This is a genomic window from Actinoplanes sp. NPDC000266, from assembly GCF_042899005.1.
Classification (GTDB): Bacteria; Actinomycetota; Actinomycetes; order Mycobacteriales; family Micromonosporaceae; genus Actinoplanes.
Genome location: NZ_JBIAZI010000003.1, coordinates 1 through 53,632, shown reverse-complemented (window position 1 = coordinate 53,632; position 53,632 = coordinate 1). Strand labels below are relative to the sequence as shown.

At 70.6% G+C, this 53,632-nt stretch carries 64 protein-coding genes and 1 riboswitch (1 of these 65 cut by a window edge); of the genes, 39 read left to right on the top strand and 25 right to left on the bottom strand.

The features are described 5' to 3' along the window. Together ACFY36_RS11775 and ACFY36_RS11770 are read left to right on the top strand one after the other, a co-directional pair. On the top strand, positions 1-328 hold the 3' portion of the coding sequence (locus ACFY36_RS11775; protein ID WP_499745915.1) for a VOC family protein. 53 nt of this gene lie to the left of the window's left edge; the window shows 328 of its 381 coding nt (coding positions 54-381); its start codon lies off the left edge, out of view; it ends in the stop codon at positions 326-328. A gap of 158 nt (positions 329-486) precedes the next feature. After that, on the top strand, positions 487-1,329 hold the full coding sequence (locus tag ACFY36_RS11770) for a lysophospholipid acyltransferase family protein (RefSeq protein WP_499745914.1): 843 nt from the start codon (positions 487-489) through the stop codon (positions 1,327-1,329). A gap of 301 nt (positions 1,330-1,630) precedes the next feature. Here ACFY36_RS11770 and ACFY36_RS11765 read toward each other — a convergent pair whose 3' ends face one another. After that, positions 1,631-2,302, bottom strand: a complete 672-nt coding sequence (locus ACFY36_RS11765) for a hypothetical protein (RefSeq protein ID WP_499745913.1) — start codon at positions 2,300-2,302, stop codon at positions 1,631-1,633. A 41-nt stretch (positions 2,303-2,343) separates the two neighbouring features. Then, positions 2,344-3,054: a VOC family protein gene (locus tag ACFY36_RS11760; protein WP_499745912.1), complete on the bottom strand. Its 711-nt coding sequence runs from the start codon at positions 3,052-3,054 to the stop codon at positions 2,344-2,346. 60 nt (positions 3,055-3,114) lie between these two features. On the opposite strand from ACFY36_RS11760, the gene ACFY36_RS11755 reads away from it, so the two are divergent. From ACFY36_RS11755 to ACFY36_RS11735, 5 genes are all read left to right on the top strand, one after another. Beyond that, positions 3,115-3,585, top strand: a complete 471-nt coding sequence (locus ACFY36_RS11755; protein WP_499745911.1) for a GNAT family N-acetyltransferase — start codon at positions 3,115-3,117, stop codon at positions 3,583-3,585. After that, entirely contained in the window at positions 3,582-4,172 is a 591-nt protein-coding gene (locus ACFY36_RS11750) for a class I SAM-dependent methyltransferase (protein WP_499745910.1), read from the top strand. The genes ACFY36_RS11755 and ACFY36_RS11750 overlap by 4 nt, the downstream gene beginning before the upstream one ends. Beyond that, the gene (locus tag ACFY36_RS11745; RefSeq protein ID WP_499745909.1) at positions 4,172-4,897 is read left to right on the top strand and encodes a class I SAM-dependent methyltransferase; all 726 of its coding nucleotides are present in this window, start codon (positions 4,172-4,174) and stop codon (positions 4,895-4,897) included. Before ACFY36_RS11750 ends, ACFY36_RS11745 begins: the two co-directional genes overlap by 1 nt. A 20-nt stretch (positions 4,898-4,917) precedes the next feature. Further along, a complete protein-coding gene (locus ACFY36_RS11740) occupies positions 4,918-5,415 on the top strand; it encodes a GNAT family N-acetyltransferase (RefSeq protein ID WP_499745908.1) in 498 nt (165 codons plus the stop codon). 764 nt (positions 5,416-6,179) lie between these two features. After that, entirely contained in the window at positions 6,180-7,136 is a 957-nt protein-coding gene (locus ACFY36_RS11735) for a tyrosine-type recombinase/integrase (RefSeq protein ID WP_499745907.1), read from the top strand. A 4-nt stretch (positions 7,137-7,140) separates the two neighbouring features. Here ACFY36_RS11735 and ACFY36_RS11730 read toward each other — a convergent pair whose 3' ends face one another. Both ACFY36_RS11730 and ACFY36_RS11725 read right to left on the bottom strand, forming a co-directional pair. After that, entirely contained in the window at positions 7,141-7,563 is a 423-nt protein-coding gene (locus ACFY36_RS11730) for an organic hydroperoxide resistance protein (protein ID WP_499745906.1), read from the bottom strand. Further along, positions 7,560-7,994, bottom strand: coding sequence for a MarR family winged helix-turn-helix transcriptional regulator (locus tag ACFY36_RS11725; protein ID WP_499745905.1), 435 nt, complete (start codon positions 7,992-7,994; stop codon positions 7,560-7,562). Before ACFY36_RS11725 ends, ACFY36_RS11730 begins: the two co-directional genes overlap by 4 nt. 72 nt (positions 7,995-8,066) lie before the next feature. Here ACFY36_RS11725 and ACFY36_RS11720 point away from each other — a divergent pair, with 72 nt between their 5' ends. After that, complete coding sequence (locus tag ACFY36_RS11720; RefSeq protein ID WP_499745904.1) at positions 8,067-8,579, top strand: GNAT family N-acetyltransferase; 513 nt, start codon at positions 8,067-8,069, stop codon at positions 8,577-8,579. On the opposite strand, the gene ACFY36_RS11715 is transcribed toward ACFY36_RS11720, so the two are convergent. Continuing rightward, entirely contained in the window at positions 8,547-9,323 is a 777-nt protein-coding gene (locus tag ACFY36_RS11715) for an endonuclease/exonuclease/phosphatase family protein (RefSeq protein ID WP_499745903.1), read from the bottom strand. The two genes, ACFY36_RS11720 and ACFY36_RS11715, sit on opposite strands and share 33 nt — an antisense overlap. Before the next feature lie 130 nt (positions 9,324-9,453). On the opposite strand from ACFY36_RS11715, the gene ACFY36_RS11710 reads away from it, so the two are divergent. Both ACFY36_RS11710 and ACFY36_RS11705 read left to right on the top strand, forming a co-directional pair. Further along, entirely contained in the window at positions 9,454-9,918 is a 465-nt protein-coding gene (locus ACFY36_RS11710) for a heme-degrading domain-containing protein (protein ID WP_499745902.1), read from the top strand. A 48-nt stretch (positions 9,919-9,966) separates the two neighbouring features. Next, a complete protein-coding gene (locus ACFY36_RS11705) occupies positions 9,967-10,941 on the top strand; it encodes an NAD-dependent epimerase/dehydratase family protein (protein WP_499745901.1) in 975 nt (324 codons plus the stop codon). On the opposite strand, the gene ACFY36_RS11700 is transcribed toward ACFY36_RS11705, so the two are convergent. Next, on the bottom strand, positions 10,924-11,877 hold the full coding sequence (locus tag ACFY36_RS11700) for a threonine ammonia-lyase (RefSeq protein ID WP_499745900.1): 954 nt from the start codon (positions 11,875-11,877) through the stop codon (positions 10,924-10,926). The genes ACFY36_RS11705 and ACFY36_RS11700 overlap by 18 nt on opposite strands. Positions 11,878-11,895: 18 nt before the next feature. Here ACFY36_RS11700 and ACFY36_RS11695 point away from each other — a divergent pair, with 18 nt between their 5' ends. After that, positions 11,896-12,504, top strand: coding sequence for a nucleoside/nucleotide kinase family protein (locus ACFY36_RS11695; RefSeq protein WP_499745899.1), 609 nt, complete (start codon positions 11,896-11,898; stop codon positions 12,502-12,504). Here the strand turns inward: ACFY36_RS11695 and ACFY36_RS11690 are convergent. Then, complete coding sequence (locus ACFY36_RS11690) at positions 12,501-12,899, bottom strand: RidA family protein (protein WP_499745898.1); 399 nt, start codon at positions 12,897-12,899, stop codon at positions 12,501-12,503. The two genes, ACFY36_RS11695 and ACFY36_RS11690, sit on opposite strands and share 4 nt — an antisense overlap. A gap of 432 nt (positions 12,900-13,331) precedes the next feature. Between ACFY36_RS11690 and ACFY36_RS11685 the strand changes: the two genes are divergently transcribed. Continuing rightward, on the top strand, positions 13,332-14,012 hold the full coding sequence (locus ACFY36_RS11685) for a hypothetical protein (RefSeq protein ID WP_499745897.1): 681 nt from the start codon (positions 13,332-13,334) through the stop codon (positions 14,010-14,012). Between the two features lie 315 nt (positions 14,013-14,327). Here the strand turns inward: ACFY36_RS11685 and ACFY36_RS11680 are convergent, their stop codons facing one another. Further along, entirely contained in the window at positions 14,328-16,337 is a 2,010-nt protein-coding gene (locus tag ACFY36_RS11680) for a hypothetical protein (protein WP_499745896.1), read from the bottom strand. Between the two features lie 645 nt (positions 16,338-16,982). Here ACFY36_RS11680 and ACFY36_RS11675 point away from each other — a divergent pair. After that, complete coding sequence (locus tag ACFY36_RS11675; RefSeq protein ID WP_499745895.1) at positions 16,983-17,165, top strand: hypothetical protein; 183 nt, start codon at positions 16,983-16,985, stop codon at positions 17,163-17,165. Positions 17,166-17,261: 96 nt separating this feature from the next. Here ACFY36_RS11675 and ACFY36_RS11670 read toward each other — a convergent pair whose 3' ends face one another. The 5 genes from ACFY36_RS11670 to ACFY36_RS11650 form a co-directional block, all read right to left on the bottom strand. After that, a complete protein-coding gene (locus ACFY36_RS11670; RefSeq protein ID WP_499745894.1) occupies positions 17,262-18,110 on the bottom strand; it encodes a sigma-70 family RNA polymerase sigma factor in 849 nt (282 codons plus the stop codon). A 103-nt stretch (positions 18,111-18,213) separates the two neighbouring features. Then, complete coding sequence (locus ACFY36_RS11665) at positions 18,214-18,825, bottom strand: response regulator (RefSeq protein WP_499745893.1); 612 nt, start codon at positions 18,823-18,825, stop codon at positions 18,214-18,216. Next, positions 18,822-19,907 (bottom strand): sensor histidine kinase, encoded by a 1,086-nt coding sequence (locus tag ACFY36_RS11660; RefSeq protein WP_499745892.1) that lies wholly within the window; start codon positions 19,905-19,907, stop codon positions 18,822-18,824. Before ACFY36_RS11660 ends, ACFY36_RS11665 begins: the two co-directional genes overlap by 4 nt. 22 nt (positions 19,908-19,929) lie before the next feature. Continuing rightward, positions 19,930-20,703, bottom strand: coding sequence for an ABC transporter permease (locus ACFY36_RS11655; protein WP_499745891.1), 774 nt, complete (start codon positions 20,701-20,703; stop codon positions 19,930-19,932). Further along, a complete protein-coding gene (locus ACFY36_RS11650; RefSeq protein ID WP_499745890.1) occupies positions 20,700-21,626 on the bottom strand; it encodes an ABC transporter ATP-binding protein in 927 nt (308 codons plus the stop codon). Before ACFY36_RS11650 ends, ACFY36_RS11655 begins: the two co-directional genes overlap by 4 nt. 93 nt (positions 21,627-21,719) lie before the next feature. Between ACFY36_RS11650 and ACFY36_RS11645 the strand changes: the two genes are divergently transcribed. The 6 genes from ACFY36_RS11645 to ACFY36_RS11620 all read left to right on the top strand — a co-directional run bounded on the left by ACFY36_RS11645 (position 21,720) and on the right by ACFY36_RS11620 (position 25,731). After that, positions 21,720-22,244: a 2'-5' RNA ligase family protein gene (locus ACFY36_RS11645; RefSeq protein ID WP_499745889.1), complete on the top strand. Its 525-nt coding sequence runs from the start codon at positions 21,720-21,722 to the stop codon at positions 22,242-22,244. Positions 22,245-22,287: 43 nt separating this feature from the next. After that, complete coding sequence (locus ACFY36_RS11640; RefSeq protein ID WP_499745888.1) at positions 22,288-23,100, top strand: class I SAM-dependent methyltransferase; 813 nt, start codon at positions 22,288-22,290, stop codon at positions 23,098-23,100. Between the two features lie 11 nt (positions 23,101-23,111). Next, a complete protein-coding gene (locus ACFY36_RS11635; RefSeq protein ID WP_499745887.1) occupies positions 23,112-24,167 on the top strand; it encodes a hypothetical protein in 1,056 nt (351 codons plus the stop codon). Between the two features lie 91 nt (positions 24,168-24,258). Further along, complete coding sequence (locus ACFY36_RS11630) at positions 24,259-24,807, top strand: hypothetical protein (protein WP_499745886.1); 549 nt, start codon at positions 24,259-24,261, stop codon at positions 24,805-24,807. An 8-nt stretch (positions 24,808-24,815) separates the two neighbouring features. Further along, a complete protein-coding gene (locus tag ACFY36_RS11625; protein WP_499745885.1) occupies positions 24,816-25,349 on the top strand; it encodes an alpha/beta fold hydrolase in 534 nt (177 codons plus the stop codon). Between the two features lie 28 nt (positions 25,350-25,377). Then, on the top strand, positions 25,378-25,731 hold the full coding sequence (locus tag ACFY36_RS11620; protein WP_499745884.1) for a DUF6204 family protein: 354 nt from the start codon (positions 25,378-25,380) through the stop codon (positions 25,729-25,731). Positions 25,732-25,738: 7 nt separating this feature from the next. Here the strand turns inward: ACFY36_RS11620 and ACFY36_RS11615 are convergent, their stop codons facing one another. From ACFY36_RS11615 to ACFY36_RS11600, 4 genes are all read right to left on the bottom strand, one after another. Then, positions 25,739-26,314, bottom strand: coding sequence for a hypothetical protein (locus tag ACFY36_RS11615; protein ID WP_499745883.1), 576 nt, complete (start codon positions 26,312-26,314; stop codon positions 25,739-25,741). Positions 26,315-26,401: 87 nt separating this feature from the next. Beyond that, a complete protein-coding gene (locus tag ACFY36_RS11610) occupies positions 26,402-27,301 on the bottom strand; it encodes a phosphotransferase family protein (protein ID WP_499745882.1) in 900 nt (299 codons plus the stop codon). Next, the gene (locus tag ACFY36_RS11605) at positions 27,298-27,804 is read right to left on the bottom strand and encodes a GNAT family N-acetyltransferase (RefSeq protein WP_499745881.1); all 507 of its coding nucleotides are present in this window, start codon (positions 27,802-27,804) and stop codon (positions 27,298-27,300) included. Before ACFY36_RS11605 ends, ACFY36_RS11610 begins: the two co-directional genes overlap by 4 nt. A 138-nt stretch (positions 27,805-27,942) precedes the next feature. Then, positions 27,943-28,488, bottom strand: coding sequence for a hypothetical protein (locus tag ACFY36_RS11600; protein WP_499745880.1), 546 nt, complete (start codon positions 28,486-28,488; stop codon positions 27,943-27,945). Between the two features lie 356 nt (positions 28,489-28,844). Between ACFY36_RS11600 and ACFY36_RS11595 the strand changes: the two genes are divergently transcribed. After that, a complete protein-coding gene (locus tag ACFY36_RS11595) occupies positions 28,845-29,516 on the top strand; it encodes a class I SAM-dependent methyltransferase (protein ID WP_499745879.1) in 672 nt (223 codons plus the stop codon). 199 nt (positions 29,517-29,715) lie between these two features. Further along, positions 29,716-30,438: a hypothetical protein gene (locus tag ACFY36_RS11590; RefSeq protein ID WP_499745878.1), complete on the top strand. Its 723-nt coding sequence runs from the start codon at positions 29,716-29,718 to the stop codon at positions 30,436-30,438. Here the strand turns inward: ACFY36_RS11590 and ACFY36_RS11585 are convergent. From ACFY36_RS11585 to ACFY36_RS11575, 3 genes are all read right to left on the bottom strand, one after another. Further along, positions 30,402-30,602 (bottom strand): DUF5708 family protein, encoded by a 201-nt coding sequence (locus ACFY36_RS11585; protein ID WP_499745877.1) that lies wholly within the window; start codon positions 30,600-30,602, stop codon positions 30,402-30,404. The two genes, ACFY36_RS11590 and ACFY36_RS11585, sit on opposite strands and share 37 nt — an antisense overlap. Positions 30,603-30,674: 72 nt before the next feature. Beyond that, a complete protein-coding gene (locus ACFY36_RS11580) occupies positions 30,675-31,115 on the bottom strand; it encodes a GNAT family N-acetyltransferase (RefSeq protein ID WP_499745876.1) in 441 nt (146 codons plus the stop codon). Beyond that, the gene (locus ACFY36_RS11575) at positions 31,112-31,753 is read right to left on the bottom strand and encodes a hypothetical protein (RefSeq protein WP_499745875.1); all 642 of its coding nucleotides are present in this window, start codon (positions 31,751-31,753) and stop codon (positions 31,112-31,114) included. The genes ACFY36_RS11580 and ACFY36_RS11575 overlap by 4 nt, the downstream gene beginning before the upstream one ends. A 41-nt stretch (positions 31,754-31,794) precedes the next feature. Here ACFY36_RS11575 and ACFY36_RS11570 point away from each other — a divergent pair, with 41 nt between their 5' ends. From ACFY36_RS11570 to ACFY36_RS11560, 3 genes are all read left to right on the top strand, one after another. Beyond that, the gene (locus tag ACFY36_RS11570; RefSeq protein ID WP_499745874.1) at positions 31,795-32,424 is read left to right on the top strand and encodes a nucleoside/nucleotide kinase family protein; all 630 of its coding nucleotides are present in this window, start codon (positions 31,795-31,797) and stop codon (positions 32,422-32,424) included. Beyond that, positions 32,421-33,200, top strand: a complete 780-nt coding sequence (locus tag ACFY36_RS11565; RefSeq protein ID WP_499745873.1) for an inositol monophosphatase family protein — start codon at positions 32,421-32,423, stop codon at positions 33,198-33,200. Before ACFY36_RS11570 ends, ACFY36_RS11565 begins: the two co-directional genes overlap by 4 nt. A 349-nt stretch (positions 33,201-33,549) precedes the next feature. Further along, positions 33,550-34,731 (top strand): MerR family transcriptional regulator, encoded by a 1,182-nt coding sequence (locus ACFY36_RS11560; protein ID WP_499746794.1) that lies wholly within the window; start codon positions 33,550-33,552, stop codon positions 34,729-34,731. Between the two features lie 28 nt (positions 34,732-34,759). Here the strand turns inward: ACFY36_RS11560 and ACFY36_RS11555 are convergent, their stop codons facing one another. After that, the gene (locus ACFY36_RS11555) at positions 34,760-34,960 is read right to left on the bottom strand and encodes a hypothetical protein (RefSeq protein ID WP_499745872.1); all 201 of its coding nucleotides are present in this window, start codon (positions 34,958-34,960) and stop codon (positions 34,760-34,762) included. Between the two features lie 223 nt (positions 34,961-35,183). Between ACFY36_RS11555 and ACFY36_RS11550 the strand changes: the two genes are divergently transcribed. Beyond that, positions 35,184-35,696, top strand: coding sequence for an RICIN domain-containing protein (locus ACFY36_RS11550; RefSeq protein WP_499745871.1), 513 nt, complete (start codon positions 35,184-35,186; stop codon positions 35,694-35,696). A gap of 1 nt (position 35,697) precedes the next feature. Here ACFY36_RS11550 and ACFY36_RS11545 read toward each other — a convergent pair whose 3' ends face one another. Together ACFY36_RS11545 and ACFY36_RS11540 are read right to left on the bottom strand one after the other, a co-directional pair. After that, complete coding sequence (locus ACFY36_RS11545) at positions 35,698-36,543, bottom strand: dihydrodipicolinate synthase family protein (protein WP_499745870.1); 846 nt, start codon at positions 36,541-36,543, stop codon at positions 35,698-35,700. A 33-nt stretch (positions 36,544-36,576) separates the two neighbouring features. Continuing rightward, entirely contained in the window at positions 36,577-37,101 is a 525-nt protein-coding gene (locus ACFY36_RS11540; RefSeq protein ID WP_499745869.1) for a GNAT family N-acetyltransferase, read from the bottom strand. 86 nt (positions 37,102-37,187) lie between these two features. Here ACFY36_RS11540 and ACFY36_RS11535 point away from each other — a divergent pair, with 86 nt between their 5' ends. From ACFY36_RS11535 to ACFY36_RS11510, 6 genes are read left to right on the top strand one after another with little or no spacing between them, the layout of a single operon-like run. Next, positions 37,188-38,204, top strand: coding sequence for a LacI family DNA-binding transcriptional regulator (locus ACFY36_RS11535; protein ID WP_499745868.1), 1,017 nt, complete (start codon positions 37,188-37,190; stop codon positions 38,202-38,204). Beyond that, a complete protein-coding gene (locus tag ACFY36_RS11530; RefSeq protein ID WP_499745867.1) occupies positions 38,201-39,454 on the top strand; it encodes a sugar ABC transporter substrate-binding protein in 1,254 nt (417 codons plus the stop codon). The genes ACFY36_RS11535 and ACFY36_RS11530 overlap by 4 nt, the downstream gene beginning before the upstream one ends. Then, positions 39,451-40,383, top strand: a complete 933-nt coding sequence (locus tag ACFY36_RS11525; protein WP_499745866.1) for a carbohydrate ABC transporter permease — start codon at positions 39,451-39,453, stop codon at positions 40,381-40,383. The genes ACFY36_RS11530 and ACFY36_RS11525 overlap by 4 nt, the downstream gene beginning before the upstream one ends. Continuing rightward, positions 40,376-41,191 (top strand): carbohydrate ABC transporter permease, encoded by an 816-nt coding sequence (locus ACFY36_RS11520; protein ID WP_499745865.1) that lies wholly within the window; start codon positions 40,376-40,378, stop codon positions 41,189-41,191. The genes ACFY36_RS11525 and ACFY36_RS11520 overlap by 8 nt, the downstream gene beginning before the upstream one ends. Positions 41,192-41,199: 8 nt before the next feature. Then, positions 41,200-42,717 carry a glucoamylase family protein gene (locus ACFY36_RS11515; RefSeq protein WP_499745864.1) on the top strand — a complete coding sequence of 506 codons (1,518 nt, stop codon included), beginning with the start codon at positions 41,200-41,202 and terminating at the stop codon, positions 42,715-42,717. After that, a complete protein-coding gene (locus tag ACFY36_RS11510) occupies positions 42,714-44,450 on the top strand; it encodes a GH39 family glycosyl hydrolase (protein ID WP_499745863.1) in 1,737 nt (578 codons plus the stop codon). The genes ACFY36_RS11515 and ACFY36_RS11510 overlap by 4 nt, the downstream gene beginning before the upstream one ends. Positions 44,451-44,768: 318 nt before the next feature. Here the strand turns inward: ACFY36_RS11510 and mycP are convergent, their stop codons facing one another. Beyond that, positions 44,769-45,971, bottom strand: coding sequence for a type VII secretion-associated serine protease mycosin (gene mycP, locus ACFY36_RS11505; protein ID WP_499745862.1), 1,203 nt, complete (start codon positions 45,969-45,971; stop codon positions 44,769-44,771). Positions 45,972-46,056: 85 nt separating this feature from the next. Continuing rightward, positions 46,057-46,210: riboswitch (adenosylcobalamin (AdoCbl) riboswitch) on the top strand. Between the two features lie 7 nt (positions 46,211-46,217). Here mycP and ACFY36_RS11500 point away from each other — a divergent pair. Both ACFY36_RS11500 and ACFY36_RS11495 read left to right on the top strand, forming a co-directional pair. Next, positions 46,218-46,421: a CbtB domain-containing protein gene (locus ACFY36_RS11500; protein ID WP_498700541.1), complete on the top strand. Its 204-nt coding sequence runs from the start codon at positions 46,218-46,220 to the stop codon at positions 46,419-46,421. Further along, positions 46,412-47,188: a CbtA family protein gene (locus ACFY36_RS11495; protein ID WP_499745861.1), complete on the top strand. Its 777-nt coding sequence runs from the start codon at positions 46,412-46,414 to the stop codon at positions 47,186-47,188. Before ACFY36_RS11500 ends, ACFY36_RS11495 begins: the two co-directional genes overlap by 10 nt. A gap of 46 nt (positions 47,189-47,234) precedes the next feature. Here ACFY36_RS11495 and ACFY36_RS11490 read toward each other — a convergent pair whose 3' ends face one another. After that, positions 47,235-48,281 carry a phosphotransferase gene (locus ACFY36_RS11490; RefSeq protein ID WP_499745860.1) on the bottom strand — a complete coding sequence of 349 codons (1,047 nt, stop codon included), beginning with the start codon at positions 48,279-48,281 and terminating at the stop codon, positions 47,235-47,237. A gap of 107 nt (positions 48,282-48,388) precedes the next feature. On the opposite strand from ACFY36_RS11490, the gene ACFY36_RS11485 reads away from it, so the two are divergent. The 6 genes from ACFY36_RS11485 to ACFY36_RS11460 all read left to right on the top strand — a co-directional run bounded on the left by ACFY36_RS11485 (position 48,389) and on the right by ACFY36_RS11460 (position 53,354). Then, entirely contained in the window at positions 48,389-49,462 is a 1,074-nt protein-coding gene (locus tag ACFY36_RS11485) for a DUF4037 domain-containing protein (RefSeq protein WP_499745859.1), read from the top strand. Between the two features lie 13 nt (positions 49,463-49,475). Then, positions 49,476-50,066, top strand: a complete 591-nt coding sequence (locus ACFY36_RS11480; RefSeq protein ID WP_499745858.1) for an ArsR/SmtB family transcription factor — start codon at positions 49,476-49,478, stop codon at positions 50,064-50,066. 2 nt (positions 50,067-50,068) lie between these two features. Continuing rightward, positions 50,069-50,770, top strand: a complete 702-nt coding sequence (locus ACFY36_RS11475; RefSeq protein ID WP_499745857.1) for an SRPBCC family protein — start codon at positions 50,069-50,071, stop codon at positions 50,768-50,770. Between the two features lie 183 nt (positions 50,771-50,953). Beyond that, positions 50,954-51,094: a hypothetical protein gene (locus tag ACFY36_RS11470; protein WP_499745856.1), complete on the top strand. Its 141-nt coding sequence runs from the start codon at positions 50,954-50,956 to the stop codon at positions 51,092-51,094. 170 nt (positions 51,095-51,264) lie between these two features. Further along, positions 51,265-52,386 (top strand): coiled-coil domain-containing protein, encoded by a 1,122-nt coding sequence (locus tag ACFY36_RS11465; RefSeq protein WP_499745855.1) that lies wholly within the window; start codon positions 51,265-51,267, stop codon positions 52,384-52,386. A gap of 629 nt (positions 52,387-53,015) precedes the next feature. Beyond that, positions 53,016-53,354 (top strand): RNA polymerase-binding protein RbpA, encoded by a 339-nt coding sequence (locus ACFY36_RS11460; RefSeq protein WP_020517072.1) that lies wholly within the window; start codon positions 53,016-53,018, stop codon positions 53,352-53,354. The last annotated feature ends 278 nt before the right edge of the window (positions 53,355-53,632 follow it).

Below are 53,632 nucleotides of genomic sequence, written 5' to 3'. Positions count from 1 at the left end.
GGTCTTCTACCGTGACCTGCTCGGCGGCGAGGTGACCTACCAGTTCCCGCCCGAGGGCGACCCGGCGTACGTGGGGATGCGGATCGGGCAATCCCACCTGGGCATCGGGCAGCAGGACGAGCCGGGCCAGCTGGCCAACGACCGCGTGACGCTATGGGTGTACACCGGCGACTGCGACACCGGCGTCGACCGGTTACGCGCCGGCGGAGCGCAGGTGCTCCAGGAACCGATGCGGCAGCCGTGGGGCGAGCGCATGGCCACGGTCACCGACCCGGACGGCAACCGCGTGATCATCGCGTCCCGGGCTCCCGGCGACGAACCGGGCTGAGGCCTCACACCTCCGCGCACGGGAACATCACCGGCGGACCCAGCCGGCAGATCGGCCTGCCCGCGCTCACCGGCTGAGGCAGAAGCCCAACCTTCCCCGCGGTGTGATCAACGGCCTATCCCCGGCGTGAGCGGGCCCGTGCGACGATTACCGGCCTGATGGACAGCACACCCCCTCCGCGGACTCCGCTCATGTGGCGGTTCATGCTCCTGCTCGCCCGCCTGGTCGTCTGGCCGCTGTGCCGGCTGCGGGTCAGCGGGACCGTGCCCGCCGAGCTGCGCGGGCGCCCGCTGATCCTGGCCGCCAACCACGTCAGCCCATTCGACCCGATCGTCATGACCGCCGCCTGCCACAAAGCCGGCATCGCCCCGCGCATCATGGCCACCGGCGGCCTGTTCGACGCCCCGATCGCCGGCGCCGCCATGCGCAAGGCCGGCCACATCCGCGTCGACCGCAACACCACCCGCGTCGCCGACGCCCTGCCCGCCGCCACCCAGGCCCTGCGCGACGGCGCCATGGTCCTGCTCTACCCGGAGGGCCGCATCGGCCTCGACCCGTGGATGTGGCCCGAACGCGGCAAGACCGGCGTCGCCCGCATGGCCTTCGCGGCCGAAGCCCCCGTGCTGCCCGTCGCCCAGTGGGGCGCCCACGCCGTCCTGCCCTACACCACCCCCGAACACCTGCTGCGCTCACTGCTACGAGCCATGCGCCACCGCCCGGTCGTCCACGTACGCTTCGGCGACACCCCCGTAGACCTCTCCGGCGTCACCGGCACCGCCGGCGCCCAGGCCATGCAGGCAACCCGCCTCATCATGGACGGCATCCACGACACCCTGGCCGCCCTGCGCCCCACCGAGATGCAGACCCCCCACCACGTCGACACGACCCGCCGCACCGACCCGTCCCGCATCCGCCCGCGCCGCTCCACCGCCCCCGCCCAGCCCAGCGCCGCCCAGCCCGCCGCCGCGAAAGAGAGGGCCGCGAGAGAGCGCCGCGGGTGAGGGCGCTGCCCAGCGCCGCAGCCCAGCGCCGCGAAAGACGCCGCCGCGAAAGAGAGGGCCGCGATCGAGCACCGCGGACTAGGGCGCCGTGGATTAGGGCGCCGGCCAGCCCAGCGCCGCCCAGCCCGCCGCCGCGAAAGACGGCGCCGCGAAAGAGGGGGCCGCGAAAGAGCGCCGCAGACTAGGGCGCCGGTCAACCCAGCGCCGCCACAGCGAGCGCCGAAGAGCTCGCCGCCCGCAACCCGCCGCCCCGCAACCCGCCGCCCCGCAAGCCGGCGCGGCGAAAAGCCGGCGCCGACAATCAGCCCGCCTCTCCTAACTCGGCCAGCCGCGCCTCCACCTCGGCCAACTCGGCCCGCAACCGCTGCGCCTGCGCCTCGGCCTCGGCCCGCTCGGCGGACAGGATCTGCTCCACCGCCTCCTGCACCCCCGGCACGTCGACCAGTGACACCATCCGCAGCGCCTCGGCCGGGCGGATGACGTACGGCTTCGCCAGAGCCTTGGCGCCCTGATTGGCCGCCACCGTCCACTCACCCTCGCCATAGGCCAACGTCACGGTCAGCCCCGGCGCCGGTTTCGCCTTGGCCGGACGAGCCGGGGATTTCTTCGGCGCCGGCGCCGGAGCGGGCGCCGGCTCCTCGACGGCCTTGCGCGGCGCGGGCGGCGCCTTCACCGGCTGATCCAGCACGAAAGCCGGCTTCTCCGGCTCCGGCGCCGGGGGAGGGGGAGCCACCTTCTTGGCCACCGCCCCCCGCGGCGCCACCCGCAGATCGGCGGGGGAGAACGGCAACTCGTCCTTACCGAAGCGCACCACCACGAACTCGTCGGACTCCGCCGGATCACCCAGGCTCACCACCTGGCCGATCTGACCCGCGATCTGCCCCGCCGCCTCGGTGAACTGCACCCGCGGCTTCCGCCCCGCGGACAGCCCCTCACGGATCGCCTGAAGCTCCTCGGTGTTCAACGCCGCCATCTCGGACCCCACCTCTTCGAACGTTTGTCTGAACAGTTCTATCAGGCCCCTCCGACACTTTCCGGCAGCGGGGCACGGCCCGTCACGCAATATTCCCGGCCCACCGGATCGGCCAGCGTCGTCCACTCACCGGCCACCCGCCGCACCACCGACGCGCCCAGACCCACATGCCGCGCCACCTCGGCATCCACGTCGTCACAAGCCAGATCCACATGCATCCCCGCCACACCCGAACCGACCCGCTGCACCAGCAACTTCAACGGCATCCCCGGCCCACGCTCCAGATGCTCGAACTCCGGCCGGTCCGACGGCCGCCGCACCCAGCCCGTCAGCTCACGCCAGAACTCGATCTCCACCTCGAACAACGCCGCCGGCACGTCCACACACAACTGATCCACCAGACTGCGCCGCCCCGCACCCGGCCGCCGCGACTCCCCATCCCACGGCACCAGACAGAACACGACACCGGCGGGGGAGCGCAACACCACCAGATCCCCCTCGTCGAGCACCACCACCGCCCCACGCCCGACCGCCTCGGCCGCCGCCTCCGGCACACCCTCGACATGCAGATCCAGGTGTGTACGCGGGGGAGCACCCGCCAACACCTGCACCCGCAGATACGCGTCCCCGTCCGGCGGCACCAACGTCGCGAACTCACCCGCCGCACCACGCCGCGCCGACAACCGCGACCCCGTCACCGCCTCCCAGAACGGCTCCGCCACCCGCGACGGCGAATCCAGAAACCCCGTCACCCACCGCACCCGCATCACAGCACCCCCACACGCGCGACCGAACCCGGAACAATACGGCCCATGCGCATCCGCCCGGCCACCCCTTCCGACATCCCGGCCATCGCCGACATCGGAGCGAAAACATGGCCACAGACGTACGCCTTCGCCGGCCCCGACTACATCGAACACGGCCTCGCCACCTGGTGGTCCCCGCAAGCCATCACCCGCAGCCTCACCACCACCGACGTCCTCATCGCCGAAACCCCCACCGGCACCGCCGTCGGCACCGGCAACATCGACCTGCGCGGCGACACCGCCATCATCTGGAAGCTCTACGTCCTGCCCGCGGCACAGGGCACCGGCGCCGGCCACGCCCTGATCACCGCCCTCACCGAACGCGCCGCCGGCCGCACCGTCCACCTCGAATACACCGACGGCAACCACCGCGCCGCCCGCTTCTACACCGCGCACGGCTTCACCGAGTTGCGCCGCGAACCCGCCGAACACCCCGGATGGCCCGACACCGTCTGGCTCACCAAGGAGCAGCCATGACCGACGCCGCCGAATTCGACGCCCTCTACAACGCACCCGGCCACCCACCCTGGGAGATCGGCCGCGTCCAGCCGGCACTCACCGGCGTACTCCAATCGGACCTGCCCGGCCCCAAAGCCCTCGACCTCGGCTGCGGCACCGGGGACGTGGCCATCACCCTGGCCCGCCGCGGCTACGACGTCACCGCCGTCGACGTCTCCACCGCCGCCATCGACACCGCCCGCGCCAAAGCCGGCGACCTGCCCATCCACTTCGAGGTCCAGGACGCCACCACCCTGACCCTGCCCGGCACCTACAACACGCTCATCGACTGCGGACTCCTGCACAACCTGCACCGCCGCGGCCACCCCGGCGCCTACCTCACCCGGCTGCCCACCCTCGCCGCCCCCGGCGCCACCCTCATCGTCCTGGCCATCTCCCACGAACAGGACCAGGACTGGGGACTCACCGACGACTACCTGCGAACCGCCTTCCCCGCACCCACCTGGACCGCCACCACCATCGAACACACACAGATCACCGCCGACGACGCCGGCACCCACCTGCTCCTGCCCGCACTCCTACTCCGTACGACGAAAGCCTCTTGATGCCCCTCATCAGTTACAACGCCACCGACGCCCACGCCTTCGCCGAAACCCGCCACCTGCCCGGCAAAGCCCTCGACACCTGGCGCCAAGCCATCACCGGCCACCTGCACCCCCACCCCGGCCAGCACCTGCTCGACCTGGGCTCCGGCACCGGCAGCTGGACCACCGCCTTCCACACCTGGTGGCCCGGCACCCAGATCACCGCCGTCGAACCCTCACCGGCCATGCGCGACCACGCCCTCGTACCCACCCACCCCGGTCACGCCGCCGACATACCCCTACCGGACAACAGCGTCGACGCGGTCTGGCTGTCCACCGTCATCCACCACATCCCCGACCTGCCCGCCGCCGCCCACGAGATCCACCGCGTCCTCAAACCCGGGGGAGTAGTGCTGATCCGCTCGGTCTTCCCCGGCCGCCACCAAGGCATCACCCTGTTCCGCTACTTCCCGGAAGCCGCCACCGTCGTCGACCGCTACCCCAGCCCCACCGACGTCCAGACAGCCTTCACCGGCTTCACCACCACCGCCCTCGAACCCGTCCCACAAGAAACCGCGCCCTCACTCAGCCATGCCGCGGCCACCCTCGTCCGCGAGGCACACACCCCACTGCAACTGATCAGCGACCAGGCGTACGCAGCCGGACTCGCCCACATGCGCGACGACGCACGGGGGAGCGCCGGCCCGGTCATCGACACCCTCGACCTGCTCGTCCTGCGCCGATGACATCACTTCAAGGACGTCATGTGCAGCTGCGCCCCTGGCAACCCTCCGACACCGACTTCATCCTCACCCTGACCAGCGACCCCCACATCCCACTGATCAGCCAAGTCCCCGCAACCCACGACCCGGACGCGGCCCGCGCCTTCATCACGGCCCAGAACACCCGCCACACCGAAGGCCGCGGCTGGGCCTGGGCCGTCGTACCCCACAACCACGACCAGCCCACCGGCTACGTCGGCGCCCTCTGGACCGCCCAGAACGCCGGCCGCGCCTCCATCGGCTACTGGACCGGGGGACAGGCCCGCCGAGCAGGCCTGACAACCGACGCCGTCACCACGGCCGCCACCTGGCTACTGACCAACACTGGCGTCGCCCGCCTGGAGGCCTACATCGAACCGTGGAACACCGCCTCGGCCCGCGTCGCGGAGAAAGCCGGCTTCCACCGCGAAGGCCTCATGAAATCCTTCGCGCCCATCGGAGGCCACCGCAAAGACGCTTACCTGTACGCCCGGACAACGTGAGCTCAAATCGGGCATAAACGTCAGGGGAGTGAACCACCGACGACCGCGATGAACATGTGGCCTGCGCACCACAAACTCGACAGTCGGGAGCCGGCTGGTCGGCGCCACTCGGCATGTTTGAGACCGCGAGTCACCGAAGAGCAGTGTGCGACGACTTCGGACCGCGTGCCAATACCGAAATCGCGCTCAACCGGGCCCGGACCCATCGACGATATCCCAGGTCGATACTCTCCATTATGTTAAGTAGCCTCAAACTCAGGCCCCCTCCACCCGAAGGCGCCGACAAGGTCAGCTCTCGCAGCGCGCTCTCCACAGAGCCTCCGCCGCGCGCGGACACTGGGTCGAACGTACGGATGTGCCGACGTTGGCGCGCTACGGGCGGTGGCGTCCACCGGCATGCAGGGCGTCCAAGACCACGCAGCCGGCCAAGGATTTGATCGCCGCCGCGTTGAACCAGACGCAGCCCCCGCCCTCCCTTGGGGGCCCCCGTCCTGACCCACACATTCTGAATCAAAAGCACGAGATCACGTCGCTGCCCTGTGGACAGCTCCGCTCTGTGGAAAACGCGGCTCAATAACAGATCAGTGCTATGCGCGCGGTACTCCCCGGCGGGCCCTACCCCGTTACACGCGGATGGTGAGCGCCGGGCGGCCGAGAAGATCGACAGCGCATGGTGCGACACGCACCGCGGAAAGCCGCAACGAGCGCTTGCCAGTCCGAAAACGTCTGTCGTCTTTCGGCGTGATTCGTGGATAATATCCCTTATGCAGCAAAGCAATGATATTGCGGTCAAAGAGCTCATAGACGACTTCCTGGCAGCCCGGGCCACGCGGAAGCCCTCCGTGCACACCCTGAAGGCGTACGAGCGGGACCTGGGCTCGATCGTGGGTTTGATCGGCGACGGTGAGGTCACTCTCGGTGACCTCTCCCCTCGTGCGCTGCGGGCTGCCTTTGCCAAGTTCGCCGGTGATCGTGCGCCCGCTTCGGTGGCCCGGGCCTGGTCGTCGTGGAACGCGTTCTTCACGTTTCTGGTGACCGAGCAAGTTGTCGCGGGCAATCCGATGTCGGCCGTGGACAAGCCCCGTCTGGCTGCCCACTCCCCTAAGCCGCTTCGTGGTCAGGACACCCCTGAGCAGCTTCTCGATGCTGTCAGCCGGGCCGACGACCGGCAGCGTGATCCGTGGCCGGAGCGGGATCTTGTCGTGCTGGCTCTGGCTCTGTGTGCGGGGCTGCGGCTTTCCGAGCTTCTCGCGCTGCGGATCGGTTCTGTCATGGGGCGTGACGGTGAGCGCTGGGTCGAGGTGGCCGGTAAGGGCGGGCGGCCGCGGAGTGTCCCCATCGAGCCCGAGCTGGACGCCGTCGTGGACCGGTACGTGGACAGCCGGCGGGCGCGTTTCGGGCGGGCCGACGCGGATGAGCCTTTGCTGGTGGATCGGCGTGGGGTGCCGTTGCAGCGGGGTGGCCTGCAATATCTGGTGCAGTCCTGCTACCGGCGGGCGGGGATCAACGATCGGGTGCCGCGGGGCGCCCAGTTGCATGCTCTGCGGCATACCTTTGCCACGCGGCTGGCCGAGGACGGTGCGAACGCGTCGGAGATCATGCGGTTGCTGGGGCACGCGTCGCTGGCCACGTCGCAGAACTACATCGAGGTGACGGCGGCGCAGCAGCGCGCGGCGGTGCGGGCGAACCGCACCAACCGCGCGCTGCGGGGTCTTGGGTGATGGGTCAGGCGACCGTCAGGGTCACTTCGATGTTGCCGCGGGTGGCGTTGGAGTACGGGCAGACCTGGTGGGCGGCTTCGAGCAGGGCGTGGGCCTGGTCCTCGTCGAAGCCGGGGATCTCGGCTTCGATGGCGACGTTGAGGACGAAGCCGGGGCCGTCGGTCTTGGGGGCGACGCCGACGTCGATGGTGATGGCGGTGTCGGTGAGGGTGACTTTCTGGGCGCGGGCGACGGCTTTGAGGGCGCTGTGGAAGCAGGCGGCGTAGCCGGCGGCGAAGAGTTGTTCGGGGTTGGTGAGGGCGCCGCCGGGGCCGCCCATCTCCTTGGGGACGGCGAGGTCGAAGTCGAGGACGCCGTCGCTGGAGCGGACGTGTCCGTTGCGGCCGTCGCCGGTTGCGGTGGCGGAGGCGGTGTAGATGGCGGTCATGTGGTGCCTTTCGTGGAGGTGCGGATCTTGCCGAGGAGGTGGTGCAGTTGGGTGAATTCGTCGACGGTGAGGTCGACGGCGCAGGCGACCTGGGCCGGCAGGTCGGCGGTGGTGGTTTGCAGGGCGGCGCCCTGGTCGGTGAGGTGGATGATCACCGTGCGTTCGTCCGTGGTGCCGCGCGTACGGCGGACGTGGCCTTGGTTTTCGAGTCTTTTCAGCAGTGGGGAGAGGGTGCCGCTGTCGAGGTCGAGGATGGTGCCGAGGTCGCGGACGGTGGTGGGGCCGCGGTGCCAGAGGACGCGCAGGGCGAGGTATTGGGGGTAGGTCAGGCCGAGGGTGTCGAGCGTGGGCCGGTAGATGGCGGTCATGGCGCGGCTGGCGGTGTAGAGCTGGAAGCACACCATCTGCTCGAGTCCGGTGGGTTCGACCATGACGAGAACGGTAGTGCGCAATTAAGTTGTGCGCAACTAGAAAGGGCGGCCACGCTGTGTGATCATCGGCGCGTGCCGGATATCCGTTTCGTACAGCTCTCCCCCGCCGTGCTGGCCGCTCTGGTCGCCGGTGACCTGGACACCGCCAGCGCCGAGGCGGGGCAGCCGCTGAGCCGCTACCTCGTGGACGAGGCCTGGCTGTGGCGGGTGCGTCTCGACGACATCGCGAAGAATCCCGGGGCCGCGCGGTGGATCGCGCGGGCCGCGGTGGCCGACGGGGTGGTGGTCGGTCACGGTGGTTTCCACGGGCCGCCGGATGAGGACGGGGTGGTCGAGGTGGCGTACTCGGTCGATCCGGAGCATCGGCGCCGTGGTTATGCCAAGGCGATGCTGCGGGCGTTGCTGGAGCGGGCCGCGGCCGAGCCGGGGGTGACGGCGGTGCGGGCGAGCATCCGGCCCGACAACGTGGGGTCGAGGGCGACGATCGCCGGGTTCGGGTTCAAGAAGATCGGTGAGCAGTGGGATCCGGAGGACGGTCTGGAGGACGTCTATCTACGGCCGGTCGAGGTGCACGATCAGCGGTAGGTGGTCGGAGATGCCGGCGCGCGGGGTGTCGACCTGCACGACGCGGCCCAGTGCGGGCAGCCCGCGCGGGTCGGCCAGGATGTGGTCGAGCTGGGCGCGCGGGTTGAACGACGGGAAGGTGGCGGCGCGGGCGAGGGTGCGCCAGCCGGTGACGGCGCGGACGGGGCGGGCCGGCATGTTGAGGTCGCCGAGCAGGACGCGGGGTCCGGGCAGGGGCCGCAGTGCCCGTACGGCGTGACGCAGTTGCCGCAGGTTCCAGCCGGGGACGAAGGACAGGTGGGTGGTGGCGACGGTCAGCGGTCCCTGCGGGGTTTCCAGTACGGCGGCCAGCAGCACCCGGGGTTCGTCCTTGAGCAGCCGCAACCCGTTCTCGGGGTCGTAGAGAGGTGACCGGATCGGCGCCGCGGGCAGCGCGGTGATCTGCCAGCGGGTCACCGGGAAGCGGCTGATAAGGGCGATCCCGTACAGCGGGTGGACGTTGTCGTCGTCGCTGCGCCACGGCTGCCACTGCTCCCCCGGCGTGCCGACCACGGCGGCCGCGAAGCGGTGCACGGTGGCGCCCATGGCCTCGGCGGCGACGGCGGTGAGGTCGAGCAGGCCGCTGCGGGGCTGGGCCTTGTCGACTTCTTGCAGGCCGAGGACGTCGGCGTCGAGTCGCGCGACGGCGTCGGCGACGCGGTCGGCGTGTACCGTCCCGTCGGACAGGGACCGTCCGTGCAGCAGGTTGAAGGTGGCCAGGCGCACGATTACGAACCCTAGCCAACGAGGAGGCCGCCGTGTTCATCAAGATGCTCTGCTGCTCGATGATGATCTTTATCGCACTGGGTTCGTTCGGGATCTGGCTGCAGCGGCGGCGCGGCAGATAATGCTGCGCATGAGTGACGATCTGATCGCCCGGCTGGAGCAACAGGAACGCGACCTGGTGTTCACGCGTTTCGACAACGACGACGCGTGGGAGCTGGGCCGCCTGCTGGTGGAAGTGGCCAAGGAGCGGGAGCTGCCGGTGGTCGCGGACATCCGCCGGGGTACGCAGCAGCTGTTCCACGCGGCGCTGCCGGGCAGTGTCGCCGACAACGACACGTGGATCGACCGGAAGGTGCGGGTGGTCGAGCGGTACGGCGCGTCGTCGTATCTGGTGGGCCGGCGCCTGGCCGCGAAGGGTCAGCAGCTGGACGCGGGCATGGGTGTGGAGCCGGCCCTGTACGCGGCGCACGGCGGGGCGTTCCCGATCCGGATCAGGGATGTGGGTGTGGTCGGTGTGGTGACCGTTTCGGGTCTGCCGCAGGCCGATGATCACGCGCTGGTGACCGAGGTCGTGCGCAGGTTCCTTTCGCTCTGAGCGATGAGGGCTTCCCCTGCCGGGTCCGGGTGGGGAGAGTCGCGGTTCATGAGGGTCTTGGTTCTTGGTGGTACGGGCTTCGCGGGGCGGGCGGTCGCCGAGGAGGCCGCCCGTCGTGGCGACGAGGTGACGTTGTTCAACCGTGGCCGGCGCGGCGGTGCCTCGCTGGTGGGTGCCTCGCTGGTGGGTGATCGTCTCGCGCCGGGCGGTTTGAGCGCCCTGGAGACAGGTGAGTGGGACGCGGTAGTCGATACGTGGTCGGCCGAGGGCGAGGCGGTGCGGCGGACGGCTGAGCTGCTGCGGGGCCGGGCCGGGCATTACACGTACGTCTCGAGCCGGTCGGTCTACCGGTGGCTGGCGCCGGCTCCGCTCAGTGAGGCGGCGCCGCTGGTCGAGGAGACCGAGCAGGGATACGCCGGTGACAAGCTGCGCGGTGAGAAGGGTGCGGCCGCTTTCGGCGGGCCGGTGCTGCTGGCCCGGGCCGGGCTGATCCTGGGGCCGTACGAGGATGTGGGCCGGTTGCCGTGGTGGCTCAACCGGGTCGCCCGGGGCGGTCCGGTGCTGGCGCCGGGGCCGCGGGAGCTGCCGTTGCAGTTGATCGACGTGCGGGATCTGGCCGTGTTCGTGCTGGACGCGGCCGCGCGGGGGCTGGACGGGCCGTTCAACGTGGTCAGCGCGCCCGGGCACACCAGCATGGGTGAGCTGCTGGACACCGCCGTCGAGGCCACCGGCGGGCGGGCCGGGCTGCGCTGGACCGACCCTGAGGTGATCGTGAAGCGGGGTGTGCAGCCGTGGACGCAGCTGCCGATCTGGTTCCCGCCCGGGGCGGAGCACGAGTTCATGAACTCGGCCGACGTGACGAAAGCGCTCAATGCCGGGTTGCGCTGCCGGCCCGTACGGGAAACCGTCTTTGACACTTGGTCCTGGCTGCGGACCCTCGGCCGGCAGGCGCCGCAGCGTGACGACCGGCCCCGGGTGGGCCTGGATCCAGATGTCGAGCGGGAGCTATTGGGCGAGCAGTGAGGCCAGGCGGGCGGCGCCGACGTTGCCGCCGGAGACGATGACCCCGATGCGGGCCGGCGGCGGGTCGAGGCGCCCGGCGAGCAGGGCGGCCAGGCCGCTGGCCCCGCTGGGCTCCATGACCTGCTTGAGGCGGTCGACGGCGAAGCGCAGGGCGTCGCGCAGCTCGTCGTCGCTGACCAGGACGATCCGGTCGACGAGGTCTTTGTTGATGGAGAAGGTGAGCTCGCCCGGGGTCGGCGCGGCCTGCCCGTCGGCGATGGTGCGCGGCACGGGGATGGTGACCCGCTCCCCCGCTTCCAGGGACCGTTTGGTGTCGTCGCCGTCGGCCGGTTCGACGCCGATGACCTCGATGCCGGGGTGCAGGCCCTTGGCGGCCACGGCGCTGCCGGCGATCAGCCCGCCCCCGCCGACCGGCACGACGATCGCGTCGAGCTCGCCCACCTCTTCCAGCAGCTCCAGGGCGGCCGTGCCCTGCCCGGCGATGACGTCCGGGTGCTCGTAGGGCGGGATCAGCGCGAGGCCGCGGTCCTCGGCGAGCTGGTTGCCGATGGCGACCCGGTCCTCGCTGTACCGGTCGTACGTGATGATCTCGGCCCCGTACTCGCGGACCGCGTCGAGCTTCGAGGCCGGGGTGTCGGCCGGCATGATGATCACGGCGGTGGAGCCGAGCTCGCGGGCGGACAGGGCGACGGCCTGCGCGTGGTTGCCCGACGAGTAGGCGGCGATCCCCCGGGCCAGCTGCTGCGGCGACAGCCGGGCGATGGCGTTGTAGGCGCCCCGGAACTTGAACGCGCCGATGCGCTGGAGGTTCTCGGCCTTCAGATAGACCGTGGCGCCGGCCCGCGCGTCCAGCGTCCGCGAGTGGATCACCGGGGTGCGGTGGGCGACCCCGTCGATACGCTTGGCGGCTTCCCTGATGTCCGGCAATGTCACCATGGCGCCGATACTAGTGACATGAACCGCGAGGAGTTGATCGCCGGCCTGGCCCGGGCGGTGGGATCGGTCACGGTCGCGCATCCGGTGCGGGTCGCCGTCGACGGCGCGCCCGCGGCCGGCAAGACCACCCTGGCCGGCGAGCTGGCCGCCGCCCTGCCCGGCGAGGTGATCCGGGCCACGGTCGACGACTTCCTGTTCCCCCGGGCCCGGCGCTACGCGCGCGGTGAGTACTCGGCCGAGGGCTGCTACTACGACACCCACGACTGGGCCGGGTTGCGGCGGGTGCTGCTCGACCCGCTGGGCCCGGGCGGGAACCGGCGCTACCAGCAAGCGGTGTACGACCATGCGACCGACACAGTGCTGTCCCCACCGAAGCGGACCGCCCCGGCCGGCGCGGTGCTGATCGTCGACGGGGTGTTCCTGCTGCGCCCGGAGCTACGCGATCACTGGGAGCTGCGGGTGTTCGTGTCGGCCACGCGGGAGACGACCGTGCGGCGGGCGGTGCTCCGCGAGGGGCGGCCCGACGTCGAGCGGCGCTGGCGCGACCGCTATCTGCCGGCCCAGCGGTTGTACGCCGCGGAGGCCCGCCCGGCCGAGCACGCCGACATCGTCGTGGACAACGGTTAGAGCGCCGCGGTGAGGTCGACCTCGACCAGCTGCCCCCGATAGCCCAGCGACGCCACCCCGAGCAGCGTGCTGGCACTGGTGAACGCCTCGGCCAGCGGAGAAGCGGTGAGCTGCTGCCAGACGGCGGCGAGCACGGCGCTGTCCGGGCTGACCACGTACACGACCGACCGGACCACGTCGGCCGGTTTCGCCCCGGCCGCCTCCAGCACGGCCAGACAGTTGACGATCACCTGAGCCGTCTGCGCCACATAGTCACCCGGCTCACCGACAACGGCCCCACCGAGGTCGAGCGGGCACTGCCCGGCCAGATGCGCCAGCCGCCCGGCTTCGGAGATGGTGACGTGGCTGTAGCCGGCCGGCTCGTGCACATCCGAAGGATTGAACTTCTCGATCATCGGCCCATCATCGGCCACCGGCAGTCAGTCGTCGAACGCAAATCCGGCGGCGGCGGCCAGATCTACGATGTGCCGCAGCCGGGGAGGTCTTCGAGCGCGGCCCAATCGTCGCTGTAGGCGCAGAAGGCCCCGCGCCGCGGACGTCACAAGCAACTCGGCAACACCCTCCCAGGAGTAACCGTTGGCTTCATGCCCGAGCTCATGGATGACGTCGTCGACGTCGGTGGTGCCGGCTTCGAGCCACAGGCTGTACTCGCCGGACTCCCGCGGTTAGACGCCGATCGGATCCACGGCCCGACCTTGGCGTCGCTCCAATTATGAAGCGGCATGCCGACATCGGCGAGCAGCGTGCGAGCCGCGGGCAGCGTGCAGAGCGCGTGGGGCGACGAAGCGATGGCGGGTTGACGTTGTCAGCGATGATGCATCGTTGTGATGCCTTATCCCGAGGAAACCGATCGTCGTTCAGGTCTCACGAAGATTGCCGAGATGGGAATCTCGGCAATCCCCGGTGTCGGCGGTCCGCTGCAGATCGCCTTCGCCGAGGCCGCCGGCCGCCGACTCGCCGAACGGCGTACGCAATGGCTGCACAGTGTGACCGAAGAGATCAACGGCCTCAGCGACCGGCTGGGTAGCGTCGAACAGCTGGTCTACAACGACACGTTTATGGACGCGTTGACGACGGCGTCGCAGATCGCTGACCGGACTTCCCAGGCAGAGAAGATCGCACTCTTGCGCAACGCCGTGGTCAACTCAACGCTCCCCGGGGCGCCGGACGACGATACTCAGCAGCTGTTCTTCACCATGATCGATCGGTTCACGCCGACACATATGCGCCTGCTCATTCTGCTGTCCGACCCGGCTGGTTGGTTCTCCCGGCACAATCTGGCCCGGCCGAACGTCGCCGAAGGGCACAAGAGTGTGATCGTGGAAGCTGGGATCCCAACGTTGGCGGCGCGGCCAGATCTGATTGATCGATATGCGGCCGCGCTCATCGACACAGGGCTGGTCAACTCCGGTGGGATGATGGGAGCAGCAGGCCTGTGGACGCCAGCCACGACGCCTCTGGCGGCAGAGTTCCTCGATTTCATCGTCACTCCGCAGACTCGCGTCTGACCGAAGCGCATCCGAATCAGATCGTTTGACCCGTCGTCGGTTTAACTGATTCCGATTTAACCGGATTCTCTCCAGGGTGATGCCCTGATCGTGCGGATGAGGTATTCGCAACCGCGCGACGAGGTGAAGGCACGCGCTGCGCGCCTGTATCGCGAATCGGAGAGGCGTCGCGGCTGAACGTCCTGGCCGTCCGCGGCGATACTGGTGGCCCCGAACGGCTGGAGGGCTGATGCGCACCTCGTTGACGACGCCTCCACCGGCCTGATCTGCTTGCCGCCCCGCCGTGACGGTGTATCGCCTCGCCGGCGTTGCCCCTCAGCGCGGCTGCACCGTGGTGGTGCAGCCTTTCACGTCCTGCTCGCGCGGGCTGGGGAACTGCACCGGAGTGCTGAAATCGAGCCGGGTACCGGTCCACATGGCGAGCACCTTCACGCCAAACGTCGGGGTTCCGCTCGGGGCGACCGGGCCGTAGTCCCGCGAGAGCATCGTGACGACCTTGCCGTCGAACTGCAGGCAGCCGCCGGTGAAGTGCCGGCCCACCATGTCCGGCGGCCGCTGCCCGAGCAGTCGCGGCGCGGCCGGGTTGGAGGCGCCGTCGAAGACGAACAGGTAGTCGCTGGTACGTCCAGCGCTGACGTAGCAGTTGAGCAGCACGAACGAGTCGGGAACTTCATCGCCGGTGATGTCGTGGTACATCGTGGCGAAGTACTGCTCGGCACCGACCTCGCCGCAGCGCAACCGCGCGCCGGCGGCCGCGACCCAGTCGACGTTGCGCAACCTGCTCGGCGGAACCGGCCGGTTCAGCGTGACCCGGGCGGTGGCCGTGTTCGCCTTGCCGAGGCTCAGCGTGTCGATGATGCCGGACACGCCGACCGCGACGCTGCTGCGCAGATCTTTCGCCTGCTCGAGCAACCCTGTCGTCAGGTCGCCGATCTGCTTGGCCTGTTCGGCCGGGTTCAGCAGCGCCATCTGAGCCTTGTAGCCGTGAGTGACCGATGCTTTCACGAACACGCCGAAGCACTTATCGAAGATCGCGTCGATGAGCTTACCGACCTGTTTGGTAAACGACAGGCTGGCGTCCTTGGCTCCCAAGACCAAGCTCGTGCCGCAGCTGATCAGCTCGACCTTGTCGAAGAAGTCCTCGACGGCGCCGGCGTTCTCCGCCCGGCTGATCATCTTCTTGCGCTGCTGCAGCAGGCCGTTGTCAGCCTGGGTGTCGCGCAGATACTCCGCGAGGGTGTACCCGGATGAGTGGTTCTCGCGTTCGGCGATGAACGCGTCCCAGAGGTCTTTCTCCACAGCGTTGAGCTCGGCGCGCATCGCGGAGATCTCGGCTCCGCTTCTACCGCGGGTGACGGCGAGCGCGAGCAGCCCGACGGCCTTGACCGCCATGACGCTGGAGTCGAGTTTCGCGTTCAGGCGCAGACTGCGCGGGGCGTTGCCGGCAAGCTTCAGCGGCACGCTGGCCCCCGCCGGCACGGCCAGCTTTCCACTGCGCGACATGACCATCGCCAGGGCCAGCTCGATCGGGTCGTGCGTGTCGAGCAGGTCGAACACGCCCGGCCCGACCGCCGCGTCCGGCAGGGAGACGACCAGCGGGTACGGGTAGCGGACGTTGACTTTAGCCGGCCACATGCTGTCGGAACCGCGCACGGCGACACAGCCGGTCATGCCGGTGCTGTTGGTGACCACCCACTCCTTGGCCGTCGTCGGGCAGCGGACCGTGTCGGTGGTTCCTCCGGTCAGCCCGACCGCGGCCGCGGCGATCCCGTTCGCGACATCGCCGCTGCGGTCGACGATCCATCCGGTCCCGGCCTTGACCTTGTCCCACGACCAATCAGCTGCCGCGTCACCGGCGTCCAATAGCGGGTCGAAGAAGGCCAGGTGGCCGCGGGAGAAATGCGGCCAGCGGCCGCTGACCGTGCGGGTGGCCGCGTCCACGGTCGAGGGCACCAGAACCCATTGGCCGTCTTCCTCGATGAACATCGACACTCGGGCCGCGTCGACGTTGATCCCGGCTGGCGGCTGGTAAACGGCGCTGACCGTGCCGCCCTGCGCCTGATGGTCCAGGCTGATGTCAAACGGCCGGTCCAGTGGCACGTAACCGGCCACCGGGGCGGGCCCGTCACCGTTCTGGACGATGGTGACTTTCGTGTCGCCGGTCAGCTGCCCAGGGCCGAAACTCACCCGCACCGAGCCGTCCTTCGTGGCGGTGCTGCCACCGGAGGAGCTGATCTTGGAGCCGTCGTCGTGGTGGAACAGGCTGCACCCGGCCATCGGCAGCAGCAGAACAGCAGCAAGGCCGGTGGCCCAGCGACGCGGCATCAGCGGACTCCTTCCGGATTGTCCTCTGCCGCATTGTTGACGTGCGTTCTTACCCGCCGGCATCAGGACAACAGCCGCACCGTTCGGCCGACTTTCCGATGGCGTCTGGCAACGCGCTCATGCCAGGGGATTCCCGGGGCGCAGAAGGGGCACGGACAGCAGCATCGCCGATTCGGCGGCTACGTGCGGAACGTGTCCGGGTCGATCATTTCGGTGGTGAAGCCGATCCGCGTGATCGTCTCGATCGTTAGCGCGGTGGTGTCGGCGAGTTGGTCGCGGCCGGCTCACGTTGACAGGGTGCGGCTTGATCAACCCCCAGTTCTTACCGTTGCTTTGGTCGGAAGACTACGGGCGGGCCTTCATGGCCCAGCTTCCCAACACCAGGGGCGGGTTCGACGTCCTCGCCCTTGACCAGGACGCGAGCGCCCTGGTCAACCGGGCCTTCAAACAGGGCCGGTTACCGGCGCCGTTCCCGCACCCGCGATCCGCGGACTGGCGCGGTGCACGGGCACGACTGGATGGCAGTGGCAGCGGGCCCGTACCTGGTGGCACGGGCTCGAGTGCGCGACTTCAGGTTTCGGTGGATCAGCGCTGGCGACCTCGCCGACCAACTCGCCATGGCCGAGATCGGCGACTGACCCGTGAATGGCTGGCCGGGGACCGGTGGCGTGCGACCGGCGCACCCTGCTGAAATACATAGCCGAGGCCCAGCGGCTGATCGACGCCGGCGGGCTGTGCGGTTCCGGCACCTGCGGGGCGCTGAAGCCGGGCGGTCCGCCCCCGATTGTGAACACGAAGCGGTTCCCGGGTACGCGGCTGGCATCCTGACCTGCCGTTGTCAGGGCACGGGTTCGTCGGACAGCGGGCTGTCAGTCGCTGCGCCCGGACGTTGCTGCTCCAGTACGGGGGCGGTGCCGTCGGCGGTCAGGCGGCGGCGAGCAGGCCCTGGGCGGTGGTGGCGCGCAAGCGGGTCGTCATGGTGGAGCGGGCGCCGATCTGGGCCGCGTAGACGGCGCGGCGGCGGGCCACGGCTCCGCCGGCGGCGGCGCCGTTGTCCTTCTGCTCCATGTGGGTGCTCAGGCCGTCCTTGAGCAGGGCCAGGGCCTCGGTGCGCAGCTGCGAGACCCGCGACTCGGTCACGCCCAGCTCAGCCGCGACCTCCGACAGGGGGCGCTCGCGCAGGAACGAGGCCTCGACCACGAAACGCAGGCGCTCGGGCAGCACGGCCACCGCGTCGTGCAGGTAGCCGATGCGCTCGCGGTGCAGCAGCATCTCCTCGGGGTTCAGGGACGTCTCGGTGACCATGTCCTCGGCCGTGCCGGCGGCGAAGCCCTGCAGCGACAGGACGGCGGCGCGCTGTACGTCGTCGTCGATGGTGGCCAGCTCGCTGACCGCGACGCCGAGCAGGTTGGCCAGCTCGATGTCGCTGGGGGTGCGGCCGAGCTGGGCGGTCAGCTCCTGGCGGGCCTGCTGGGCGCGGCGGGCCCGTGCGCGCACCGAGCGGCTGGCCCAGTCCATGCCGCGCAGCTCGTCGAGCAGGGCGCCGCGCACGCGGGCGGCGGCGAAGCGGCCGAAAGGCACACCCCGATTGCCGTCGTACGCCTTGGCCGCCGTGACCAGCGCGGCGTAGCCGGCCGAGGCCAGGTCGTCGCGGTGCACGTGGGCCGGAACCTTGAACAGCATCTCGCGGACCATGTGGCCGACCAGGGCCATGTTCTCGCGGATCAGGGTCTCCTGGGCGCGGGTGACGGTCGTGATGGCCGAGCTGTTCATGGTGGTTCCCCCCTGTCGTTGCTGACGGGGTGAACTTTTTCGGCCGGCGGGTGCAGCCGGTGGTCACTTACGGTTGCCGTCCGGTTGCACTAGAAAATAGTTCTCAAGTGAGCAGCCAGCCGTTCTCCACGGCCAGCCGGACCGCCTCGGCCCGGGTGCGGGCGCCGGTCTTGCCGATCGCCGACGACAGGTGGTTACGCACCGTCCCGTCGGACAGGTGCAGCTCACGGGCTATGTCGGCGACCGTGCCGCCGTCGCGGGCGGCGAGCAGCACCTGCGTCTCGCGGTCGGTCAGCGGTGAGTCGCCCTGGGCCAGGGACTGCGCGGCCAGGGCCGGGTCGACCACCCGCAGCCCGTCGTGCACGCGGCGGACCGCGTCGGCCAGCTGCCGGGCCGGGGTGTCCTTGACGATGAACCCGCCGGCCCCGGCCGCCATGGCCTGGCGCAGATATCCGGCCCGGCCGAACGTGGTCACCATCAGCACCCGGCAGGCGGGGCGGGCCGCGCGCAGGGCCCGGCAGGCGGTGATGCCGTCGAGACCGGGCATCTCCACGTCCAGCAGCGCCACGTCCGGTTCGGCGGCGATCGCCGCGGCCACGACCTCGTCGCCGCGGCCGACCTCGGCCACGACCTTCAGGTCGTTCTCCATGTCGAGCAGGGCGGCCATGGCGCCGCGCACGAGGGCCTGATCGTCGGCGAGCAACAACTTGATCATGTCGGTACCTCCACGCGTACCCGGAAACCCGGATGATCTTCCCGACGGCCGGCGGTGAACGTCGCGCCGGCCGCCTCGGCCCGCCGGCGCAGCCCCGCGAGGCCCTGCCCGGAGCCCTGGGGAACGTCGGCGCACGGCCCGTCGTCGAGGATCTCGACGCTGCCGGGGCCGACGCGGACCTGGGCGCGGGTGGCGTGGCTGTGCCGCACGATGTTGGTGACCGCCTCCCGGATGGTCCAGGCGAACAGTTCCCGGTTGCGGCTGGGCACCTCGTCGGCCACTCCGGGCAGCTCGGCCTGCACGTTCGCGGCGGCCAGGGCCTCGCGGGCGGCGGCGATCTCGCCCGGCAGGGAGATGCCGCGCATGCCCATCGCCGTGGCCCGCACGTCGGCGAGGGCGTCACGGGACAGCGCTTCGAGGTCGCGCAGCTCGCCGCGGGCCCGTTCGACGTCGACGTCGAGCAGCCGCTGGGCCAGCTCGGCCTTGACCGCCACCACGGTCAGCGAATGCCCGAGGATGTCGTGCAGGTCGGCCGCGATGCGGGCCCGTTCGTTCTGCACGGCCAGCTCGGCCAGCTCCTTCTGGGCGGCCAGGAGGCTCTTCTGCCGTTCCACGGCCAGCCGGATGCCGTAGGTGGCGGCCGAGCCGAGCAGCACCGCCAGCCCGTATCCGTTGTCGCTCCAGCCCGGCACCAGCTGCGGCAGTACCTCGGCCAGCACGAACAGCGCCACCGCGAACGGGACCGCCTGCTTGAGCGGCAGGCACACCATGGCCAGGGCGGCCATGTAGACCAGGCAGGGCAGGGCGTGGTTGCCGGCGCCGGGGATCTGCAGGACGAACAGGGCCAGCATCGCGGCGATGCCCAGCCACATGCGCGGCACGAACCGCGGGGGCGGCGGCTGCCGCCGCGAGAGCCGGGCGCGGCTGGCCAGCACCGCGTAGAGCAGGGCGAACACGGCGACGGCGGCCAGTCCGGTGTAACGCCAGAACTGGTCGCCGGAGCCGAGCAGGGCCTTGACGTTCTCGCTGAGGTAGAACAGCCAGACAGCCGCGAACAACGGGCCGAAACGAGCAGCTGTCATGGCTGAGAATTTACCGCCGCGCTCAGACCCGGGCCGTGTCGCGGCGGAACCGCCACATCGCCCCGGCCGCGAACAGCGCCGTCCACACGATCACGTTGAGCGCGGCCAGCCACAGGTTCCCGTCGTGGGTCAGCGGATAGCGGGCCAGCTCACCGACCCCGTACACCGGGGTGAACTTCGCGATCGCCGCGAACGTGCTGCCGAGCTGGTCGACCGGCACGAACAGGCCACCGGCGAACGACAGCACGGCCAGCACCGGCCCGAGGATCTGCATGACGTTCTCGCTGGGCAGCAGATAGCCCATGAACAGGCCGAACGCGGCGAACACGAGCGCGCACACCCAGGCCAGCAGGCCGCACAAAATCCAGGCCGAAGCCGGCAGCCGCGCCCCCGAGACGGCGCCGACCGCGAAGGCCACGGCCACCGACACCGCCCCGATGATCATCGCGAGGACGATCTTGGTGGCGATGTAGGCGTACGGGCGCAACGGGGTCAGCCGCAGCTGCCGGCTCCAGCCGGCGGCCCGCTCGATCGAGACCATGGCGCCGCCGCTGGTGGTGGCCAGCATCGCCCCGTACACGGCCATGCTGACCAGCACATAGCCGGTGAGGTTGCCGCCGCCGACGCGTTCGGTCTTGTAGTCGGCGCTGGTGCCGAAGAGCAGGAAGAACGCCGCCGGGAAGATCAGCGTGAAGATGACGGTGCGCTTGTTGCGGACCATCCGCCGCAACTCCAGCTTGATCATCCCGAGGGAGAAGCCGCCGAAACGGGGCAGCGTGCGTGTCATGACGGTCATTTCGACACCTCGTCCGCGGTCAGCGCCAGGAAGGCGTCTTCGAGGTTGCGGCTGGTGATCTCCAGGTCCCGGGCGGCCGTACGGGTCAGCAGGTACCGGGCGATCTCGTCACTGTCGGCGCCGTGCAGGAAGATCGTCTCCCCGCGCACCTCGGCCTTGTCCACTCCGGCGATCGCCAGCAGGCCGGCCTCGACAGCTCCCGGCAGCGTCGCCCGGACCGTACGGCCGGAAGCAAGGGCTTTGACCTCCGAGGCCGTGCCGTCGGCGACGACGCGGCCCCGGCGCACGAAGACCACCCGGTCCGCGTACGCGTCGGCCTCCTCCAGATAGTGCGTGGCGAAGATGACCGTGCGGCCCCGGCCGGTGTCCTCGCGGATGGCCGACCAGAACTCGTGCCGGCCGGCCACGTCCATGCCGGTGGTCGGCTCGTCCAGGATCAGCAGCTCCGGATCGGGCAGCAACGCCATCGCGAAGCGCAGCCGCTGCTGCTGCCCGCCCGAGCACTTGCCGACCAGCCGTTTGCCGACCTCGGTGAGCCCGGCCCGTTCCAGCGCCGCCTCCGCGTCGGCGCGGGAACGGCCGAACAGCACCGCCGTCAAACGGACCGTCTCCTCGACGGTGTAGTCCTTGAGCAGCGCGCCGGTCTGCATGACGGCCGAGACCAGGCCCAGCTCGACCGCCTCGTGCGGAGCCCGCCCGTACACCCGCACCGCCCCTTCGGTGGGACGCTGCAGACCGAGCAGCATGTCGACCGTCGTGGTCTTGCCGGCCCCGTTCGGGCCCAGCAGCGCGACCACCTCGCCCGGCCGGATGGTCAGGCTGATGCCGTCGACGGCGGTGACCGCACCGAAGCGCTTGATGACACCGTCGAGCTCGACCGCGGCCGGCGCGGTCGTCAAGTCAGGTGAAGCCGTGAGGGTCATGACCCCATCGTCGGGCCACCCGGTCGCCGGCAGAGGGGCCGCCCGTCACCGACCGGCCATGACATCCGTCAGGGAGGAGCCCACAATGTCGCGATGGAACCGACTCACAGCGCCCTGATCCTGGCCGTCGGCGAAGCCGAACCGGCCGTGTCGGCGCACCGCGAACGCCTCGACGCCGCCGCCGGATGGGGCGTGCCCGCGCACATCACCGTGCTCTACCCGTTCCTGGCCCCGCACGACCTCGACGAGCAGGTCCTGGCCGCGCTGACCGGCGTCGCCGCCTCGGTGCCGGCCTTCTTCTGCACGCTCGAGCGCGTCGACTGGTTCGGCGACAACGTCGTCTGGCTCGCCCCGGCGCCGGCCACACCGATCGTCACTCTCACCGCGGCCGTCGCGGCGCGTTTCCCGCAGGTGCAGCCGTACGGCGGGCAGTTCACCGACATCGTGCCCCACCTGACGATCGGGCACGACCATCCGCGCGACGTCCTGCAGGCGGCCGCCGCCGACGTCACCCGGCACCTGCCGATCCACGCCCGCGTCGACGCGCTGCGGCTGATCACCGGCCGCCCCGAACCCGGGCGCTCCTGGCACACCCTCGCCGAGTTCCCGCTCGGCTGATATTGCGTTGCCGCCCCGCACCGGCCGCAGAAGGATCGACCGCATGCGACCTGAGATCCTCGACTACTACGAGCTCGGCGGCGAGACCGACCGGCTCGGGGCCGGCACCGGCCGGCTCGAGTTCCTGCGCACCTGGGACGTCCTGCGCCGCGAACTGCCACCCGCGCCGGCCCGCGTCCTCGACGTCGGCGGCGCCACCGGCGTCTACGCCGAACCCCTGGCCGCCCTCGGCTACGACGTGCACGTCATCGACCCCGTCGCGTCGCACGTGCGCGCCGCCGCCGGCCGCCCCGGCGTCACCGCCGAACTCGGCGACGCCCGCGACCTGCCCGCACCGGACGCGCAAGCCGACGCCGTGCTGCTGCTCGGCCCGCTCTACCACCTGCTCGACTTCGGCGAACGCCTCACCGCCTGGCGGGAAGCGGCCCGCGCCGTACGCCCCGGCGGCGTCGTCATCGCCGCCACCATCAGCCGCTACGCGGCCCTGTTCGACGGCTTCGTCAAGAACTACGCCCTCGACCCGCGGTTCCGGCCCCGCGTCGACCGGGTCCTCGACGACGGCCGGCAGGAAGCCGTCGGCGAACTCGGCAACGGCTGGTTCACCAGCTCCTATCTGCACCACCCGTCGGAACCACCGGCCGAGGCGGCCGCCGCCGGCCTGACCGTGCGCCGCCGCGTCGGCCTCGAAGGCCCGATGGCGATGCTCGGCGCCCGGCTCACCGAGATCCTCGCCGACCCGGCCGAAACCGAGCTGATGCTCGACATGCTGCGCACCGTCGAGGAGGAGCCGAGCCTGTACGGCGTCAGCAACCACCTGCTCACGATCGCGACCCGCCCAGCCCAGCAGACTGGGTAGAGCCGACCGGCATGCAGTTCCCCACGGGCCTCAGCGACGACACCCCTGTCCTGACCACCGCCGGCTGGACCAAGCACGGAGAACTGCGCCCCGGTGACTACGTCCGCGGGCCGGACGGCAAGCCCAAGAAGATCCTGGCCGTCACCGGATCCACCGAGCGGAACCTCTATCGCGTCATCTTCGATCGCGGCGTTGAGATCACCGCCACCGGTGGCCATCTTTGGCAGGGGTATCGGGATTACAAGCTCCCGGCGGTGGAGCTTCCCAAGGGGCCGAACGGGGAGCGTCGCCGCCAGTACGGCACATATGCCTCCCGCGAGCTGACCTGGACAACCAGCCAGATCGCCGAAATTCCCCTCCGGTCGAACGGGCCGTCCCGCAGCTTCCAGGTCGACTTGCCCGCACCGATCGACCTGCCTGCCCGGGACCTGCCCGTCGACCCATACATCCTTGGTCTCTGGCTCGGCGACGGAAACTCCCACACCGGCATCATCGGTCTCGACCTGCAAGATGCCGCCGAACTGGACCTGCTCGGGCACCGAGTCCCCAGCAACGAGCGAGGCAAGCTGGTCAGCGTCCGCATTCCCGGCCTGACCGCCGCCCTGAACAAGCTGGGCCTGATCAAGAACAAGCACATCCCCGAGGCGTACCTCAACGGCTCCATCGAGCAGCGCCTCGCGCTGCTCCAGGGTCTCATGGACACCGACGGGTGCTGCTTCAAGAGCGGTCAGGCGGAGTTCACCAACACCAACTTCGGGTTGGCCGATGGGGTGGCCTGGCTGGTCACCTCTCTCCAGTTCAAGTACACCCGAACCGAGACGGTGGGCAAGTTCGCGGGTAAGGAATATCGACCGGTCGCGAAGATCCGCTTCTCCACCCGGCCGGACATGCCGACCTTCCGCTTCCCGCGCAAGTTGGAGCGGCAGCATCCGAGCCCGTCCCGTGAGGCTCGGCGCCGGCAGATTCAGCGGGTCGAGCCGATCGGCCGGGGCGCGGCCCAGTGCATCACGGTGGAGGGCAGCCTCTACCTCGCGGGCCGAGACCTGGTCATCACTCAGGACTGTTGAATCGGCGCTCTCACCACTATCAGCCCGGCGCCCTTGTGGACGGCCGCCCCTGACCGCAAGCCGCTCCCAGCCGTTGTGGCACACTCCCGCCGTGGGTGACGACGAGGGCGGGCTGGAGGCCCGCGCACTGATCGCCGCCGATGGCGGAGAATGGTCCGGGCTGCTGTTCGACAACCCGGTCGTGGGCCTGGACGAGGCCCTGACCTGGACGCTGCGGATCCCGTTCGCGCCGGTCGGCGGCGACCCGGTCCTGCTCGAGATCGAATGGCTGCCCGACACCACCGGCGGCTGGCAGGCCATGACCGCGCTGGCCGTGTCCAGCGGCTCGTTCGCCGAACCGGCCGAAGCGGTCGTCCACCACCACGGGCACCACCGCTACGACCGCGTCGACGTGCGCGTCACCGCCCAGGACGGCCCGCTCATCACCGCCGCCGTCACCCTCGCCGGCGACCTCGACGCCCTCGGCCCGGACGAGATCACCGGCACCGCCGCGCTGCGGTTCACCGGCATCTCCGTACAACTGCAAGGGGTCTCGACCGCACCCGAGGCGCTGAACAGACTGGCCGGGCACACCGACACCACCGGCTTGATCGAAATCGAGGACCCGCGAGGCATCGCGTTCCGCTTCGCCCCCGGTTAGCGTGAATCATGGCAGACGCAGTGGTCATCCCCGGAGCACGCTACGGCCCCGCCGCCGGCCTGCTCGCCTACGCCGGCACCGTGCCCGAGAAACGCGGCGCCGAGGCCCACGCCCACTGGTGGAGCACCACGCCGCCGTCCTTCGAAAGTCAAGAGATCGAGGCTTGGGTACGCGCTCAGATCAGCCCCGTGCTCGACAGCCTCAGCGGCCCCGCCCTGCTCATCGGCAAATCCCTGGGCACCAACGCGGCGCGGGTCGCGGCCGAGCGGGGCCTGCCCGCCGTCTGGCTCACCCCGCTGCTGCACTGCCCCTGGATCGTCGAGGCCCTCGACAACGCCACCGCCCCCTGCCTGCTGGTCGGCGGCACCGCCGACAAACACTGGGACAGCGCCGCCGCCCGGCGCCTGAGCCCGTACGTGGTCGAGGTCCCCACCGCCGACCACGGCATGTTCGTGCCCGGCCCGCTGACCGACTCGATCGCCGTGCTGGCCCGCATCGTCGTGGCGGTCGAGGAGTTCCTCGACGAAATCCAGTGGCCCTGACGGTGCCCCCTGGGCATACTTCACCCCCATGAGCCGCACCATCAGGGTCACCGTGCGTGGCAGCTTCGACAACCTCACCGACGCCCAGCTGGCCGAGCTGGTCGCCGCGCAGAGCGCCCACGACTTCCTGCACACGCAGTACACCCCCGAGGGCCACCTGACGTACGACCTGCCCGCGCGGCCGTTCTTCACGTTCCGCTTCGCCGAGCAGGCCGACGACGACGCCGGGGTGGCCCAGGCGGCCCTTCGCGCCGAGGCCAAGGCTGTGGCCTGGATGACCGGCCGCGGCTACGGCATCAAGAAGGTCACCACACAGACCGTCGACGTCGCCGAGATCCCCTTGGGCAAACGCGGCAAGCGCGAGGCCGCCCGAAAAGACTGACGGGACCTCAGGAGCCGATGGTGCACAGGTCGTCGATGGCCTGCGCGTCGGCCGTGATGCGCTGCACGGCCGCGTTGTCCGGGGCCTTGCCCGCCTTGGCGTCCGCCATGAGCTTGGCGTAGTCGTCGGCGAGGGTCTTCATGGCGTTGCGGACGTCATCGTTGTCGGCCTTGGCGGCCGCCGCGTTCAGCTCGGCGATCGCGGTGTCGAGCGTGGCCGGTGTGGCGTTCGCGTCGAGCTTGAAGATCGCGGCCTTGCCGGCGGTGCAGCCGGGGTCGATGACGGTCGACTTCGACAGCGAGTAGATCAGCGCGCCGGCCGAGGCCATGACGACGACCGACAGGACAACGCCGGTGACGGCCAGGCCGCGTCCGCGCTTCTTGGCAGCGCCGGTCTGGAAGACGGCGATCAGGCTCAGAACGAAACCGACGAACGGCACGAAGACCGCCAGGATCACACCGGCGATGGCGAGACCGCTGAATCCCCGCGGCGGCGCGACGGGTGCCGGTGCGGGCGGGAAGGCCGCGTCGGCGGAGGGGGCGAAGCCGGGTTGAGTGGGCTGCGGGGCAGGGGGTTGCGTCACTGCGACGGTCCTATCGGAAGATCCACAAGTTTGAGCGCCCGCACGTTACCCGGATCGGCGCCCTCTCCAAAGTGAACGTCGCCTACCTCACTCGGCGATCAGGCGGGCCACCAGAGGACGTAACGCGAGAGCCCGCGCCCGGCGCCAGGCCGCGATCGGCAGGACCACGTCCGGAATCGTCGCGGCCCGGAACCGCCACATGCCGGCCAGGCCGACCACGAACCGCGACGCCTCCGGCGGCAGCGTCCGCAACAGCCGATGAGCCCGGTCCACGGCTGCCCGCGGGCCGGCCTCGTGGCCGCTGGCGACCACGTCCGCCGCCAGCTGGGCCAGATCGATCCACGGGGCGCCGGCCGAGGCGTACGCCCAATCCAGCAGAATCGCCTCCCGCCCCCGCGCGGTGTTGTCGACACGGATGTCGCGGTGCACGAGCGCGTCACCGGCCGTCCACTGTTCCCAGCCGGCCACCATCGCGGCCGCCGGCCGTACGTGCGGGTCGCCGTCGCCGTCGCTGTCGCTGTCGCCGAGCTTGAGCAGCCGCTCCCAGCCGTCGAAGCCGAAGAGCCGCTCGGCCACCGGCACCAGCGCCGCCGGGGCCCGATGACCGCTCACGGTGCGGCACGCCCGGACCACCACGGCGATCGAGGTGTCGTTCCACAGCGCGCCGCTCGCACCGGCCGCCCAGGTGGTGGCCAGCGCCACCCACGGCCCGCACTCGACAGTGGCCAGCCGCCGGGGCGCCGGCACCGACGCCGGCAGCTCGTCCAGGATCGCCGACTCCCGCAGCACCATCGCGTGGTTGTGGACCCGGACCTCGGCCGACTCGGCCTTGACGAACACCCGCCGCCCATCAGCGAGCCGCAACCCCACCGCCGGCCCCGGCGACATGCCACCGCGCAGATCCCGGTAGCCGGCCACAGCCGACCCGAGCGCCCCCGCGACAGCGTCCCGCAGCGGCTGCGGGGTGTCGGCCCAGGAAACCCTCACCCGCGAAGGTCGATCACATAGAAGAGCAGTTCCCCGCGCTCGTCATGCTCGACCCGGTCCACGCGCAGCCCGAGCCCTTCCACGATCCGCCGCGACGCCACGTTGGCCGGGCGGATGCTCGACCAGACCCGCCGCAGCCCCGCCGCCCGGCACTCGCCGAGAACAGCCCGGGCCGCCTCGGAGGCGAACCCGCGCCCACGATGGTCCCGCCCGATCAGATAGCCGATCTCAGGTTCCACCGCGCCGGTACGCCCGGTCAGCATCCCGCAGTTACCGATCAGAGAACCGGTGCCGGCGTCGCGAACCGCGTACCAGCACAGCCCGTGCTCGTCACGGGCCCGCGCCCGGTTGCGGATCCACTGCTCGGTCTGCGCCATCTCGGTGAACGGCCCGTTCCCGATCGTGTGCGTCAGCGGATCAGAGAACAGCCCATGCAACTCCGGAGCATCGTCGGCGGCGAAGTGCCGCAGCCGCAGCCGCGGTGTCGTCAACGAGGTGCGCATCAGCCCTCCAGACGCTCGGGGCCACCAGTATCGCCGCAGACGGCCCGAAAAAGTGTCGTACCCGCCGGGGTTCACCGAGGAACGCGAGCCCTTCACGCTCGTCAGCAGCCATCGACCGAGCTGACGCCGTCGCTGTGCTCAACATCCGCCCAGCCCTCTCGTGCTGGCGTGACTGGGCGACAGGGTGATCGGCCCGACCCATCCCCTGATAACGGCGCGGATCTGACCACGCCGCGGCTGAGCAGGATGAACATCGCGGCCCTGTGCCCAGTTGTCCAGTAGGCCCCGGGTCGCCTCCAAAGCCGTGGTCACCATCGTATGAGCGCGCTCCTGGTCGTCCCAGGTGTACCAGAGCGACCAACCCTCATCCCGGGCATCGACACCGAGTCGAGCACAGCCCACCCGATAGCTGTCCTGCTCGCTCTCCGTTTCACCCGGTTCGAACACCGCGGCGCCGCCGAGGTGGAGCACCGGCCGGCTCGGTTCGGCGCAGCCGTCGTCCTCGAAGTGATGGTGCCGAAGGATGCGAGCCAAGTCGTTGACCGAGCGCTGCAGCGAGGTGGCATCTGCCGGGTCTTCGCCGTACGTCTGCCAGCCCTCCTCCTGCGCTGCGGCGACCACATCGAGGGCGAGTAGTTCGATCTGCCGCAGATAGTCATGCACGTCGAGTTCTTGGTCCAACACCAGCACAGTGTGGCTTCCACTCAAAATCCTGTCGCGCGATTTGGCGCGGGCAGGCGACGGCCTCAGCTCAGCGTCGGCGATCCGAGCAGCCTGGCAAACCATACTGAACAAGTAGGGATACAACAAAATCGACACTATGGTGTAACTCTGCCTCGCGCCCGTTATGTCCGCTTCTCGGATTATTGGATTGCTGTTATTAGTAATCCAATAATCCGGACCAAGGTTTCACGCGCAGAGCAGCGCGATGTGGCTGATCCGCCACGGGTGTTACCGAGCCGGTGCGGCCGGGTCGAGGTTTCGTCGCGCAACGACTGATAGCGTGCGCGGCCGATGGCGAACACGGCGGGAGAAGACAGGTGCGACAAGACGGCGACGCCGCTGGGCCCGGTTCGGGTGGCTGGCTGGCGGCCACACGGACGTCCTACGACACCGTGGCCGACAGCTATGCCGACTTCGTTCGTGAATCGCTGAGTGGGCAGCCGTATCTGCGGGCCGCGCTGGCCCTGTTTGCCGAACTGGTTCACGCCGCCGGCGATGGGCCGGTGGCCGATGTGGGCTGCGGGCCCGGGCACGTCACCGCGCACCTTCAGAAGCTCGGGGTGGACGCCTTCGGTATCGACCTGTCCCCCGCGATGATCGACGTCGCCCGGCGGGACCATCCGGGTCTGCGGTTCGAGGTGGGCTCGATGACGGATCTGCGGCTCGCCGACGCCTCCGTCGCCGCGGTGCTCGCCTTCTGGTCGCTGATCCATGTGCCGGACGAGGAGGTGCCGGCGGTCTTCGCCCAGTTCCACCGGGTGTTGCGGCCCAGCGGTCCGGTGCTGGTTGGATTCCATGTCGGCGACCAGGCCCGGCTCAAGACCGAAGGCTACGGCGGCCACCCGATGAACGTGTACGTCCACCGCCGCCAACCCGACCGGGTCGCGGGCTGGCTGCGCGACGCCGGCTTCACGGTCGACGCGCAGATGGTCTTCGGCCCCGACGACAGCATTCCCGGCGCCGTCCTCATCGCACACCGTCTGCCCTGACCGCGGCCCGCACACTCGGGGATCCTCTCGATGTGCCGTGGTCGGCTGTGGAGTATGTGGCCGGGCAGCTGGGCCTACAGCGACGCGCGGCGGACAGGTAGCGTCGTGCGGAAGGCGCCGGGACGCGAGAGGTCAGTCTCCGGCGCTTTGCTCGCGGTGTGACAGCCAGGTCAAGGGCGACTCGTACGGCGGTCACGGGGTGGTCGAACAGGAGGAGACGCCGATGGTGCGGGACAGCTCGACGTTGAGATGCGACACGCATCGGGCCCAGGTCGAGTTCGACGGCAAGGCCGTCACCATCCGGCGCAGGTACGCGCCCCTGCTGCCGTGGCGCGTGAACCGGTACGAGATGGGGGAGCTGCTGGGGATCGACTGGGTGTGGCTCGGCGGCGAAGGCGAACGGCGGCGGCTGGACTTTCACCTCGCCTGGGACCGGCCCTCGGTGCAGATCACCGTGGGCTTCGGCCGCGACCCCCACCATGCGCAGCCTCAGGAACTGCTGCGGCGCTGGGAAGGTCTCATCCGTGCGATCGGTACGGCATTCGAATCCTGGCACCGTCGCGCGCTCGAGGAGACGACCGGCCTCGGACCTTGGAATGAGGCGGTGTGGCGACGTGTGGAGGCGATCGCTCCCGAGGTGCACGTGTTCACCGAGTGGGCCAACGAGGTCCGGGTGGGCGACCGGAAGCCGTGGACCCACCGTGAACAGATCGAGTACAACCTGCTCGCCCCCCGTCGAGGGGAGGGCGGCCGCGGTGGCGGGTTCCGGGTGGGCGAATCGACACTGGATCGAGTACGGATGCAGGCATGGGGCAATCTCGTGCGGCACTTGGACAGAGAACGTCAGGGTTCCGGCGCGACCCCGTGGCCGGAATCGTCACCCGATCAACCGTCGGGGCGGCCCGGTGAGCGGGCGGCCTGATAAAGGCCCCACAGGAATTCCAGGGCGCCCGCCACCATCATGACGGCGCCGAGCTTGGTCAGGGTGATGACCGGGGTTTCGACGTCGCCGGTGAACAGCCACAGCAGCAGGCCCACCACGAAGGTCGCCGCCCCGGACAGCAGGATCTTGACGGTCGGGCTCATCTTGGAACCCCTCCTTTCGAGCGCGGACGCACCGTATCGCGTGGGGGTCCTGGTGCGCGTCCGCCCGAGGTCTTACGACTTTGGCAGGGGGTGCCGGACCATGAACAGGTCGACCGGGTCCTCCGAGTCCACGGTGAAGCCGTGACGTTCGTACAACCGGACCGCGTGACTGCCCCGCAGCACATTGAGCCGCACCGCCGTGCCCTCGGCGTCGGCGCCCGCGAGCACGGTCCGCAGGACGGCCGAGCCCACGCCCCGCCCGTGCAGCGCCGGAGCGAGGTAGAAGTGTTCGAGCCAGCCGGGCCGCACGGTGATGCTGCCGGCGAACTCACCTCCGTACAGGATGATCGAGGTGTGCCGGGGTGAGAACGAGTCCCGCAGCCGCTGCCGCACGCGGTGTTCGTCGAACCGGCCGAGGCGTTCCAGGTCGGGCCGCAGTACGACGGCCCGCAGCTCGGCGATCGCCTCGACGTCCCCGGCGGTGGCGGGTCGCAGGCTCCACGAAGCGGTCATGACCGGCGCAGCGCGTCCCTGCAGTCCCACACCGACCAGGCCAGCACGACCGCGCCGAGCCCGGCCAGCGCCCACTGGCCGTCGGCCGCGGCGCCGATCACCGCCGTCGTCACCAGCAGCGGAAGCAGCGGCCAGCTGCCGCGGCGGCGGGGCGGTTCCGCTTCGGCGAGCTCCCGGGCGTAGCGGGCCACCGGTGCCGGGCCGTCCGGGGCGCCCGCCGCGCGGGCCTCGGCGACCAGCTCGGCCGCCCGGCGCCGGGGCACGTCGTAGCGGCCCACCAGCAGGCCGTCGAGCCGGCTGAGCCAGGCCTCGCCGGGGCTCTGCCGGCGCGGGGTGCGATGGAACAGCCACGCCAGCACCGCCGCCGCGGCCAGCAGCGCCGGCGCGGGAACCGAGCCGATGCTCGTGGCGGGCAGTTGGGTGAACGCCAGCGCGGTCACCACCACCAGCGCACCGGTCGTGGCGTACGCCCACAGCACCCTGGGCAGCACGAACGCGGCCAGCGCACTCACGATCAGGAGCACCGTTCCGGTCAGGCCGTCCACCGTCACCGGGATCATGAGGCTGCCGGCCATCCAGGCCGCGTACAGGATCACCGGTATGGCGAACAGGGATATCGAACCCGCGGCGTCCTTCACCCTTGTCATTGTGCAAGGTCACGCAAGGCTAGTCTTCGCCCGTGCGACCAGCTTTGATCGACCAGATTGCTGATCTTGTGCCGGGTGGCCGGGTCGGCGTGGACGGCGTCGACGGGGCCGGGAAGTCGACGTTCGCGGGCCACCTGGCCGCCGCGCTGCGGGACCGTGGGCGCCCGGTCGTGCACGTGTCGGCCGACGATTTCCACCATCCGCGCGCCGTCCGCTACCGGAAGGGCCGCGATTCGCCGGAGGGTTTCTTCCTCGACAGTTACGACTATCCCGCTCTCGTCCGGGAGGTGCTGGAGCCGTTCGCGCCGGGCGGGTCGCGGCGATTCCGGCGGGCCACGCACGATGTCCGTACGGACGAAGCCCTGGACCTTGAATGGGAATCGGCCCCGCAGGACGCGGTGCTGATCGTCGACGGTTTGTTCCTGCATCGCGGCGAGCTGGCCGGTTTCTGGGAGTTCTCGGTGTTCCTGGACGCGCCGTTCGAGGTGACGGTCCCGCGAATGGCGCGGCGCGACGGCTCGCATCCGGATCCGGAGCATCCGAGCCTGGCCCGTTACGTCGGCGGCCAGCGGCTCTATTTCGCCACCTGCGATCCGCACGCGCGGGCCTCCGCCGTCATCGACAACTCTGATTGGCGCCGTCCGGTTATCCTGCCCCGATGATCACCGACGGGGAACTGGCGATCGCCGCCGCTCAGGCCGGGGCGCAGGTGGTGCGCGCTCATTTCGGCGCCGACCACGACCGGGTCGACAAGGGCGGCGGCGATTTCGCGACTGCCGCCGACCTCGAAGCCGAACGCGTCATCATCGATCTGCTGCGCGAACAGCGTCCCCACGATGCTGTCGTCGGCGAGGAGACCGGCCGTTCCGGCGCCCCGGCCGACCGGACCTGGCTGGTCGATCCGCTGTGCGGGACACTCAATTACGCCGTACGCAATCTGCTCGTCGCCGTCAATGTCGCCTTGCGCGACAGCGGCGAGGTCACGGCCGCCGCCTGCGCCGACCCGTTCACCGGCGAGGTTTTCTGGACCAACGGCGATTCCGCTTGTGTACGCCGGGACAGCACCGACGAAAAGCTGTCCCCGTCCGCTTCGTCGCGTCTGGTCGACGTCAATCTCGATCCCCCGTTCCCCAACGATCCCCGTTTCCGCGCGGCCGACCTGCTCGCCAACCGCGAATTCGCCGCCCGTTTCCGCCCCCGGGTCGTCTCCACCACCCTGGCCGTGACCTGGGTTGCCACCGGCCGCCGGGCCGCGTATGTGACCGACGGCCACCTGCAGGACAGCGTCCATTTCGCGGCCGGCATAGCCCTGTGCCGCGCCGCCGGTTGCGTGGTCACCGGCCTCGACGGCAGTCCGGTGCACACCGGCGCCGGCGGGCTGATCGTCGCCGCGGACGCGCGGACCCATTCCGAGCTGCTCACCCTGATCGGTTTGTGAAATGCAACGGCTTGCGGCGTACTACAGCGACCCACCGGGCCGGCTGCTGCACTCCGTCGGCGTCTTCTACGAGGTGACCGTGACCGGCGGCGCTCTGCGCGACGAGACCGGCGGCTCGACCGACATGGCCCGCTGGATCCGCCTGGCCGAGGTCCCGTCCCTGGAACGCGCCGTCATCGTCGACGTCGGCCTGGCCCTGCTGCGCGACCGCCCACCCACCGGCCACGTCTCACCCGTTCCCGTTGGTGGTCTGCTCCGGCAGCAGACGGAAAGGGTTGACCTTGACCCTTGGGCAAGGCCCAGCGTGGGGTGTGCCGGCCGGGGTGGCCGGCGCGAGGAGGAGGGGACCGTGGGGCTGTTGACGATCGGTGGGTTCGCGCGGCAGGCGGGGCTCACGCCGAAGGCGCTGCGGCTCTACGACGAGACGGGGCTGTTGCGGCCGGCCGCGGTGGACGCCGAGAGCGGGTACCGGTTCTACGAGCCGGGGCAGCTCGACCGGGCCCGGCTGATCGCCGAGCTGCGGCGCATCGGGATGCCGCTGGCCGAGATCGCCGAGGTGTGCGCGCTCGAACCGGCCGCCGCGGCCGAGGCGGTGGAAGCCTTCTGGCGGCGCGTCACCGCCGACACGGCGGCCCGGGCTCGTCTGACCTCTCTCCTCGTAGCTGACCTGACGGGAAGGGACACCACCATGCCGAAGATCGACTTCCGTTTCGCCGCCGGCCTCGACGCGGGCGCGGGCCGCAACACCAATGAGGATTTGGCGTACGCCACCTCGCACGTCCTCGCGGTGGCCGACGGCACCCGCGGCCCAGGCGGTGCGCGAGCGGCGGCCGCCGCGGTAGACGCCGTCCGGGCCGTGGAGCCCTCCGCCGCCGGCACCGACCTGCTGACCTTGCTGGCGGCCGCCGTCACCGAGGCCGACCGGGTCATCCGCCGCCTCGCCGAGCGGCCTTCCAAGCCCTCGCCGGACGACACCTTGACGGGCCGGGACGACACCGCCTCGGTCCACGATGACGGAGCGCCGGGCTCAACCGACGCCGCGTCGGAAGGCTCGGATGCCGCTTCCGCCGGCCAGGGCGATGGCTGGGACGCCCGGCCGGTGACGACGCTGACCGCGCTGGTGCGCCAGGGCACGCGGCTGGCGCTGGTGCACGTCGGTGACAGCCGGGCCTATCTTCTGCGCAACGGTGAGCTGACGCAGCTGACCCAGGACCACACGTGGGTACGCGCGCAGGTCGACCAGGGCAACCTGACCCCGGCCGAGGCCGCCGCGCATCCCCAGCGGGCCCTGCTGGCCCGGGCCCTGGGCTGGGGCGCCGAAGGCGAGGTGGACCTGGCCCTGCGCACCGCCCTGCCCGGCGACCGCTACCTGCTCTGCTCCGACGGCCTGTCCGCGGTCGCCACCGCCGCCGACATCGGCGCCGCCCTGGCCGCAGCCGACGGCCCGGAGCAGGCGGTCACCGCGCTGATCGCGCTGGCCCACCGCGCGGGCGCCCCGGACAACATCGCCGTCGCCGTCGCGGAGTTCTGACGCCGAGGCCCGTTGCGGCCCGGGCCCGTCATTCGCCGTCGAGCCGGAACCGGACGATGACAATCTCGTCGTCCGTGCCCAGCTCCGGGTAGTAGCCGCGCAGGCCGGGCAGCACGGCGCCCGCGTCCGGGAAGCCGTCCTCGTCGAGGACGGCCGCGGCGACCGTGTGCACGTCACCGTCACCGTGGGCCAGGGCCGCGCGGGCGGCCTCGATCAGAGTCGTGATCACGCCGGTGAATCTACGGGGACCGCCGGGGAAAGTTTGGCCGGCCAGATGATCGTGATGGGTGGATAACGGTTCGCGGTTTCCCTCGGCGGTCTGCGAATCAGAAGTCCTTCCGCTTAGGGTCTCCGCTCAGGTCCGCCATATCGAAAGGATGCTGATGGTGTCTGTTCTCCGGCGTTTAATTGTTGTCGCGATTTCCGCGATAACGGTGTTGTCGATTCAGGTCGTGCCCGCTTCGGCCGACGACTCCGACGTCGATGCCTTCATGTCGCGCGACCGGGTCGAGTTGTTCAACTACCATTCGCTGCTCTGGGCCGTCGTCAAGGGCGCGTCGACGGCCAACCTCGCGCCGGCCGTCCAGTGGCGGTACGAGCACAACGCCGTCAGCAACGACATCATGGTCAACGAGTACGAGTCCGGCAATTATGTCCGGATCAAACCGGCTCATACCTTCAGCGACGACGGCAATCCGCACAACGACATGTGCCTGGCCGTCAAAGGCGCGGCCTACAACGACGAGGCCGTCGTCGTTCAGGCGACGTGCACCTATGACGACGTCAACAATGATGTGTGGGTCTGGACGAGGGTGCCCGGGTTCACCACTCCGGATTGGGTCACTTTGAAGAATCTGCGCAGCGGAAAGTGTCTCGTGGTCAAGGGCGGTTCCAAGGAGCAGGGCGCTCCCCTGATCCAGTTCACCTGCAACGGCAGCGACAACAGCATCTGGCGCGTCTACTGAGTCACACGGATTGTTCCGCGGGGACCGCGCCGAGCGCGGCCTCGACGGACGCCGGTGAGGCGGGCAGCAGGGGCAGCCGGACGTACGGGGTGGGGATGCGGCCCTGTGCGTGCAGGACGCCCTTGGTGACGGCCGGGTTCGGTTCGGCGAACAGGGCCGCCGACAGCCGGGCCAGGCGATGCCCGAGAGGGCGGGCGCGGCCGGTGTCGCCGGACTGCCAGGCTGTGATCAGCTCCGCGTAAGAGCTGGTGGCGATGTGGGCCGAGGCGAGGATGCCGCCGTGTGCCCCCATCGCCAGCAGCGGAGAGATGTACGCGTCGTCGCCGCCGAGGATGGCGAAGTCCTCCGGCGGGTCGGCCAGCAGGGCCACCGTGTCGGCGTCGATGCCGCCGGCGGCGAGTTTCACGCCGCACACGTTCGGGATGGCGGCTATCCGGTGCAGGGCTTGCAGGGTCAAGGGCTGAGCCGTCCGGTACGGCACGTGGTAGACGACCAGCGGCACCGGGCTGACCCGGGCCAGTTCGCTCAGGTGCGCGACCACCCCGTCCTCGCCGGGCCGCACGAACGGCGGCACCAGGGTCAGGGCCGCGACGGCGGTGAGCCCGGCCAGGCTCGCGGCGTCGTTCGCGCCGACGATCAGCGGGGCGCCGGTGGCGGCCAGGGTCCGCAGGACGGTGGCGCGTTCAGCGGTGCTCAGGGTGGATGGTTCGGCCGTGGTGCCCAGCGCGACCAGCCCGGCGGCGCCGCCGTCGAGGGTGTCGTGGGCGAGGCGGGTCAGCGCGCCGGTGTCGATGTCGCCGGACGCGTCGAACGGGGTGATCAGCGGGATGTGCAGGCCGTTCAGCATCCGGTCACGGTCTCAACCCCGTACCCCTAAGGTCTATTGATTTGTCCTCGCCTGATTCTTTAGCAGCGCTGAAAGGTCGAGGCGCCAGTCGTTGGAGACGATCATGGTGCCTTTCGGGTATTCGAAGGCGGTCTCGCCGAGCAGGGTGAAGCCGGCCTTGCGGCAGACGGCGTTGGAGGCGGCGTTGGAGGCCTTCGGGTACGCGTGGACCCAGCGCCGCCCGGCGGCCGGCGCGAGGCGATTCAGCGTGGCCAGGGTGGCTTCGGCCGCGAGGCCGCGGCCCTGGAAGGCGGGCAGGATCTTCCAGCCCATCTCGTAGACCGGTTCGCCGGCCCAGTCGCGCTCCCAGTAGCCGACGCTGCCGACGGGATCGGAGGAGCCGGGCAGCACGATCAGCCACATGTGCCCGTCGCGCCCGCGCATGGTGTCCAGATATCGCTGGTGGCGTTCGAGCAGCTTGTCCCCGGGTTCGACGCCGCCCAGGTGCTCCTTCATGGCGGCCGTGTTGGCCTGCCGCTCGAGCCACAGCCCGCGCTCGTCCCACATCTGAAGGTCCATGGCCGCAGTTTGCCCTCTATCGCAGATCGTGAATACGGCCACGTCTCGGATGTCGCGCCTGTTTCGGCGGCGTTACGTTCGCCGGCATGGCGATGAAAGCGCTTACAAAGCCGACGATCTATCAGGTCGCCCAGCTGGCCGGCGTGTCGATCGCCACCGTGTCGCGGGCCATGCGCGACTCCGAGCTGGTCACCCCGCAGACCCGGGAACGGGTGCGGGACGCGGCCCGCCGGCTGCGGTTCACCCCGAGCCAGTCGGCCCGGTCGCTGGCGCAGGGGCGGCACGCGGCCAACGGGATCGTCTTCCCGGATCTGGTCGGCCCCTACTACGCGGAGGTGATCCTCGGCTACGAGGCGGCCGCGGCGGCCAACGGCAGCAGCGTGCTGATCCTGGCCACCAACGGGCGCCGCGACGCGGCGGCCGCCGTACGTGATCTGGCCGGGCGGGTCGACGGGCTGACCGTGCTGGGCCGCACGGTCGGCGACGACGTGATCGCCTCGATCGCGGCGTCGGGGGTGCCGGTGGTGCTGCTGGCCCGCGATCCGGTGCCGGGCGTGGACACGCTGCGCGCCGGCAACACGCACACGGCCAAGGCCCTGGCCCGGCATCTGATCGGCCACGGCCACCGGTCGGTGACGTTCCTCGGCGATCCCGCGGCCTCGCCGGACGTGGCCGGCCGCTGGGCGGGGGTCAAAGCCGTGTGCGGGGGCGCCGCTCAGCCCGTACCCCTCAAAGGTCTTGACCTTGAAGCGGGTGAGAAGGCGGCCCGCGCGCTGTTTCGCGAGCAGCGGCCCGGCGCGGTCGTGTGCGCCAACGACGAGGTCGCGCTCGGTGTGCTGCTCGCGGCCGAGGAAGCCGGGCTGCGCGTTCCGCAAGACCTGGCCGTGACCGGCTGGGACGACCTGCTCGCGGCGCGGTTCGCCGGTCTGAGCACCGTGCGGCAGCCGATGCGTGAGCTCGGCGCGACGGCCGCGCGGTGGCTGGACCGGCGTATCGCCGAGACGAACGACGAAGAGCCCACCCAGCCCGCACGGCGCCGGATCCTCGCCACCGAGTTGATCATCCGGCGGACGTGCGGCTCGCATGAGGAGGTGCGTCAATGAGGAAACTGGTAGCCGCCGGTGTGGCGGCGGTCCTGGCGGTGTCGGCGTGCGGCCGTGACTCGGCCGGCGACGGCGGGACCGCCGAGGCGGTCAGCGGGGGCAAGGCCAGCGGTGAGGTCACGGTCTGGGCCATGGGTACGGAGGGTGAGAAGCTCGCCGATTTCGCGAAGGCCTTCACCGCCGAGAACCCGGACGCGAAGGTGTCGGTGACCGCGGTGCCGTGGGATTCGGCCCAGCAGAAACTGACCAGCGCGATCGCGGCCAAGCAGACCCCGGACGTGTCGATGATCGGCACGACGATGCAGGGTGAGCTGGCCAAGACCGGCGCTCTCGACCCCACCCCGGGCGACCTGTTCACCAGGGACGCGTACTTCCCGGGCGCGTGGGACACCACCGTCGTCGACGGCACCTCCTACGGCGTCCCCTGGTACGTCGAGACCCGCGGCATCTACTACCGCAAGGACCTCGCGGCGAAGGCCGGGTTCCCGGACGGGCCGAAGACGTGGGACGACCTGAGCGCCATGGCCGAGGCGATGAAGAGCAAGGCCGGCGCCAAGTGGGGGATCAGCCTGCAGCCGGGCAAGACCGGCAGCTGGCAGTCGATCCTGCCGTTCGGCTGGTCCAACGGCGCGTCGATCGCCTCCGGCTCGGCGTACACGTTCGACACCCCGCAGATGACCGAGGCCCTGGCGTACTACCAGTCGTTCTTCACCCGCAAGCTGTCACCGGCCGACCTGCCGCAGGGCGCGCTCGAGCCGGCGTTCGTGCGCGGCGAGATCGCCTCGTTCATGTCCGGCCCCTGGCATGTGGGCATCCTCAACGAGCAGGGCGGCAAGGGCTTCGCTTCCCAGTACGCCGTGGCGCCGATGCCGGCCAAGCAGAGCTCGACCTCGTTCATCGGGGGCAGCAACATCGCCGTGTTCAAGGACGCGAAGAACCGGGACGCGGCGTGGAAGTTCCTGGCCTGGCTGAGCGAACCCGGCGTGCAGGTCAAGTGGTATCAGGCGGTCAGTGACCTGCCGGCCGTGCAGTCGGCGTGGACCGATCCGGCGCTGACCGGCGACGCGAACCTGAAAGTGTTCGGCGAGCAGTTGAAGTCGGCCAAGGCGCCGCCGCCGTTCCCGACCTGGGTCCAGGTGTCGGCCGCGTTCGACGTCGAGGCCGAGAAGGTGTGCGTGGCCGGGGCCGATCCGGCGGCCGCGCTCAAGGCGGTGCAGAGTCAGGCGTCGTCCATCGGCACCGGCTCGTGACCGCCGTCGCCACCCGCCCCGTCGCCACTGCGGACAAATCGGACGCGCCTCGAAGGCGGCGGCGCTCTCTGATCGGCTGGTCGTTCGCGGCCCCGTTCACCCTGCTGTTCCTGGTCTTCGCGGTGCTGCCGGTGGTGGCGTCGCTGGTCATGAGCCTGACCGACATGCGGGCGACCGACCTGCGGACGCCCCTGGCCGTCGACTTCGTGGGGCTGGACAACTTCACCCGGCTGTTCTCCGACGACCTGTTCCTGCGGTCGGCGCTGAACACGATCGTGTTCGTGGTGATCGGGGTGCCGTTGACGATCGTGGCCGCGCTGGCCGCGGCGAACGCGCTGAACTCGGGGCTGATCCGGTTCCGGGCGGTGTTCCGGGTCGGTTTCTACCTGCCGGTGGTCACCAGCATCGTGGCCATCGCGGTGGTGTGGCGTTTCCTGCTCGATCCGGAGGCGGGCCTGGTCAACAACCTGCTCGGCCTGGCCGGGATCGACGGGCCGGCCTGGTTGCAGGACCCGTCGACGTCGCTGGGCTCCATCATCGTGATGGCGGCGTGGCGCAACTTCGGGTCCCTGATGGTGATCTTCCTGGCCGCCCTGCAGGGCATCCCCGCCCATCTGTACGAGGCGGCGACGCTGGACGGGGCGGGACGCTGGCAGCAGTTCCGCCACATCACGCTGCCGCTGATGCGCCCGGCCCTGCTGTTCGGGGCGGTCATCACCGGCATCGGCTATCTGCAACTGTTCGAGGAGCCCCTCGTCATGACCCAGGGCGGCCCGTTGTCGTCGACCCTGTCGGTGTCGTACCACATCTACAACCAGTTCGGTTTCGGCAATTACGGCTACGCGGCCGCCGCCTCGTACGTGCTGTTCGTGGCGATCGTGGCCCTGTCGGTGCTGCAGTTCCGCCTGCTGGGCAGCCGCGATGATTAAGGCCAGGATCTTCCTGTACGCCGTTCTGGCGGCGGGGCTGCTCGTGGTGGTCGGCCCGTTCGTGTGGATGCTGTTGTCGTCGTTCAAACCGGAGGCGGAGATCCGGTCGGTGCCGCCGACGTGGTGGCCCCACACGTGGACGCTCGGCAACTATCAGGACCTGTTCTCCCGGCTCGACTTCCCGCAGTACTTCGCCAACTCGGCCATCGTCGCGGTGCTGGTGACGGCCGGGAATCTGCTGTTCTGCTCGCTGCTGGGCTACGCCCTGGCCAAGCTCGACTTCCCCGGCCGCAAAGCGCTGTTTTTGGCCGTGCTGGGGATGCTGATGGTGCCGGGCATGGTGACGTTCGTGCCGCAGTTCGTGCTGATCAGCAACATGGGGCTGGCCAATTCGTACGCCGGGCTGGTCCTGCCGTTCCTCGCCGGCCCGTTCGGGGTGTTCCTGATGCGGCAGTTCCTGCTGTCGATCCCCGACGACCTGATCGAGGCGGCCCGGGTCGACGGGGCCGGGGAATGGCGCATCTTCTGGCGGGTGGTGCTGCCGCTGTGCAAACCCGCCCTGGCCACCCTGGGCATCCTGACGTTCCTGGCCTCGTGGAACAACTTCCTGTGGCCCCTCGTGGTGGCCACGACCGACGACAAGTACACGCTGCCGGTGGCGCTCGCGCTCTACAGCATCGGGCAGAACCGCGCCTATTTCGGCCTGCTGCTGGCCGGGGCGGTCGTCGTGGTCATTCCCGTACTGATCGTCTTCCTGGCGCTGCAGCGGCACTTCATGCGCGGCATCGCGACGACCGGACTCAAGTGAGGAGCACCATGCGACGTCTGCTCGTACCGTTTCTCGTCCTGGCTCTGATCCTCTCGGGCGCCACCGTGGCCCAGGCGGGCGCCGACCCGCTGCGCGGCTACGCCCGCGACACGTGGCGTTCGCTGGTGGCCATGACCGACCCGGCCACCGGCCTGGTGGCCGACAACATCCCCGGTGACTTGTCCACCCCGTCGGCGTACACGTCACCGACCAACATCGGGGGCTACATGTGGTCGGCCGTGGTCGCCCGCGAACTGAAGATCATCTCACCGGCCGAGGCCACCGCCCGGGTGTCGAGGACCCTGTCCACGCTGGCGTCGCTGCGGCACCACACCGCGTCGGGCATGTTCTACAACTGGTACGACCCGCACACCGGCGCGGTCCTGACGGTCCTGCCCGACGGCACCTCCGTGACACCGTTCCTGTCGTCGGTCGACAACGGCTGGCTGGCCGCGTCGCTGCGGGTCGTGCAGGGCGCCTTCCCGTCGCTGCGCGGCAAAGCCGGCGCGATCCTGGACGAGATGAACTTCGGGTTCTATTTCAACCCGGCCGCCGTGTCACCGATCGGCACGCGCGGGCTGATCCGCGGCGGTTTCTGGGACACCGCCCCGCCGGGATGCTCGGTGCCGCAGAACGGGGTCTGGTTCACCTGCAACCACTACGACATCACAGTTACCGAACCCCGGATCGCCACCTATCTGGGCATCGGGGCCGGGCAGATCCCGGCGACGGCCTACTACGACACGATGCGCACCCTGCCCGACAGCTGCGACTACGCGTGGCAGGAGATGAAACCGTCCGGGTTCACCACCACCCACCTCGGCCGCCCGGTGTACGAGGGCTCGTACCGCTACCGGGGCATCACGTTCGTGCCGAGCTGGGGCGGGGACATGTTCGAGGCGCTGATGCCGGACCTGTTCGTGCCGGAAACGGCGTGGGGGCCGCGCAGCTGGGGCCGTAACCATCCGGCCACGGTGGCCGCGCAGATCGAGCACGGCCTCGGCGACGCCCGCTACGGCTACTGGGGGTTCTCGCCGGCGTCGAACCCGTTCGGCGGGTACGGCGTCTACGGCGTCGACGCGATGGGCATGGACACCGACGGCTACCCGTCGGACGTGCAGGGTGGCCGCTACGACGCCGGTTTCGGTGACTGCCGCCCGCCGGGCCCGGCCGCCGTCTACGGCGACGGTGTCGTCACCCCGCACGCCGCGTTCCTGGCCCTGCCGTACGCGCCCGGCCCGGTCCGCGCCAACCTGGCCAGGATCAAGAACGATTTCCCGTCGTACGGGCCGGGCGGCTTCTACGACGCGGTAGCGGTCCGCTCCGGCACGGTGGCCGAACGGTACCTGTCCCTGGACCAGTCCATGATCATGGGCGCTGTGGGCAACCACCTCGCCGGTGACGTGCTGAAGAAGGCGTTCGTGACACCCGCGTTCGAACGGGCGGTGCGCCCGCTGCTGGCCGCGGAGACCTTCAACGTCCCGGCCGGTCAGAAACTCCCCCAGCTGCGGGGAGGCCGCGGATGACGCTCGAGGAGCAGGCCCGGGCCGGCTGGGCGGCGCTGATGGGCGGGGGCGGCGCCCAGGACCGTACAGCCGGGCAACCGCAACAAGCGTCCCTGCCCGCACCGGCCCGGGTCTCCGCCGTCGCCGGCCGGGCAGTGGTGGCCGTCGACTGGGAGCCGGTGCCCGGCGCGATCGGCTACGCCGTGCACCGCGCCGCCTCCCCGCAGGGCCCGTTCGAGGTCGTCGACCACGGCGGCGGGGACGTCCTGGCCGTCCCCCACGGCCCGTACGCCGACACCACCGACGGCCGCGGCGGCTGGTACGCGGTCGCCGCCCTGCAGACCGTGACCGCCATCGGCCCCCTGTCCGACCCGGTCACCGTCTCCCACACCGACGAATCCGATGTGGTGGTGACCATCGGCTCCGAGGCCCGCCCCCTGCACCGGATCTGGCAGGCCATGATCGGCTCCGAACACCTGAGCCACCTGCTGTCCACCGACGAGACCGGCGGGCGCCCCATCGGCGCCGAACTGCGCGAGGCGCTGCGCCGCGTCCACGACGAACTCGGCGTGAAAACAGTCCGCGCCCACCACATCCTCGGCGACGACGTCGGCGTCGCCGGCCACGACTTCACCCGCCTCGACCAGATCTACGACACGCTGCGCGAACTCGGCCTGGCCCCGGTCGTCGAGTTCGGCTTCATGCCCCGCGACCTGGCCCGCGACCCCGGCCGCACAGTGTTCACCTACCGCGGCATCATCTCCCCGCCCCGCGACTGGGACCGCTGGGCCGGCCTGATCCGCGCCTTCACCGCCCACGTGGTCGAGCGGTACGGCCTCGACGAGGTCCGCGACAACTGGTGGTTCGAGGTGTGGAACGAACCCAACCTGTCCGTCTTCTGGTCCGGCACCCCCGCCGAATACTGGCGCCTCTACGAGGTCACCGCCCAAGCCGTCAAGGACGTCGACCCGTCCCTGCGCGTCGGCGGCCCGGCCACCGCCGCCGTCGGCTGGGTCGAACAGCAGCCCCCCGGCGACTTCGTCTCCACCCACGTCTACGGCACCATCCCCCTGGACGTACGCCCCCTGGCCGGCGACCGCCCCATCCTGTGGACCGAATGGGGAGTGACAGCCACCCACGGCAGCGACGTCAACGACAGCGTCTTCGCCGCCGCGTTCCTGCTCAAAGGCATGCACTCGGCCGCCGGCCGCATGCACGCCCTGGCCCCCTGGGTGGCCTCCGACCACTTCGAGGAACTGGGCCGCCCCACCCGCCTGCTGCACGGCGGCTTCGGCCTGCTCACCGTGGGTAACCTGGCCAAACCCAAATTCTGGGCGCTGTCGCTGGCCGAACGCCTGGGCCCCGGCGAACTACCGGTCACGATGACCGGCGACGCCAGCCTCATCACCGCCTGGGCGTCGCGCTACGACGACGGCAGCCTCGGCATCCTGCTGTGCAACAGCACCCTCGACCACTCCAAGGTCAAAGGCTCCCCCGACCTGGCCCGTACGATCCGGATCCGCCCCCCGATCACCAAACCCCACCTGCTGCGCGTGTGGCGGGTGGACCGCACCCACGGCAACATCACCACCCACTTCACCGGCGAATGGCCCAACCCCGACCAGTGGACCGCCCTGCACGCCGCCGACCACCTGCCGGAAGCCGAACCGCCCCGCCGCACAGCCCCCGGCACCGACGTGATCCTGGACCTGCCGAACCCGGGAATCGCCTTCCTGACCCTGCGCCCCCTGTAACTCCCGGCGCCCACGCGGCCCCTGCATTCGGTATCCCGGATTCGTCCACACGTCACGCTGTCGACGGCAGGCTGTAGCTCGCTTCCCAGGACCGGTGGCCGGCCGCCCCCGTGCGCCTACCGGGTTTTCCACAGAACGCCGGCTGTCCACAGGGAGGCTCACGTTTCCGCATGATCTTCCGTTTTTCGGTCAGACTTGAGCAGGACGGGGGCCCCCGATGGGAGGGCGGGCCCTGCGGTTGGGGCGGCGCTGACGCAGCCGGCCGCGCCCGGCCCGGCGCGGGATCCCGGCTACGACAATCGCGGGCGCTGGGCGGGATCAGTCGGTGGTGTGCGAGGTGGCGGGGTGCCAGCCCCGGCGGCGGCCCTGGCGCACGATGACAGCGGTCAGGGCGAGCAGCACCACGATGCCGGTGACGACGGCGGCGAACAGCAGGGCCCGGTCCCGCGAGCCGGCGCGGCGGGCGGCCAGCGCCGCGGCGGCCGGGTCGTCCACGGTCATGGACTCCGGCGCCGGCTGCGCCTGCTGCCGGGGGCCGAGCGTGTCGGTGACGGCCCGGTACGGGTTGAGCAGGCCGAAGCCGTACTCGGCGCTGACACTGCCGCCGGGGGCCGGATCGGTGGTGGCGATCAGCCGCTGCCGGACCTCACCGGGGCTCAGCTGCGGGAAACGCTGCTTGATCAGGGCGGCGGTGGCGGCCACGAACGGGGCCGCGAAACTGGTGCCCGACTGGCGGCGGTGGCCGGGGCCGCCGGCGTCCGCGCCGGTCACGTCGTTACCGATGGCGACCAGGTCGACGTACTCACCGCGCTGCGAATACGTGGCGACTGTGCCGTCGGCGCCGACCGCGCCGACACCGATGACGCCCGGATACTTCGCGGGGAACGGGTCGGGGTTGCCCTTCTGCCCGTCGTTGCCGGCGGCGGCCACGACCACCACACCGGCCCGGACCGCGCGGGCGACCGACGCCCGTACGGCGGCGTTGTCCGACGTCATCACCAGCGAGATGTTGATCACGTCGGCGCCCTGGTCGACGGCGAGATCGATCGCCTGGGCGAACTGGGCCGGGCTGCCCTTGTCACCGACCGCCTTGCCGTCGATGACCTCCTGCTCGGTGATGCGGAACGGCAGGATCGCCGCATCCGGGGCCAGCCCCTGAAAACCGGTGTTACGGGCGGGCATCGCCCCGATGATGCTCGCCACCGCCGTGCCGTGACCCTTGCAGTCCTGCCGGGCGTTGTCGTCACCGTGCAGGAAATCCGCGCCGGGCGCCACGTGTCCGCGCAGCTGGGGATGGGCGGCGTCCACCCCAGAGTCGATCACAGCAACGCGCACACCCTTGCCGGTCGCGAAACCGGCGAGACGCTTCGGCGCGTACACCTGATCCTCGACCGGCACACCGGCGGCGACCGGGCCGGGCGCCTCCTGCCGCTGGCAGACCACCGCGGCGCCCGCCGGCACCGGCACGGCCAGCACCACCGTGGCCACCGCCGTCACGGCCAGGACCCCGCGCCACCGCATCGCGCACCTCTTTCAACGATTCGCATGGATGGTATCGGGACGGCGCGACACGGCCGGTTGTGCGTTCAGGTCGCTCACAGCTAGGTTGTGGAAACCATCTGCGGCGTCGTGAGGGAAACCGGTGAGATTCCGGTGCGGTCGCGCCACTGTGAACGGCACCCGGCGACGGGAGCCGTGAGTCAGGACGCTCACGCGTCGCAGTCCGTTCGAACGGGACGCGTCATCCCGGCAGGAGGTTCCCCCACCATGCCCAAGGCCCAGCCGGTCCGCCCACTGAGCACCCCCGCGATCTCCGCGCGGCTGCTCTGGACCGCCCTCGCCGTCGTCGCCCTCATGCTGCTGCTCACCTACCTGGTCGCCTTCGACCAGGGCGCGGTGTCGCAGAGCGGCATGTTCCTGCACGAGCTCATGCACGACGGCCGCCACCTGCTCGGCGTCCCGTGCCACTGACCGCCGCGAAACCCGCGCCCGGATACGGCGCACTTCTGCTGCGGGGCCTGCTCGCGGGCCTCATCGCCGGTCTGCTGGCCGGCTGCTTCGCGTACGCGTTCGGCGAACCCAAGGTGGACGCCGCCATCGCCATCGAGGAAGCCAACGCCCACGCCGCACCCGCCGCGCAAGCCGAAGCGGACCACCACGACGAGGAACTGGTCAGCCGCGACGGGCAGAAAGGCGGCCTGTTCCTGGCCACCGCCCTGTACGGCGCGGCCATGGGCGGGCTGCTCGCCACGGCGTACACCCTGCTGCGCCGCCGCCTGCGCACCCCGAGCGACACCCGCGCGGCGCTCAGCCTGGCCGGCGCCGCCCTGCTCGGGATCGTCCTGGTGCCGTACGTCAAATATCCGCCCAACCCACCCGCCGTCGGCGACCCCGCCACCATCAACCAGCGCACCATCAGCTACCTGGCGATCCTCGTGATCGGCCTGGTAGCGGTGTGGGCGTCGGTCGTCGCGGCCCGCACCCAGCGCGCCGAATGGCGCCAGGCGATCGCCGCCGTGACCGGCTTCCTGGTCGTGGTCGTCGTCGGCTACACCCTCCTGCCCAACATCAACGAGGTCCCCGACACGTTCCCGGCCGACCTGCTGTGGAGCTTCCGGATCGCCTCCCTGGGCACCCAGGTCCTGCTGTGGACCGCCCTCGGCCTGGCCTTCGCGGCGCTGCTCACCGCCCGCCGCACCCCGGCCACCAAGCCGGAACGCGAAACGGTGCCCGCCTGAAGTTCAGACGCTGCCGCGGACCGTCACGGTCCGCGGCAGCGCCGTTTCAGAGAAACTCACCGGCCCAGCGGGCCACCACAGCAAGAACAGGGCCACGCCCGGCCACCATCGCCTCGATCCCGCGGCTGTCGTAGCCCGGCTTACGGCCCCAGCCCGCCGCCGCGGCCATCACCATCCGCGGGGCGAGCCAGAAATACTTCGCGGCCCCGCACGCCATGACCGCCCGCCGCACCGTGTCGCCGTCCACAGCCCCGTCAAGCCCGCGCCGGTACTGCTCGGACACCACGGTCAGCACCTCGTCCAGCAGCGCGATGTCGATGAGCCCGTCGAGGAACGAGTCCAGGGCCAGGTTCGCCGCGTCCTCCCCGATCGCCCCCGGACCCACGAACGCCCAGTCCAGCAGGACCGGCCCGTCCCCGGTGAACACCAGATTCATCGGCCACACATCGTGATGGCACAGGGTCCGCGGCAACTCGTCGGTCACCGCGAGAATGTCATGCCGCCGCTCCCACAACCGCCGCAATCCGTCGCGTACCGGCTTGGGCCAGCCCGCCACAATCGTCGGATGCTCCCAGTCGAGCTCGTCGTCCACCGGCTGCGCCAGCGTGTAATCCCGCAACCAATCGCGGGCCAGCCACTTTTCGCCGAACCAGTGGGGCCCCGCCCCCGCCCCCGCCTCGCCCAACCACTCCTTCTGCGCAGCGCCGAGCCGCAACGCCACCTCACCCAGCTCGGCCGGCCCCACAGCCGGCCCAGGCCGGCCCCGCACATCCTCGAGCCACAACGCCACCGACCCGTCGGCCCGCGACACCACCTCGTACAACCCCGGACCCCGCAGCCCCGGCAACGCCCCCGCCACCAGCCCCGACGAGTACGCCTCGGCCTCCCGCCGCCAATAGTTGAAGTGACCCGGATCGTCACTGGCCGCCAAATGCGCCGCCGCCCCCGCACGCCGCCGCGTAGCCACCTTCAACACCGCCGGCCCACCATCGCGGCGCACCCGCCACACCCCGCCGGTGACCTCGTTCGCCGTGCTGTGCACCAGCTCCTCAGCCGTCCACCCGGGCCGCATCAGATCATCAGGAACTGGCACGGGCTCGAGATTACCGGCCCGCCCCGCCCGCCGCCCGGCCCCTGTGGACAGACGAAATTCTGTGGATAACTCCGGATCATGTCAGCGGCGGCCGCTACCTTGCGCCCATGCCGAAATTCCTGCCCGGTCTCACCCTCGCCCGCCACTTCTACTTCGAGGCCGTACGACCTCTGCTCGGCGACCTGCCCCACGCCGCCGCCCGCCTCGGCCCCGGCTCCGACGTGCTCGGCTTCGACACCGAACGCTCCACCGACCACGACTGGGGACCCCGCCTCGAACTGTTCGTCGACGACCCCGGCGACCTGCACGACACCCTCGCCCGCCGGCTGCCCAAACGGGTCCGCGGCTGGCCCACCCACTTCGAACCACCCGGCGCCCGCGTGCGCACCGTCGCCTACACCGACGGCGACGTCGACCACTACATACGCATCCAGCCGTTCCCCACCTGGTGCCGCGACCTGCTCGGCTTCGACCCGGCCGGCGGACCCCGCCTGCTCGACTGGCTCGCCACACCCTGGCAGCGCTTCGCCGAGTTCACCGGCGGCGCCGTCTTCCACGACCCCGGCGACGTGCTGGCCGCCGCCCGCGAAGCCCTGTCCTGGTACCCGCCCGACATCTGGCGCTACGTGCTGGCCTGCCAATGGCAGCGCATCAGCCAGGAGGAATCCTTCCCCGCCCGCGCCGCCGAGATCGGCGACGAACTCGGCGCCCGCATGCTGACCGGCCGCCTGTGCCGCGACGTGGCCCGCCTCATCCTGCTCCAGGACCGCAACTGGCCCCCGTACGCCAAATGGCTCACCCACGCCCTGCCCGGCGACCTCACCGCCGCCGCACTGCTCGCCGCCCTGCGCACCGCCGACCCCGGCGACCGGGAGAACGCCCTCTGCGCCGCCCTGGAGATCGCCGCCCTCCGGCAGAACGACCTCGGCCTCAGCGCCGAACAACCAGCGTCCCGCCGGCCGTTCTTCGACCGCGGCTACAAAGTGATCGGCGCCGGCCGCTTCGCCGAAGCCCTGCGCGACGCCATCACCGACCCCACCCTGCGCGCCCTGCCCTTGACCGGCTGCGCCGACCAGATCATCGACAGCACAGACGTGCTGGTCGACCCCCACCTGACCCGCGCCGTCGTCGCCGCCACCCTGAACCCGGCCGGCGTCCTGGACAGCTTTTCTTTTCGGTGACAGGGTCGACCCCATGCACGACATCGCCGTCATCGAAGACCCCGCCGCCGCCGAAATCTCCCTCGACCCCATCCGCAGCCGGCTACTCGCCGAACTCGCCGAACCCGGCTCCGCCACCACCCTCGCCGCCAAAATCGGACTACCCCGCCAAAAAGTCAACTACCACCTGCGCACCCTCGAACAACACGGCCTCGTCCACCTCGTCGAAGAACGCCGCAAAGGCAACGTCACCGAACGCCTCATGCAAGCCACCGCCCACTCCTACGTCATCTCCCCCAACGCCCTGCCCACCGTCGCCCCCGACCCCAGCCGCGCCCCCGACCGCCTCTCCGCCCGCTGGCTGCTCGCCCTCGCCGCCCGCCTCGTCCGCGACGTCGGCGCCCTCATCACCGGCGCCACCACCGCCCGCCAGCGCGTCGCCACCTACGCCCTCGACGGCGAGATCCGCTTCGCCACCCCCGCCGACCGCGCCGCCTTCGCCGAAGAACTCACCGCCGGCATCACCAGCCTGCTCGCCCGCTACCACAGCGACACCGGCCGCAAACACCGCCTCGTCCTCGCCGTCCACCCCGCCCTCGACTCCACCGCCGACCCGGAGAAATAACCATGGGCAAGGACTACGAGATCCACCACGACACCACCATCGACGCCGGCCCCGAACAGATCTGGGCCGCCATCGCCACCGGACCCGGCATCTCCTCCTGGTACATCGGCAAAACCGAAACAGACCACGACACCGTCCGTACGGCCTTCGGCACCACCGCCTTCCCCACAGCCACCATCACCAGCAACGACCCACCCCACCACTTCGCCTACCGCACCGACACCACACCCGACGGCCGCTTCCAAGCCTTCGACTTCCTCATCGAAGCCGGCAACCACACCGCCACCACCCTGCGCGCCGTCACCAGCGGCTTCCTGCCCGGCGACGACTGGGCCGACGAATACGAAGCCATGAGCCACGGCATCGCCCTGTTCAACGCCACCCTCACCACCTACCTCCACCACTTCCCCGGAGGCACCGCCACACCCGTCACCGCCTTCGGCCCACCCATCACCGACTGGCCCGCCGCCTGGAACACCCTCCACAAAACCCTCGGCCTGCCCGGCCAACCCCGGCCCGGCGACCACACCCACGACGGAGGCGAGGTCTACCACGCCAGCCAGCACACCCTCGGTATCCGCACACCCACCGCCCTGCACCGCTACATCCGCGGCTTCCACGGCCCCATGATCGCCGCCCACGGGATCTTCGACCCCGGCACCACCGACCCCACCCCGTGGATCAAGCTCCTCGCCACGCTGTGACGACGAACCCCGCCGCAGCCCCACCCCGACGGGCAAGGCCGCCGTCACCGCAGTAGCGCTGACCCTGGCTGCGCTGGCCTTCGCCGCCGACTACCTCGACGGCATCGCCGGGCAGGTCATGGTCGCGCTCACCAGCAGTGGCTTCGCCTGGGGACCGGGGTGACGATCTCGGACGCTGTGCGCTTGGGACTGCCGCTCGCGCTGCTCGTCTGGCTCGCCTCCGCGCGCCGGCTGTGGCGTCACTGGCCGCTGCTGCTGGCCGGCATGATCTCGTGCGCGGCGCTGCTGTGGCGACTGCTCCACGTCGCCCACGCTCACCTCTGACGCGGGCAAGCGGCCGAAAGCAAATGGCGGGATGTTGTTGATTCCTGTTTGTTCTTAGGGTTTGCGGTGTGCGGCGGAGCGCACACCCTGTAAGGCATCCTAGGATGATGATGTGGGCCCGGTGTGGTGGCGGGATCTCCGGTGCCATGGGGCCTAGGGTTGATCTCGCGATGAACGAGAACGACACCGCCTCCGAGACCCGTCCCTGCGCTCACTGTGGACGGCCTGTTCCGCAGCGCTCGTCCGCCGGGCGGCCGTTCCGGTACTGCCGGGACAACGACGGGGAGTGCCAGCGAGCCTCCCGCAACGTTCGCATGCGGCACCGGGCCTCGCCGGGGCTCGCGGGGCAGGTGGCCCGCACCTGGGAAGTGGTCGACCGGCTCGATCAGCTCGTCGGCGGGCTGTCCGAGGCTTTGCACTCCGAGCTCTCCCCCGCCGGCGTCGAACGGCAGGTGGCCGAGATCCGGGCCGAGACGTCCGGGCGGATCGCCGCCGCGCACACCGAACGCGACGACGCCCGCCGTGATGCCGAGCGGGCCGCCACCGAGGCGTCGACCGCGCAGCAGCTCGCCTCGGCCGCCACCGCCGAACGCGACGAGGCGCAGCACCGGGCCGAGGAGTCCGCGCGCGCCGCCGAACAAGCCGGCACGGACGCCGAGCAGGCCCGGGCCGAACGCGACGAGGCCCGCCGGGAAGCCACCGCGGCCGTGGCCCTGAAGGAACGGGCGGAAGCCGACCGGGACACGGCCCGCGACGAGCTGTCGGTCGCACGGGCGGAGCTTCAGGACGTACGCCGGGAACGGGAGACCGCCGAGCGGGACCTGGCCACGGCTCTGCGCGACGCCGAGACCGCCGCCACGCGCGGTGAGGAGCTGCGCCGCGAACGTGACACCGCCCGCGACGAGGCCCGCCGCCTCGACACCGAGCTGGTCACCGCCCGGCGAGAAGCCGCCGAGCAGCGGGAGACCGCCGACAAGACCCTTGCTGATGTACGCCGGGACGCCGCCCACGACCGCAAAACGGCCGAAGCCGAACTCGCCGAGACCCGAGCCGAACGCGACGCCCTGCGAGGCCTGCGCGGCGAACTCGACCGGGCCGCCCGTGACCGCGCCGACCTGGAACGCCGCCTGGCCGCCGCCCAGTCCGACGCCGAAGCCGCACAGACCCGGGCCGCTCAGCTCTCCACCCAGGTCAGCGACCTCGCCTCCGCCCTGGCCTCCCTGGGCACAGCCCGCCCGGCCCCCATTCAGGCCGGCCCACCTCCCGCACCAGCTCAGGTCACCCAGTCCTGACCGCCGGCGCGGTGAGGCGAAGGCCGCCCGGCAGCCGGCCCGTAACGGGGGCGGTGGCCGGATCAAGGCCGGCGGGTAAGGGCTCGCCCGGAGCCACGGCCGGCCAGTGAAGGCCGCGCCGAAGCCCGCGGGTGCCTGGCCCGCAACCAGGTAAGGGGCGGATCGCGCGGCCTCGATCGTGACGGAATCCACAGCGCGGTCCGCGGGGAAGCCGGCGACTCCCTCCGGGGCCGGCGTCGCGGCGAGCGCTCCGGACAGCCATCGCGCGAGCAAGGAGCGGGTGCGGGGCCGTTCAGGGAGGTGGGTGAAGAGTGCTCATCTCAGGCGACGCGCGGACGAATATTGCCCGGCGAGGAGCGGAACTGGGGTGGCGATTCGGGAAATACTCGACCGAGTGACCGAAGTCGCAGCAACTGTAGAACACCCATAGGCCGTAAAGTGGACCAAGGTCCACTTCGGCGGGGGTGCGGTATGCCGGGTAAGGGCCTCGGGCGGCTACGCTCGTAGCGTTAACACTGCCGTCACAACGACAGTGCCGTCACAGATGACACCGGCGACCGCAGGAATCCCGCGGCCGCCCCTTTCGTTACACCAACGAGAGCAGCACCACGAGCGAGGGGAAGCCAATCATGGGCGAACGCATGCTGCGCGGCAGCCGTCTTGGCGCGGTCAGCTACGAGTCCGACCGCAACACGGAGCTGGCGCCCCGGCAGACCCGAGAGTACCTCTGCGTCAAGGGTCACCAGTTCGAGGTGCCGTTCGCCGTCGACGCCGAGGTGCCCACCACCTGGGAGTGCAAGTTCGACGGCAGCGTCGCCCGTCTGGTCGACGGCAGCGAGCCGGAGCAGAAGAAGGCGAAGCCGCCGCGTACCCACTGGGACATGCTCCTGGAGCGGCGTTCGATCTCGGAGCTCGAGGACATCCTCAACGAGCGCCTTCAGGAGGTCCGGACCCGTCGGGGCCGGTAACACATCAAGCGCGAAAGGGCCGTTCCGGAAAAATCCGGAACGGCCCTTTCGCGTGCGGAGAGAGGTTGGCCGGCGGAGAAGCGGCGGCCGATGGGGCGGGAGCGGGCAGCCAGCGGGAGCGGGCAGGCGGCGGGAGCGGGCAGCCAGCGGGAGCGGGCAGGCGGCGGGCAGGCGGCAGGCGGCGGGCGGCGGGCGGCGGGCGGCGGGCGGCGGGCGGCGGGCGGCGGGCGGAGCGCTCCCCTATGCCGTCGGCGGGATGCGGGAGGGGGGGGGGGGGC

Bases quoted from the DNA above. Each gene is read 5' to 3' on its own strand.
- ACFY36_RS11770 (WP_499745914.1), top strand. From the start codon at position 487: ATGGACAGCACACCCCCTCCGCGGACTCCGCTCATGTGGCGGTTCATG.
- ACFY36_RS11765 (WP_499745913.1), bottom strand. From the start codon at position 2,302: ATGGCGGCGTTGAACACCGAGGAGCTTCAGGCGATCCGTGAGGGGCTG.
- ACFY36_RS11755 (WP_499745911.1), top strand. From the start codon at position 3,115: ATGCGCATCCGCCCGGCCACCCCTTCCGACATCCCGGCCATCGCCGAC.
- ACFY36_RS11750 (WP_499745910.1), top strand. From the start codon at position 3,582: ATGACCGACGCCGCCGAATTCGACGCCCTCTACAACGCACCCGGCCAC.
- ACFY36_RS11745 (WP_499745909.1), top strand. From the start codon at position 4,172: ATGCCCCTCATCAGTTACAACGCCACCGACGCCCACGCCTTCGCCGAA.
- ACFY36_RS11735 (WP_499745907.1), top strand. From the start codon at position 6,180: ATGCAGCAAAGCAATGATATTGCGGTCAAAGAGCTCATAGACGACTTC.
- ACFY36_RS11730 (WP_499745906.1), bottom strand. From the start codon at position 7,563: ATGACCGCCATCTACACCGCCTCCGCCACCGCAACCGGCGACGGCCGC.
- ACFY36_RS11725 (WP_499745905.1), bottom strand. From the start codon at position 7,994: ATGGTCGAACCCACCGGACTCGAGCAGATGGTGTGCTTCCAGCTCTAC.
- ACFY36_RS11710 (WP_499745902.1), top strand. From the start codon at position 9,454: ATGAGTGACGATCTGATCGCCCGGCTGGAGCAACAGGAACGCGACCTG.
- ACFY36_RS11705 (WP_499745901.1), top strand. From the start codon at position 9,967: ATGAGGGTCTTGGTTCTTGGTGGTACGGGCTTCGCGGGGCGGGCGGTC.
- ACFY36_RS11700 (WP_499745900.1), bottom strand. From the start codon at position 11,877: ATGGTGACATTGCCGGACATCAGGGAAGCCGCCAAGCGTATCGACGGG.
- ACFY36_RS11695 (WP_499745899.1), top strand. From the start codon at position 11,896: ATGAACCGCGAGGAGTTGATCGCCGGCCTGGCCCGGGCGGTGGGATCG.
- ACFY36_RS11690 (WP_499745898.1), bottom strand. From the start codon at position 12,899: ATGATCGAGAAGTTCAATCCTTCGGATGTGCACGAGCCGGCCGGCTAC.
- ACFY36_RS11685 (WP_499745897.1), top strand. From the start codon at position 13,332: ATGCCTTATCCCGAGGAAACCGATCGTCGTTCAGGTCTCACGAAGATT.
- ACFY36_RS11680 (WP_499745896.1), bottom strand. From the start codon at position 16,337: ATGCCGCGTCGCTGGGCCACCGGCCTTGCTGCTGTTCTGCTGCTGCCG.
- ACFY36_RS11675 (WP_499745895.1), top strand. From the start codon at position 16,983: ATGGCTGGCCGGGGACCGGTGGCGTGCGACCGGCGCACCCTGCTGAAA.
- ACFY36_RS11670 (WP_499745894.1), bottom strand. From the start codon at position 18,110: ATGAACAGCTCGGCCATCACGACCGTCACCCGCGCCCAGGAGACCCTG.
- ACFY36_RS11665 (WP_499745893.1), bottom strand. From the start codon at position 18,825: ATGATCAAGTTGTTGCTCGCCGACGATCAGGCCCTCGTGCGCGGCGCC.
- ACFY36_RS11660 (WP_499745892.1), bottom strand. From the start codon at position 19,907: ATGACAGCTGCTCGTTTCGGCCCGTTGTTCGCGGCTGTCTGGCTGTTC.
- ACFY36_RS11655 (WP_499745891.1), bottom strand. From the start codon at position 20,703: ATGACCGTCATGACACGCACGCTGCCCCGTTTCGGCGGCTTCTCCCTC.
- ACFY36_RS11650 (WP_499745890.1), bottom strand. From the start codon at position 21,626: ATGACCCTCACGGCTTCACCTGACTTGACGACCGCGCCGGCCGCGGTC.
- ACFY36_RS11645 (WP_499745889.1), top strand. From the start codon at position 21,720: ATGGAACCGACTCACAGCGCCCTGATCCTGGCCGTCGGCGAAGCCGAA.
- ACFY36_RS11640 (WP_499745888.1), top strand. From the start codon at position 22,288: ATGCGACCTGAGATCCTCGACTACTACGAGCTCGGCGGCGAGACCGAC.
- ACFY36_RS11635 (WP_499745887.1), top strand. From the start codon at position 23,112: ATGCAGTTCCCCACGGGCCTCAGCGACGACACCCCTGTCCTGACCACC.
- ACFY36_RS11625 (WP_499745885.1), top strand. From the start codon at position 24,816: ATGGCAGACGCAGTGGTCATCCCCGGAGCACGCTACGGCCCCGCCGCC.
- ACFY36_RS11620 (WP_499745884.1), top strand. From the start codon at position 25,378: ATGAGCCGCACCATCAGGGTCACCGTGCGTGGCAGCTTCGACAACCTC.
- ACFY36_RS11605 (WP_499745881.1), bottom strand. From the start codon at position 27,804: ATGCGCACCTCGTTGACGACACCGCGGCTGCGGCTGCGGCACTTCGCC.
- ACFY36_RS11585 (WP_499745877.1), bottom strand. From the start codon at position 30,602: ATGAGCCCGACCGTCAAGATCCTGCTGTCCGGGGCGGCGACCTTCGTG.
- ACFY36_RS11580 (WP_499745876.1), bottom strand. From the start codon at position 31,115: ATGACCGCTTCGTGGAGCCTGCGACCCGCCACCGCCGGGGACGTCGAG.
- ACFY36_RS11565 (WP_499745873.1), top strand. From the start codon at position 32,421: ATGATCACCGACGGGGAACTGGCGATCGCCGCCGCTCAGGCCGGGGCG.
- ACFY36_RS11545 (WP_499745870.1), bottom strand. From the start codon at position 36,543: ATGCTGAACGGCCTGCACATCCCGCTGATCACCCCGTTCGACGCGTCC.
- ACFY36_RS11540 (WP_499745869.1), bottom strand. From the start codon at position 37,101: ATGGACCTTCAGATGTGGGACGAGCGCGGGCTGTGGCTCGAGCGGCAG.
- ACFY36_RS11535 (WP_499745868.1), top strand. From the start codon at position 37,188: ATGGCGATGAAAGCGCTTACAAAGCCGACGATCTATCAGGTCGCCCAG.
- ACFY36_RS11530 (WP_499745867.1), top strand. From the start codon at position 38,201: ATGAGGAAACTGGTAGCCGCCGGTGTGGCGGCGGTCCTGGCGGTGTCG.
- ACFY36_RS11520 (WP_499745865.1), top strand. From the start codon at position 40,376: ATGATTAAGGCCAGGATCTTCCTGTACGCCGTTCTGGCGGCGGGGCTG.
- ACFY36_RS11515 (WP_499745864.1), top strand. From the start codon at position 41,200: ATGCGACGTCTGCTCGTACCGTTTCTCGTCCTGGCTCTGATCCTCTCG.
- ACFY36_RS11510 (WP_499745863.1), top strand. From the start codon at position 42,714: ATGACGCTCGAGGAGCAGGCCCGGGCCGGCTGGGCGGCGCTGATGGGC.
- mycP (WP_499745862.1), bottom strand. From the start codon at position 45,971: ATGCGGTGGCGCGGGGTCCTGGCCGTGACGGCGGTGGCCACGGTGGTG.
- ACFY36_RS11500 (WP_498700541.1), top strand. From the start codon at position 46,218: ATGCCCAAGGCCCAGCCGGTCCGCCCACTGAGCACCCCCGCGATCTCC.
- ACFY36_RS11485 (WP_499745859.1), top strand. From the start codon at position 48,389: ATGCCGAAATTCCTGCCCGGTCTCACCCTCGCCCGCCACTTCTACTTC.
- ACFY36_RS11480 (WP_499745858.1), top strand. From the start codon at position 49,476: ATGCACGACATCGCCGTCATCGAAGACCCCGCCGCCGCCGAAATCTCC.
- ACFY36_RS11475 (WP_499745857.1), top strand. From the start codon at position 50,069: ATGGGCAAGGACTACGAGATCCACCACGACACCACCATCGACGCCGGC.
- ACFY36_RS11465 (WP_499745855.1), top strand. From the start codon at position 51,265: ATGAACGAGAACGACACCGCCTCCGAGACCCGTCCCTGCGCTCACTGT.
- ACFY36_RS11460 (WP_020517072.1), top strand. From the start codon at position 53,016: ATGGGCGAACGCATGCTGCGCGGCAGCCGTCTTGGCGCGGTCAGCTAC.